This window comes from Herbaspirillum sp. (assembly GCF_035644555.1).
GTDB lineage: Bacteria > Pseudomonadota > Gammaproteobacteria > Burkholderiales > Burkholderiaceae_D > Herbaspirillum.
The window spans coordinates 1-57671 of the sequence record NZ_DASQOH010000024.1; the positions used below are offsets into that span (position 1 = coordinate 1).

Consider the following 57671-nt stretch of genomic DNA (forward strand, 5'->3'; position numbering starts at 1 on the left):
CACCTCCAGAGGCTGCCCGTCTCCCTTGTCAGTTTGCTGTGCAACGTCCTGGTGTGCTTCGTGGACGGCCTTGAGGGCCCTGACGAACTCCGACTGGAACAATGCGCCCTCCACGTCGCTGATGGGATCGCTGTCGAACACGATCTGCTGCGCGTGGGGATTATTGGGCGCCCAGACCAGATGATTGACCGGGATGGTCCTGTCTGGAACGCTCTTGCGGAGGTACTTGCTGTCCTGGAAATAATCTTGCAGCTTGCTGTTCAACAGGAATATCTCATGAGAGCGTACGATCTTGAGATCAGTACTGACCGGCGCGACAGGAACCGTATTGATGTAGAAAGCGATCGTGTTCTTTTGATAGCAGGTCGCGATATGAACAATGGCAGTATCGACCGTGACGACGAGATCGGCCTCTTCAATGAGCGGTATGACATCCAGCACGCTTTGCGAATCAAAGACCGACACCTGTTCCAGGGCGCCCAGGCGTTGGATACTGTCTTTCTCTCCGATCACTACGACATGGTACCGGCTGCCGAGCTGCTGACACACGATACCGATCTGTTGATCCGACAGGAACCGTGCCGGGACGCTGCCAAAAGGGTTAAAGACAGCGACCTTCTTCTGTCGGCCATTGGTCAGGGGCTGCAAGAACGAAGCTGCCCTCGCCCTGACCTCGTCGCTGACGAATAGCTCATAGTGCAGGTCATCTGCCGGCACTTGCAGTTGGTCCAGCAGCGTGCGCAACTGCACGGTGACGTGGCTTTCAGGTGAGTAATAGGGAATCGGGTAGTTGAATGTGGGAAGGCTGCTTTTGTTGAAGCCGGCCAGGATCGGTGTCCTGATGTAGGAGCAGAAGAGGAGATTCTTCAGATCGACGAAACGGTTGCATCGTACATCGACGGCCAGGTCGAACTTTTCCCGGCGCACGGCCCGCATGGACTGCAGCCATGCTCCGATACTGCTGTCGTCGTAGGTGAAGGTACCGCTGACATGAGCATTGTGCTTGATGATGTCCAGCGCGGGCTTTCTGGAGGACAGATAGACTACATAACCGCACCTGACCAGATTCCGGATCAATGCGGTCGTGGCGATCATGTCGCCGATGCGGTCATTGCGCACCACCAGGATTTTCCTGGCCGCTGACAGGCTGGGGGCTTTCCTTCTCGGCCGCATGATCCATTTGACCATGCCCATCAACGCAAAGCGCATGCGCAACTTCCAGCGTCTGATCAGGAAGTTCTTTTCCCAATTGTATTCGCGCAACGTCTGCTTAAACGTCTTTCCCATTTTTCACCACAATATCTGCTCTATTAGACCAAGCAATCGCTGCCACCGGGCAAGCGCGGATTTCCTCGGGAAAAGCCAAGACAGGAAAGCCTCACCTTCCGATTGACCCTCTGCGCTTCGACTTGCCTCAGCTCAAGCCCAGGTCCTCGGGAGCGGGCTCACGCCAGCGCAACAGCGCTGCCATCAGCAGTGACAGCAGGACCGTATAGAACAGGCTGCACTCACGCCAGATGAACATGACATCGACCAGGCCATCGGAAACGAAAGCCAGGCACAACACCAGGCCCATCACGGCGCTCACCTGGGCAGCCGCCGATTGCCGTGCACCGTAGCAAAGAAAATAGGCCACTGGCGCGAAATACAGGGCCAATAGCGCCAGTACGCCACAAGTGCCGAAGATGACTGCGGCAAACAGGAATTCATTATGGGAGTGCGGATAAGAGGCAGCCGCCGGGCTGATGACACCTTCCTCGGCCAGCTTGCCCAGCGCCTTGGAATAGCCGTTGACACCGACACCGATGAACGGATGCTCCCGGTACAGCCGCAGCGAACCATTCCACAGCTGCAGGCGCGTCCCGATGGAGGTGTTCAGGTCGGACCGGCTCTCGAAGGAAACCAGGTCGCTCTGGACCATCATCATCCGCTGCCTGATGTTTTCGTTGGAACTGTACAGGGTCGCGATGGCGAGCATCACCAGAAGCGCTGCGCCGATCTTGAGCACCCGGTTCCCGCGGGGAACAAACGCCACGCATCCGGCAATGACGAACACCGGTATGGCCAGCCAGGCGCCTCGCGACTGGTAAAGATAGATGCAATAGATTCCGCTAAGGCCTGCCAGCAGCTTCAGCCCCATCAGTGCCTTTCGCATTGGCCTTGGGAGTGCTGCATCCCATTTGATGCTCAATACAGCCAGGGCGCCAAGAATGGCAGCCAGCTCGGTGTAGGCGAGAATGGGCATGAAGTTCACATGCTCCCGCGACACGCCACCGCCGGTCAGCCAGTAGGTCTTCACCGTGGCCACCAGGGTAGCCAGCGCAAATGCCACGCCCAACCAGCGGAAAAAGCGTCGCGGCATCTGGGAAAATGCCCAGCACAAGAGCATGAAGCCCTGGAAGCGCAAGGCAATGTTGAAATCCTTGAGCGACCCGTTACCGATTATTGTCTGACTCAGGAGCACGCAGATGGTGAAGCCCGAAACAGCCAGATAGAGGGGCCAAAGCGTCTTCCAGGAAGCGCCATAGCTGGCAAGCGAACGCCGTCCACCCACGAAGATGGCGAGGACCGCGAGCAACAACAGCAGGTGGTAGCTGATCCCGGCCAGACGATCAACGGACATCCCCAAGACCACGAAGACAGCCGCAACGACAAACAACATCCAATGCATGAGATTTGGCAACATCGGCTTCTCATCCATTATTAGGCCTCGCAAATGACAGTCGGTATGAACGTCATTCCCCCTAAGACCTTTTTCATCGACAAGCGCTGGCTGCCGATTTCCCCAATTTTCATCTTCTTTCCCTGGTGCATCCATACCGGTTCTGGCACTGCTGCCGACCGGTTATCCATTGTCTTGCCTCGCCGCCTGAGCATTAGTGTCCCATGCTGAAAGGCAAACGCGAGTACCGACCAAGTATAACGGCGATGCCCCGGGCCAAGCTTGCATTTCTCCAGCGTATCGGCGCTTTTGATCATATATGTGCGATTTCCGTTGTTACCTGATATCGACGTAAGCCGTTATCAATGCAAATCAAAACTACGTTACGGTAGTTTCCGCCTTCCTTTTCAGCAGTTCGATCACCTCATCGGTGGTGATCTCGGTCAACCATCCCTTACGTGTCTTCACGGTCAATATGGTGCTGCTGGCGGCATCAATGGGTGTCCACTCGGGGCTGGTCTGACGCATCAGTGCGATGACCGGCACCCGCACGGCATTGGCCAGGTGCATCACGGCAGTTTCCACCGAGATAATTAACCGGCATAGGCTCAAGACCGCCGGTAACTGGAAGAAGTTCTCCTGAGCGCTGAACAGGTGCAACCGGCCGCTCTGGTCGGCAGCCAGCACGGCGCGCGCCTGCTCCAGCTTTTCCGGCACTACGTTGAGAATGAAGTGGGCATCCTGCCACTGGGGTAGCGCCCGCATGCGATCGGCCAGCTCCACCATCCGCTGCAAGGGCCAACTGCGCTCCTCCGACTTGGAAAAAGCATTGAGGAACACCAGCGGCGCATCGGCCGTGATGCCCTGGGAGGCCAAGTCATCACGTGCGCGCTGCAGCCATTGCGGCGGCATGTCAACGTAGGGGAAGCGTTCCCCGGCAGCCATCTGAAGGCCGAACAGGCTCTCGAACCAACCGGCGTAGATGGCACTGATGTGCTGCTCCTGTCCCTTGGCGACGTACGCCGGAATGAAGGCATCCAGCTTTCGATAGGCCAGGTGCTTGCGGATATCCAGAAGGCGCACACGCTTCTTCTGGCCCACCACGAAACCGCGTGGCGAGAGCTTGCGTATCAGCTCGGCATAGAGATGGCGCCGCAGCACGGCAAAGGACACCACGATCGGATAGTCCTGGGCGCGCGCCTGCTCGATCGAACTGGCATAGCCCTTGGGGCTGTAGGTCTGGTCGTAGATGCGCCCGAACATGCCGCAGGCCCTCACCCAATCGTACAGGGCGTACTTGCTCAGATGCTCCCACTGGGTGGCATCGGACGTACGACGTACTTCATCGACCCACAGGTCCATACGGATATGCGGATAGGCCTGCCTGAAGGCCCTGAAACAGTTCTGCATGTAGGTGAAGTCGCCCAGCGCCAGGTGCGCGACGAAAAGGATCTTGTCCGCCTTGCGGAGCAACTCAGCAGGTACCAGTTGTTCGGCCATGTTCAGCTTTCTGTGGCTTACGCCTGGGGCAGGCGTGCGGTAATGTCATTGTGGATGCGGGGCATGGCATCAGCGGCGGGCGCGCCGTACCAGCAGGTAGCGCCAGTACCAGCGCAGGCTATCCAGATAGCGCCCACGGGCCCACTGGAAGCGCGAGTGCATGCGCAATTCCTTGTAGTTCTGCGGCTCCAGGTCCAGGGGCTGGTCTGACCAGGCCGATAGCGCGTGGTAGCGCTGGAACAGACGCACCGCATCATGGCCGCTCCAGACACCCCAGGGTTTGACCGAGCCGGCGAAGTGGATGAAGCTTGCCGCCCCCTCGGCGATGGCCAGCGCCGGGCGATTGTTTTCCAGGTCACCGACCAGGCCGTAAAGATAATTCCAGCGGATATCGACGAAGCGTGTGCGACCGTCCAGCACCACGTTGAGCGCATCCTGATCGGGAAAACGGTAGTGCTCACCCTCCTTGAGGATGGCATCGATGGTCTGCTGCGTGATGCCGGCAGCGATCCAGTTCGGTATGTTGATGTACAACATGCCCGAGTTGAAGTAACGCGGGTGCTTCAGCTTGAGCGCCTCCACCCGGCGTCGCGTGGTGGCTTCGGCATCGGGCACCACGGCGGCGATGTCCTGGCCCAGGTCCATCTGCGCCAGCGCGTCGATGCTGTCCACACAGAGGATGTCGGCATCCAGGTAGAGCACGCGGTCGGTGACGGATTTGAGGATGTCCGGGATCACCAGCCGTGCAAAGATGGCCGAGGAATAATAGGACGACTTGGTGTACTGCTCGAAGCGCTCGAACAGCGACGCGTCCAGCAGGTGCAGATGGGTACTGATGCCGGGCTGCTCACCCAGGCTGGCAAAGCGGCGACGGTTGTCCTCGTTGACCTTGGTGGCCAGCACGTGGAAGGCGAAACGACGCTGGCGATTGTTCTCGATCAGCGAGGCGATGGTCGCACCCATGCAGCGGAAATAACGGTCGTCGACGCAGAATACGACGTGGAACACTTCCTCCTTGCCGCCCTGTGATGTGGCCTCGTCCGATAAGGTGTGAGGCAGATTCACGGCAGTACCTCCAGTACCTGTTCGATTGCGATCGCATCGACCCAGTCGCTGCGACGCGCTGCCATGATCACGGTGCTGCGTGCGCGGTCGATGGGTGCCCACTCGGGATTCTTGCGACGCATCAGTGCCACCACCGGGACATGCACGGCATTGGCCAGATGCATCACGGCGGTTTCCACCGAGATGATCAGGCCGCAGTGCTGCAGGATCGCAGGCAGCTGGAAGAAACTCTGCTGTGCGCTGAACCAGCAGGTATTGGGCGGCAGGCGATCAGCGATCTCCGCCTTGGCCTGTTCGATTTCCTGTGGCGTGGCGTTGATGACGAAGCGCGTCTGTGCCCACTCCGGCCTTGCCTGCAGGGCCTGGATCAGGTCGGCGACGCGCGATACCGGCCAGCAACGCTTCCTGGTCTTGGCAAAAGGATTGATGAACACCAGTGCTGGCTTGCCGCTGGCAGTGGTCGGATTCTCCACCCCCCATTCCTGCAGTTGTGACTGCGCGTATTGCTGCCATTGGGCTGGAATATGGACAAAAGGCAGGCGCTGCTCCTCAGTGACCTCCAGGCCACTGAGCTGCCTGAACCAGTCGGCGTATTCATCCGTGATGTGATAACCGTCGAAGGGGGAGAAACGCGCAAACGATGCGTCCAGCCCGCGATAGGCCAGCCAGTCAGAGGGTGCGTACCAGCGCGGCTTGCGGCGCATGCCCACGACCCATGCATCGGGCCCGACCTGGCGTGCCAGACGTGCATACCAGGACGGGCGCAAGGTCGCCAGCGAGACCACCAGCGGATAGTGTTCCGAGCGCGCCTGGGCAATCGACTCGGCCAGCAGTTGCGGACTATAGGTACGACGATAGACCTTGGCGAAGAAGGGGCACTGCTCGGCCCAGTCATACAAGGCGTAGTTCTTCAGGTAGCCCCACTTGGCCTCATCGGAGGTGCGACGCACTTCGTCGATCCAGATATGCACCTGCACATGCGGATGGGCCCGCGAGAACGCCTGGAAGAAGTTCTGCAGGTAGGTGAAATCACCGATGGCCAGATGGGCGATGAAGAGGATCTTGTCGGCCTTGGCCAGTCGCGATGCGGGAATGAGCTGCATGTCAGCCAGCCATCTTCATGCGTTGCAGCTGGTGGGGGGTGAAGCGAGGCGCGGCCCCCATGGGCAGTTGCAGGAATTCCATTACCGTATCGACACTGATCTTGTTGATCCAGTCGTCGTGTTCGGGCGTATAGACGATATTGGTATTGGCCGCATCGATGGGCGCCCATTCAGGATTGATCTGGCGCATCATTGCCACCACCGGCACGCGTACCGCATTGGCCAGGTGCATGATGGAGGTTTCCACGGTGATGATCAGGTCGGATTGCTGCAGCATGGCCGGCAGCTGGAAGAAATGGTCATGGGCGCTGAACAGGCGGGTCCGCGGCAGGGCTGCCGCCTGGACTTCGCTTTGCGTACTTTCCCACAGTTCGGGCATGCTGTTGACGATGAAGTCAGCCTCGGCCCACTTGGGATCGGCCTGCATGCGCTTGATCAGGCCGGTCACGTTGACCACAGGCCAGGAGCGCTCAGGCGGCTTGGCGAAGGCATTGAGGAACACCAGCGGGCGCGTGCGCGCCGCCTTGGGTGCAATACCCCACTGCTGCAGCTGCTGCACGGCGCCGTCCTGCCACTGCTGCGGCACATCCATGGTGGGGACGCGCTGGTCCTTGGGCACCTCGATGCCGAACAGGCCCTTGAACCAGTTGGCATAGACATCGCTGACATGCAGCGTACGGTCCTGCGAATACACCGGAATGGCGGCGTCCAGCGCACCGTAGATCAGGTGTTTGCGGAAATCATAGAAACGCACGCGCTTGGTCATGGCCACCACAAACCCCTTGGGGCTGATCTTGCGCACCATCTTGGCATACATCGGCCGGCGGGCCAGGCCGAAGGACACCACGATAGGATAGTTCTCCGCACGGGCCTCACGCATCGTCTCGCGCAGCACCAGCGGACTGTAGGTGCGGGTATAGAGCTTGTCGAACATGGAGCAGGTCTGCAGCCAGTCGAACACCACGTATTTCTGCAGGTGTTTCCATTGGCGGAAGTCCCAGGTGCGACGGACTTCGTCGACCCACAGGTGGATCTTGATATGCGGATAGGCCTCGGAGAAGGCCTTGAAGCAGGCCTGCATATACGTGAAATCTCCCAGCGCCAGGTGCGCGACGAACAGGATCTTGTCTGCCTTCTGCAAGAGCTCGGCGGGGATGGTTTGATGCAGCATGGCCGCTGCGCTGGTTTGGACTGAATGGGTCATGCGTGTTCTTGTTCTCAGAGCAGTTTCTTCAGTTGCTGCAGCTTGGCCTCGTCCTGCTCGGCACCTTCGCCGGAGAACTGCAGGTGGTACAGCTTGGCATAGGCACCATTCCTGGCCAGCAGCTCCTGATGCGAACCGACCTCCACGATCTGGCCGGCCGACAGCACGACGATGCGGTCGGCGCGCTCCACCGTCGACAGGCGGTGGGCGATGACGAAGGTGGTACGGCCTTCCATGAGCCAGTCCAGCGCCGCCTGCACGGCGCGCTCGGATTCGGTATCCAGCGCGGAAGTGGCCTCGTCCAGGATCAGGATGGGGGCGTTCTTGTAGATCGCACGGGCAATTGCCAGGCGCTGGCGCTGGCCGCCGGACAGGCGCGAGCCATTGTCCCCCACCACGGTGTGGATGCCATCCTGCAGCTCTTTCATCAGTGCGCTCAGGTGGGCGGCTTCCAGGGCGGCCTCCACGCGGGCGATATCCGGATGGGGATCACCGTAGGCCACATTCTCGATGATGGTGCCGTTGAACAGCACCACGTGCTGGCTGACCATGGCAATCTGGCGACGCAGGCTGCGCAGCGAGATCTCCTCGATGGGTTCGCCATCGAGCAGGATCTTGCCACCGGTGGCCGAATAGAAGCCGGGGATCATGTTCACCAGCGTGGACTTGCCGCCGCCGGACATGCCCACGAAAGCGATGGTCTCGCCGGCATTCACGCTCAGGTTCAGGTGGTCCAGCGCCAGTTGTTCGCGCTCGGGGTAGGCAAAGCACAGGTCGATCAGGTCGATCTTGCCAGCGGCGCGCTGTTGCAGTTCACGTCCGCCGGTACGTTCGGTGGGCATGTCGATCAGGGTAAAGACCGCTTCGGCGGCGGCCATGCCGCGTTGCAGGGGACCGTTGACTTCGGCCAGCTGCTTGAGCGGCGTCAGCAGCATCAGCATGGCGGTGATGAAGGACACGAAACCGCCCACCGTGATCTGCCCATTGCCGGACTGGATCAGCGCCATGACGATCACGATGGCCACCGCCGAAGCCGTCATGAACTGGGTGATAGGCACCGTCGAGGAAAAGGTCTTGGTCATGCGCATGGTATAGCGACGCAGGTTCTCGGAGTTCTTGTGGAAGCGCTGCTTCTCGAACTCCTGGCCACCGAAGATCTTGATGACCTGCTGGGCACGGGTCGATTCTTCGATCACCTGGGTCAGCTCGGCGTTCACACGCAGCGAATCCTGGTTCAGCTTCTTGAGGTTGCGGCTGGTGAAGCGCACCACGGTCGCCAGCAACGGCAGCAGGATCAGGGTGACGATGGTCAGCGACCAGTTCAGGTACAGCAACCAGGCCAGCAGACCCACCACGGTCAGGGCCGAGCGGATGATGGAGGTAAAGATGCGGGTCACCATGTCGGTGATACCCTGCACTTCGAACATGATGGAATTGATCACCTTGCCCACGCTGTTGGTGGCATAGAAGGCCAGCGGGAAATCCAGCATGCGGGCAAACATCTGTCCCCGCACCTCATTGAGGATGCGCGTGGTGACCCAGGTCATCAGGTAGCTGCTGGCGAAGGTCGAAGCGCCACGGATGACGAAGATGCCGATCACCGCCACCGGCACCAGCCATAGCGAGAACGCCGGCTTGCCCACGAAACCCTTGTCCAGCAGGACCTGGAAAATGTAAGGCACCACCGGCTCGGTACCGGCCGTCACCGCCATGGCGATGAAGGCCAATACCAGGCGCCAGCGGTAGGGCTTGTGCAAGCGCAGCAGGCGGACGAAATACGGCGAAAGTTCAAGTTTCATTCTGTGTTTCCATATGGGAATACCCGCGCAGGCAGCGCTTTCGCTGGCGGGCGGGCAAAGAAGCCCGCCATTCTACCGTCCCCGGGATCATTCACGGCAAGCTCGCGCCCTACTGAAGCCCCGACGCGACGGTTTTACGCATTCTTGCAAGCGACGGCAGCCCGGCAGGAGGCCAGGCTGTCAACATAGCGGCCATCAATACTCGACCACCACCGCCTCCTTGCCAAACGACGCCACCAGCGTCGATTGCAGGCTGTCGCTGGGGTTGATCCGCCAGGCATCGCCCAGCACCACTTCGCAGGCGGCATCGGCCTGACGATAGCGCATCACGAAGGGCAGGCCCTGCTCCTGGCGATGCGCGGTCAGCGTGTCGCGCAGGTGATTGGGATCGATCGCCTTGTTGATCGACACCACCATGCGCACGCCGTACTGGATGCGCGCCGCGCCCAGGTCCATGACCTTGTCGGCGGCCACCCGCAGCCCGCCGTTGAAGCGGTCTTCGGAGACCTTGCCCGAGACCACCAGCAACTCGTCTTCCTTGATGAGGTGCTTGAAGGGTTCGAACAGCTCGTTGTAGATGGTGGCCTCGATCACGCCGGTACCATCGTCGAGCGTGCAGATCACCAGCTTGCCGCGCTGGGTCATCTGCACCCGCACGCCGGTGATGATGCCGGCCAGGCTGCGCGGCTCCCAGGAGGGTTCCAGGCTGGCGATCTTGGTACGCACGAAGCGGCGCACTTCCTTTTCGTAGGCCGAGAACAGATGGCCGGACAGGTAGAAGCCCAGCGCGCCCTTCTCTTCGGTCAGGCGCTGCTTGTCGCTCCAGGGCGGCACCTGCACGTATTCCAGCGGTGCTTCCAGGTCGCTGTCGTCGCCGCCGAAGAGGCTGACCTGGTTGGCCGATTTCTCGGCCTGTTCCGCGCTCTCCCAGGCCAGGTTGACCGAAGCCTGCAGGATGGCGCGATCGACTTTGAAGCAGTCGAAGGCGCCGGCACGGATCAGCGAATCGATGGTGCGGCGGTTGATCTGCTTCTTGTCGACCCGCTTGGCGAAGTCGAAGAGGTCCTTGAAAGGACCATCCTTGCGTGCTTCCAGGATGGCTTCGATGGCGTTCTGGCCGGCGCCCTTGACGGCGCCCAGGCCGTAGCGGATCTGGGTGGCCTTCTTGCCCGGCTCGCCCACCGGCATGAAGCGGTAGTCGGACTTGTTGATGTCCGGCGGCAGGATGGCCAGTTTGCAGATGTCAATCGAATCCTCGATCAGGATCTTGACCTTGTCCGTGTCTTCCATGGCCAGCGACAAGTTGGCGGCCATGAACGCGGCGGGGTGATGCGCCTTCAGGTAGGCGGTGTAGTAGGACAGCAGCGCGTAGGCGGCCGCGTGCGACTTGTTGAAACCGTAGCCGGCGAACTTTTCCATCAAGTCGAAGATCTCGTCGGCCTTGGCCTGGTCCAGCCCGTTCTTGGCCGCGCCTTCGCGGAACAGTTCACGGTGCTTGGCCATTTCCTCGGCCTTCTTCTTGCCCATCGCCCGGCGCAGCAGGTCAGCGCCGCCCAGCGAGTAACCGCCGATGACCTGCGCCATCTGCATCACCTGCTCCTGGTAGACCATGATGCCGTAGGTCTCGGAGAGGATGCCCTCGGTACGCGGATCGGGGTAGTCGAAGGCTTCGCCGTGCTTGCGCTTGCAGAAATCGGGGATCAGGTCCATCGGACCGGGGCGGTACAGCGCCACCAGGGCGATGATGTCCTCGAAGCGGTCGGGCCGGGCATCCTTCAGCATGCCTTGCATGCCGCGGCTTTCCAGCTGGAACACGGCGACCGTCTTGGCCTTGGTCAACAGTTCGTAGGAGGGCCGGTCGTCCAGCGGCAGCTTGGCCAGGTCGAACTCGGCCATGGCCGGGTCCAGCATGCGGATGTAGCGCACCGCGCGATCCAGGATGGTCAGCGTGGTCAGGCCCAGGAAGTCGAACTTGACCAGGCCGACGGCTTCGACGTCGTCCTTGTCGTATTGCGACACCACGCCGGAATCGCCACCCTGCGTGTAGAGCGGGCAGAAATCGGTCAGCTTGCCGGGCGCGATCAGCACGCCACCGGCGTGCATGCCGATGTTGCGGGCAATGCCTTCGACCTGCTGGGCCAGGCCCATCAGCTGCTTGACCTCTTCTTCGTTCTCCAGGCGCTCCTTGAGCAGCGGCTCTTCCTCGATGGCATCGGCCAGCGTGACCAGCTTGCCCGGCTTGAAGGGGATCAGCTTGGAAATGCCGTCGCAGAAGTTGTAGCCCAGGTCCAGCACGCGGCCCACGTCGCGCACCGCGCCCTTGGCGGCCATGGTGCCGAAGGTGGCGATCTGCGAGACCGCCTCCTTGCCGTAACGATCCTTCACATATTGAATCACCCGGTCGCGGCCTTCCTGGCAGAAGTCGATGTCGAAGTCGGGCATGGAGACGCGTTCCGGGTTCAGGAAGCGTTCGAACAGCAGGTTGTAGCGCAGCGGGTCGAGGTCGGTGATCAGCAGGCAGTAGGCCACCAGCGAGCCGGCGCCGGAACCCCGGCCGGGGCCGACCGGCACGCCATTGTTCTTGGCCCACTGGATGAAGTCGGCCACGATCAGGAAGTAGCCCGGGAACTTCATCTTGATGATGGTGTTGTTCTCGAACTCCAGCCGCGCTTCGTAGCGTGGGCGCTGTTTTTCGCGCTCGGCTTCGTTCGGGAACAGTTCCTTGAGGCGCACTTCCAGCCCGGCCTTGGTCTGGGCCACCAGGAAGTCGTCGATGGTCATGCCGTCCGGGGTGGGGAAGTCCGGCAGTTGCGGCTTGCCCAGCTGCAGCACCAGGTTGCAGCGCTTGGCGATTTCCACCGTATTGGCAATCGCGCCCGGCAGGTCGGCGAACAGCTCGGCCATCTCGGCCTGTGACTTGAAATACTGCTGCTCGTTGAAGCGCTTCACCCGGCGCGCATTGGCCATGATCTCGCCTTCGGCGATGCAGGTGCGGGCTTCGTGGGCGATGAATTCGTCGGGGCTCTGGAACTGGATCGGATGCGTGGCCACGCAGGGCAGGCCCAGCCTGGCCCCCAGGGCCACGCTCTGGCGCACCTGAACATCCATGTTGGGCTGGCCGGCGCGCTGCAGTTCCAGATAGAAGGCACCGGGGAAGATCTCGGCCCAGCGGCGGGCACAGGCTTCGGCCTGGGCCAGGTTGCCATTGTCGATGGCCTGGCCGATATCGCCCATGCCGGCAGCGGACAGGGCGATGAGGCCATTGCCGCCGTCCTGGTGGCGCAGCGCGTCCAGCCATTCCATGCGCACTTCGGCGCGGCCCTTGTACTGGTTGTTCAGCCAGGCCTGGGACAGGACTTCACACAGCTGCAGGTAGCCATGACGGCTCTTGATCAGCACCAGCAGCCGGAAAGGCTTGTCGCGGTCGGCGTCGTTGGTGATCCACAGGTCGCAGCCGGCGATGGGCTTGACGCCCTTGCCGCGCGCCTCCTTGTAGAAACGCACCATGCAGAACAGGTTGGCGAGATCGGTCACCGCCAGGGCGGCCTGTCCATCCTTGGCAGCGGCCTTGACGATGTCGTCAATGCGCACCAGGCCGTCCACGATGGAATACTCCGAGTGCATTCGGAGGTGTACAAATTGCGGGGTAGTCATAGGACGACATTTTACCGGAGCTTGGGATGCACTTCGGGGTTGCGTCGTCAGCTTTTCACAGGAATTCAAAAGCTTGTGAACAATTTACACAAACTTCTTCGATAGATCGCCCAAAGCCGCCTTGATCTGCATCAGAGAAGCGCCACACATCCCGCCGTCGCCGCCCAAATTGCTGCGAAGGCCCTGCCCGCCCGTATATAATGCTGACAATTCAAAGACTTAGAGCTGAGTAACGAACCATGCAGTCCCCCGATACACCCTACGTCAACATCGCCGCCTACAAATTCGTCAGTTTCGACGATACCGCTGAAAAGCGCCCCGAATTCCTCGCATTTTGCCAACAACACAACTTGCGTGGCACGGTGATCCTGAGCCCGGAAGGCATCAACCTGTTCCTGGCCGGCCTGCGGCCGGACATCGACGCCTTCCTGGCCTGGCTGCGCGCCGACCCGCGTTTCGCCGACCTGATCGTCAAGGAAAGCTATTCCGAGAAGCAACCGTTCACGCGCATGCTGGTCAAGCTGAAGGCTGAGATCATCACCATGAAGCATCCGCTGATCAAGCCCGAGCTGGGCCGTGCGCCCTTCGTGGAACCCCGGGACCTCAAGCGCTGGCTCGACCAGGGGCATGACGACGAGGGCCGTCCGGTGGTGATGGTCGATACCCGCAACGGCTTCGAGGTCGATGTCGGCACCTTCGAAAACACGGTCGATTACCGCATCAGCAAGTTCACCGAATTCCCCAAGGTCATCGAGGACCACAGGGCCGACTTCGAGGGCAAGACCGTGGTCACCTTCTGCACCGGCGGTATCCGCTGCGAAAAGGCCGCCATCCACATGCAAAACATCGGCTACGACCATGTCTACCAGCTGGAAGGCGGCATCCTGAAGTATTTCGAGGATGTCGGCGGCGCCCACTACAACGGCGACTGCTTCGTCTTCGACTACCGCACCGCCCTGAGCCCGGAGCTGAAGGAAACCCAGACCGCGCAATGCTTCGCCTGCCGCGCCGTGGTCACCCCGCGCGAGCAGTTGTCGCCCGAATATGTGCCGGGAAAGTCCTGTCCGCACTGCGCCCACAAGCAAGGTAGCGCACAGGAAGAGGCGGCAACGCAGGCCTGATCGGCTGCGGTGGCCGGCAGCGGCCCCTGCAGAACGACAAAAGCCGGGCACCTTGTGGTGACCGGCTTTTTTACGCCTGTGGATAAGGCAACTTGCAAGACTTACTTCTTGAACTTGGCCGCAGTTTCCACCACACGTGCACCGAAGAGCTTGGCCGTTTCCAGATCACCCGGCAGCGGACCTTCTTCCGGCGAGGAATCCGACGGGCTTTGTGCCATCAGACCCGAGAAGGAACCGACGAAGTTGATGTCGTTGCGCTGGGCGGCCTTGCTGTTGGCCGGCATCAGACCTGTGCCGACCCAGATCATGCTGTGCTGCATACCCAGGGTGAACAGGTAGTGCAGGGTCGAGAGCTTGTCGCCGTTCATGGTTGCCGAGTTGGTGAAGGCGGCACCGACCTTGTCCTTCCACTTCTGGCTGAACCAGGGCTTGGAGGATGCGTCGGCGAACTTCTTGAACTGCCAGGACACGGTACCCATGTAGGTCGGCGAACCGAAGATGATGGCATCGGCCGCGTCCAGGCTGGCCCATTGCGCATCGGTGATGGTGCCTTCGGCGCTGATGGCGATGAGTTCGACATCGGCGCCGGCAACGCCAGCAGCGCCGGCCTGCACGGCTTCAGCCTGCTTCTTGGTGTGGCCGTAGCCGGAATGGTAGACGATGGCAACTTTGGTCATGACGGTATTTCCTTCTCTAGAGAGTGAAGTGACACGGTTGGAAAATCCGCCGGTGTGATCGGTACCGGCGGGCAATGCGACTACGGGACTACAGAATCATGGGACTGCCGGAGCAGACACCCGAATCAATCAGCGCGGCAGGTCGAACAACAGGACTTCTGCCTTGTCGCCGTCGCTGATCTCGATGCGGTCGACCGCACTGAGCTTGACGGCGTCACCCGCTTCCAGGGCCTGGCCATTGACGCTGACCTTGCCACGGGCCACGTGAATATATCCGAGGCGGCCTTGCGGCAAGGCATAGTCGGCACGCTGGGCACCGTCGAACAGGCCGGCATACAGCTGGGCATCCTGGTTCATGCTGACCGAACCGTCGCGACCGTCGCCGGAGGCCACCAGGCGCAGCTTGCCGTCCTTGTCGGCGGCCGAGAAATGCGCCTCCTGGTAGCCAGGGTCGGCACCGGCACGGTCCGGCATGATCCAGATCTGCAAGAAGTGGGTGGTACCGTCCTGGGAGTGGTTGTACTCCGAGTGCCGTACCCCGGTGCCTGCGCTCATGCGTTGTACGTCACCCGGACGGATCACGCTACCGTTGCCCATGCTGTCCTTGTGGGCCAGCTCGCCTTCGAGCACGTAGGAAATGATCTCCATGTCGCGGTGGCCGTGCGTACCGAAGCCCTGGCCAGCGGCCACGCGGTCTTCGTTGATCACACGCAGCGGGCCGAAACCCATGTGCTTGGGATCATAGTAATCCGCGAAGGAAAAGCTGTGATACGAATCCAGCCAACCGTGGTTGGCGTGGCCACGATCGTTCGCTTTGCGAAGTTCCATCATGTCAACACCTCTTTCTCAAGTGACGTACAGACCGGAAGTGGTTTGTACAAAATGTTTGTCGATGGCGTCACTATAGTGGCTAACTTTTTCCGAGATAAGGTCTAAAATCCGTAGTGTTCATTCAAAAATTTTAAACAAGGGAAAGCGACGTGAACCTGACCCTGGAATCCCTGCTGATCCTCGACATGATCGACCGCAAGGGCAGCTTTGCCGCCGCCGCCGTGGCACTGGACCGCGTGCCTTCGGCGCTGACCTACAGCGTGCGCAAGCTGGAAGACGATCTGGACGTGCTGCTGTTCGACCGCCGTGGCCACCGGGCCCAGTTGACACCGGCCGGGCTGCAATTGTTGCAGGAGGGACGCCACTTGCTGCTGGCGGCCAGCGACCTGGAGCAGCGCGTCAAGCGCACCGCCACCGGGCGCGAGACCGAGCTGCACATCGTGCTCAACAGTCTGATTCCCTTCGGCAAGATGCTGCCCATCATCGAAGCCTTCGACCGCGAACAATCCGGTACCCGCCTGCGCTTCACGCCCGGGGTATTGACCGGCGCCTGGGAAAAGCTGATCGAAGGCCGCGCCAACCTGGTCATCGGAGTGACCCTGGATGGGCCGGAGGTCGTGCGCACCAGTGGCCGCTTCCAGATGCAGGAACTGGGCGCCGTGGACTGGGTATTCGCCGTGGCGCCGCAGCACCCGCTGGCCACCGCCGACGAGCCCTTGTCGGCCGAGCTGGTACGCAGCCACCGCGCCATCGCTGTGGGGGACAACAGCCAGTCGCTGCCGACCCTGACCATGGGCCTGCTGTCAGGCCAGGAAACCCTGACGGTCGCCACCGTGGCCGACAAGCTGCAGGCCCAGCTGGCCGGCCTGGGCTGCGGCCATCTACCGCGCATCTGGGCGGCGCCCTACCTGGCCTCGGGTGCGCTGGTGGAAAAGCAGACCCTGGCGGCCAAACCCAATGACAACTTCATGGTGGCGTGGCCCAAGGCGGAACAGGGCAAGTCGCTCAAGTGGTTTATCCAGCACCTGGCCCAGCCAGAGGTACGCGCCTCGCTGATCGGCCCGATTGCCGCGCCGGAGCCGATGTGAGCGCCAGCGCCTATGTCGGCCGCTTCGCGCCCTCCCCCTCCGGGCCGCTGCATGCTGGGTCGCTGGTGGCGGCGCTGGCCAGCTATCTGGATGCGCGCGCCCATGACGGACGCTGGCTGCTGCGCATCGAGGATATCGATGAAACCCGCACCGTCGCAGGCGCGGCCGATGACATCGTGGGGACCCTGGCGGCGCTGGACATGCATGCCGACGGCCCGGTACTGGTCCAGAGCCAGCGCAAGGCGCGCTACCAGCTGGCCCGGGAGAAGCTGGGCGCAATGGTCTATCCCTGTGGTTGCAGCCGCAAGGAAATCGCCGATTCAAGGGTGGGCACTGCCAGCGATGGCGCCGCCATCTATCCCGGCACCTGCCGCCACGGCCTGGCACCGGGCAAGCAGGCCCGTACGCTGCGGCTACGCGTGCCGGATGCGGGGCAGCCTGGGGAACGGGTGCAGTTCGAAGATCGCTGGCTGGGGCCGCAGGCGCAGCACCTGGCCTCGGAGGTGGGGGATTTCGTCTTGCAGCGGGCCGATGGCTTCTGGGCCTATCAGCTGGCGGTGGTGGTGGACGATGCCGAACAGGGCGTGACCGATGTCGTGCGCGGGGCCGACCTGCTGGACTCGACGGCGCGGCAAATCTACCTGCAAGGCTTGCTGGGCTATCCGACCCCGCGCTACCTGCACGTGCCGTTGCTGATGAATGAGACCGGGGAAAAGTTATCCAAGCAGAACGGCGCACAGGCACTGGACCTGTCGCAGCCGCTGCAGCAGTTGCAGCAGGCCGCGGCTTTCCTCGGGCTGGCCAGAGAGACGGGCCAAGCCCGCGACCGGGAAGGATTCTGGAATGGCGCGCTCACCGGCTGGCAAGCGCGCTTCGGCTCGCGCTGAAAGAAGCGCTCAGCGCTTGGGCATGCCACCCAGCAAGGCAGCCACCTTGGGCTTGGGACGGTTGTTCTTGGGCAGTTCCGGCTTGGTGGACACGGTCTCCACGGTGCTGGGCTCGTAGGGCTTGAGGAACCACGGATCGACCTTCTCGCGGCGCGGTGCAGCGGAATAGCCTTCGCGGCTGCTGCGGCTGCGTTCGCCGCGGTCGCTACGATCACCACGTTCACTACGCTCGCCACGGTCGGCGCGATCACTGCGTTCCTGACGCGCGCGCGGCGCGAAACCGGCCAGCTCGGCACGTTCGAATTTCTTCTTGATCAGCTTCTCGATGTCGGTCAGCAGACGATCATCCTTGTCGCAGAACAGCGAGATGGCATCGCCCGAAGCACCGGCACGACCAGTACGACCGATGCGGTGCACGTAGTCTTCGGCGTTATAGGGCAGATCGTAGTTGATCACACAGGGCAGCTCGGCGATATCCAGGCCACGTGCAGCCACGTCGGTGGCTACCAGCACTTCGATCTGGCCTTGCTTGAAGGCTTCCAGCGCGGCCATGCGCTCGCCCTGGGTCTTGTCGCCGTGGATCGCGGAGGCCTTCACGCCTTCGGCCAGCAGGGTACGCGCCAGGCGCGATGCGCCGATCTTGGTATTGGAGAAGACGATCACTTGCTTCAGTTCGCGCTGGCGAATGATGAAGCTCACTGCATCGGCCTTGGCGGCTTCGTCCACCTTGTAGATGGTCTGGGTGACGTTTTCGGCGGTGGCGTTGCTGCGGGCCACTTCGATGGTGACCGGGTTGTTCTGGAAGCTGGCGGCCAGCTTCTTGATTTCCGGCGAGAAGGTGGCCGAAAACAGCAGGTTCTGGCGCTGCTTGGGCAAGAGGTTGATGATGCGCTGCAGGTCGGGCAGGAAGCCCATGTCCAGCATGCGGTCGGCCTCGTCCATCACCAGGATCTGGGTCTGCGACAGGTTCACCGTCTTCTGCTGCACATGGTCCAGCAGGCGACCCGGGGTGGCGATGACGATTTCCACGCCGGCGCGCAAGGTGGCCGTCTGCGGCGCCATGTCCACACCACCGAACACCACGGTCGAACGCAGGGGCGTAAAGCGGCAATACGCAGCCACGTTGTCGGCGACCTGGTCGGCCAGCTCGCGGGTGGGGGTCAGGATCAGGGCGCGCACCGGGTGGCGGGCCGGCGAGGCGCTATGGCTGGCGTGCTGCAGCAGCCGCTGGATGATGGGCAGCGAGAAACCGGCGGTCTTGCCGGTACCGGTCTGGGCGGCGCCCATCACGTCCCGGCCTTGCAGCACCACAGGAATGGCCTGGGCCTGGATCGGGGTGGGATGGACGTAGCCTTGTTCGGCCAGGGCTTTCAGGATATCGGGCGAAAGGCCGAAATCTTCGAAGCGGACGGCGGGTGCAGCCGGTGCTGCGGACGCGGACGTGGTGTCGGACATGGTTTATTGCGAACGGTGCGACAGCGCCGCGGCAGCCGCCAGGCGGCTCCGGTGCATGGGGTGCATGCGCACGGGTTCTGATTGCTTTCTGTGTTGATGTGTTACGGGCGAACCGGCCAAACCTGAGCGGCCGGGCGCTTCGGATGATGCAAAAGATGCTGACCGGGACGACGACTTGCCACGCCCGGAATTCGCTATTATACGCCGCATCGCCATCGGCTTCATGACAGTTTGGTTTCCGCGCCCGAGCGCCGCGCCGGAAAGCCGCCCGCGGCGCCCTGCCAGGGCAGCCCGGCAGGGCGTGAGGGACTCAGCCTATCGTGATGTCGATGTCGGGCAAGCCGTCCACATGGCCCTGCAGGCGGTCACCCTTGACCACCGCACCCACGCCCTCCGGGGTGCCGGTAAAGATGAGGTCGCCCGGGAACAGCTCGACCAGACCCGACAGATAGGAAATGGTCTCGGCCACGCTCCAGATCAGGTCCGACAGGTCGCCTTGCTGGCGCACTTCGCCGTTGACCTTGAGCCATACCGCACCGCGTTCGGGATGGCCGGACTGGGCCACCGGCACGATCGGTGCGCAGGGTGCGGACTGGTCGAAACCCTTGGCCATGTCCCAGGGGCGGCCCAGCTTCTTGGCCTGCGCCTGGATGTCGCGGCGGGTCATGTCGAGCCCCACGGCGTAGCCATATACCAGCTCCAGTGCCTGCTCCACCGGAATATCGCGACCGCCCTTGGCCAGCGCCACCACCATCTCGATTTCGTGATGGTAGTCGGCAGTGGCCGCCGGATACGGCACCACGGAGTCGGTGGGGACGATGGCATCGGCCGGCTTCATGAAGAAGAAGGGCGGTTCGCGGTCGGGATCATGGCCCATTTCGCGGGCGTGGGCGGCGTAGTTGCGACCCACGCAATAGATGCGACGGACCGGGAAAGGAGCACCGCCGACCACGGGGATGGTGGTCTGGGCGGGTGCGGGAATGGCGAAACTCATCGGGAAGACTCCGTAGTGGCGTGATGCACAGGCACGAATAAAGAGAGAGCCGGTCGCTGCCGGCTTGCGTCGACCATCAGTTGTCTGACGTCGTCGTAGTGTAAAAGAAAAGCCGCAGCGCCGCTTGCGCCGCCGCAAGGTGGACACACGGCAGATATAGGCGGCAATTCCACCTGTAATCCGCTGGATAAATCGGGTTGAATTTGGGACACTTGCTGCACCTTCGATCGGCCCTGCCGGCCGTCCCCTATTTTCTTCCGAATTCCACCATGCGCCCGCAAGCCAACGCCTCACTCATCCTGCTGCAAAAAGCCCTCGCAGTGCATCAAAAGGGCGATCTGGCCACGGCCGAAGAGCTGTACAAGAAAGTCCTGCTCAAGCTGCCCCGGCATTTCGAGGCCAACTACCTGTACGGTATGCTCAAGCTGCATCAGGAAGACTGGGCCGCCGCCGAAACGCAGCTGGCCAAGGCCATCGATCTCAATCCTGCGCATCTGGATACCTATTTCGACCACGCTGGCGTACTGGAACAGCTGGCGCGGGACGAGGAAGCCCTCACCCGCTACGATCATCTGATCGCCACCAAGCCCGATTTCCCCGACGCCCTGATGCGCCGTGGCGCCGTGCTGCGCCGCCTGGGCCGCGCCACCGACGCGCTGGAAGACTTTGCGCGGGCGCTCAAGATAGACCCCGGCAATGCCGATGCCTGGTTCCAGCAGGGCAATGCCCAGCACGACCTGTTCGCCTATGCCGACGCCCGGCAGTCTTACGGCACGGCCTTGTCGCTGCGTCCGGATTTCATCGAAGCCTGGTTCAACCTGGGCAATACCTGCAAGGACAGCTACCTGCTCACCGACGCATTGGCGGCCTATGACCGCGCGCTGGCGGTACAGCCCGACTTCTACGAGGCGCTGTCCAACCGCGGCTACGTGCTGATGCAGCTGCAACGGCCGCGGGAAGCGCTGCAGGCCTACGACCAGGCCCTGGCGCTGGACGACGACTCGGCCGACCTGTGGTTCAACCGCGGCTCCACGCTGGAGGCCCTGCGCCGCTTCGATGAAGCCGCGGAGTCCTATGCGCGCGCCCGCGAACTCAATCCCGATGCCTCCTCGGCTGCCTGGAACGATGCCCTGATGCAATTGCTGCGAGGTGATTTCCAGAATGGCTGGCGCGCCTACGAGTCGCGCTGGTTCACCGGGCAGATGCAAGGTCAGCAGCGTCATTTCACCCAGCCGCTGTGGCTGGGCGACTTTCCGCTGGAAGGCAAGACCATCCTGCTGCACGCCGAACAGGGCTTCGGCGATACCCTGCAATTCGTGCGCTATGTCCCGCTGGTGGCGGCCATGGGCGCACGGGTGATCCTCGAAGTACAACCGGCGCTGGTCAAGCTGCTGGCCAACGTGCCGGGTGCGGTCGAGGTCATCAGCACTCAGCGCTCCGTGCCGCCCTCGTTCGACGTGCACTGCCCACTGATGAGCTTGCCGCTGGCCTGCCAGAGCTTCAGCGAATCCGAGATTCCGCGCGCGCCCTACCTGCTGCCCGAGGCCGGTGCTTGGAACGCCTGGGCGCTGCGCCTGCCGCACAACCGCGCGCTGCGCGTGGGCCTGGTGTGGGCTGGCAGTTCGGCGCAGACCCATCCGGACGCCATCCGCATCGACGCCCAGCGCTCGCTGCCCTTCGATGCCCTGAGCCCGGTAGTGGAACTGGCTCGCGAGCATGCCGGGCTGGAATTCTATTCGATCCAGGTGGGCGAGACCGCCCTGGAACAGCTGCGCAACCATCCGCTGGCGCCGCAGGTCAGGGATTGCTCGGCGGCACTGCACGACTTCGCCGACACCTCGGGGCTGCTCGCCCACCTCGACCTGCTGATCAGCGTCGATACCTCGGTCTGCCACCTGGCCGGAGCGCTGGGCAAGCCGGTATGGCTGCTCAATCGCTTCAATACCTGCTGGCGCTGGCAGCTGGATCGCAGCGACACGCCCTGGTATCCGGGCGTCAGGATCTTCCGCCAGGCCCAGGCCGACGACTGGAGCGAGGTCATTGGCCAGGTCCGCACGGCCCTGCAACAACAGTTGCGCCAACACTGATACCATGCGCGCCGTCGCGGAGGGCAAGCCCCTCCGCCGGAACCTGGCGCGTCTGCCTGCCTCATACCCTTCAGGCAGGCCTCAATGACCCGACGCATTCCGACCGGCGGTGACGCCAGTGCGTTGTCGCCCGTACGGAATGAAGACAACAAGGACAAGACTATGCAAACCGGAGCCCCCTCTCCCTCCCCCGCGACCGCGTACGCCGACGGTCCGCGTCTGCTGGCCGACATCGGCGGCACCAATGCCCGCTTTGCGCTGGAAACGGCGCCGGACCGGATCGAACAGGTACACGTGCTGCGCGGCGCCGACTATCGCGAATTCACCGATGCCGTGCAGGCCTACCTGAAACTGGCCGGGCAGCCGCCGGTGCGGCACGCGGTAGTCGCCATCGCCAATCCGGTGCAAGGCGACCAAATCAAGATGACCAATCACGACTGGGCTTTTTCCATCGAGGCGGCGCGCCAGCTGCTGGGGCTGGAGCTGCTGCTGGTGGTCAACGACTTCACCGCGCTGTCGATGGCGGTGCCGCGCTTGCGCGCCGATGAACTGCAGCAGATCGGTGGCGGCGCACCCAGGCGCGAGCAGCCCATCGGCCTGGTTGGCGCCGGGACGGGCTTGGGTGTGGGTGGCCTGGTGCGGGGCGATGGGCACTGGCTACCGCTGGCCAGCGAAGGCGGGCATGTGGCGTTTGCCCCGGCCAATCCGCGCGAGGCCGCAGTGCTGGCGTATGCTTGGCAATTCCATGAACATGTATCGGCCGAACGCCTGGTCTCCGGCCCCGGCCTGGAGTTTCTCCATCGCGCCCTGCTGGCCATCGACGGCCATCCGGCCGCCGAGCTGAAGGCTGCGGACATCGTCGAGGCCGCCCTGCAGCATGGCGATGCGGTCTGCCAGGAAACCGTGGACCTGTTCTGCGGCATGCTGGGCACGGTGGCGGCCGACCTGGCGCTGACGCTGGGCGCGCTGGGCGGCATCTATATCGGTGGCGGCGTGGTGCCGCATCTGGGCGATTACTTCGCCCGCTCACCCTTCCGCGCGCGCTTCGAAAACAAGGGGCGCATGTCGGTCCTGACCAAGGCCATCCCAACCTATGTCATCACGGCGGAGTATCCAGCCTTCACCGGCGTATCGGCCATCCTGGCAGATCGCCTGGACCCGCGCCCGTAACGGGCCGGGCGCAGGCAGGCTGCCACGCAACGGGCGGCGCTTTGCCTCGGCGATGCAGGTGGAGTTACTTCAGGGGGGAGACTGCAGGAAGCCGTCACCACGATGGACAACGGCGAAGAAGAAAACAAGAGAGGCGAGCCTTGTCTGCGGCACTTGCGGGAAATGGCTGTGGCTGCTTCGTTCCCGACCTGACCAGGTTGACCATGCCACAATGCGCAGGGGCCCGCCGGTGTGAATTGTATCCCAATTCACACCACCCCGGCCAGCTAAATCATTGCAGTGCGTCACAAACCGCAAGGCCACGCCGGGGCGTGGACCACGTTCGCCGCCTCGAGAGGCAGTGCGTGGCCCTGTGACTGCGGCGGCGCAACGTCAAATGCCCAGGTCCTTCCAGATGGTATCGACGCGCTTCTTCACCTCATCGCTCATCACGATCGGCGTACCCCATTCGCGACTGGTTTCGCCCGGCCACTTGTTGGTCGCATCGATGCCCATCTTGCTGCCCAGTCCGCTGATGGGCGAAGCGAAGTCCAGGTAATCGATGGGCGTGTTATCGACGAGGACGGTATCGCGTACCGGGTCCACCCGCGTGGTGATGGCCCAAATCACTTCCTTCCAGTCACGGATGTCCACATCCTCGTCTACCACCACGATGAACTTGGTGTACATGAACTGACGCAGGAAACTCCACACCCCGAACATCACCCGCTTGGCGTGACCGGCATAGGACTTCTTCATCTGCACCACTGCCATGCGGTAGCTGCAACCTTCCGGGGGCAGGTAGAAATCGGTGATCTCGGCGAACTGCTTCTGCAGCAGTGGCACGAACACTTCATTCAAGGCTACGCCGAGCACGGCCGGCTCGTCAGGCGGCTTTCCGGTATAGGTGGAGTGATAGATGGCATCGCGTCGCATGGTGATGCGGTCGATGGTGAAGACCGGGAACCAGTCCTGTTCATTGTAGTAACCGGTGTGATCGCCGTAGGGACCTTCGAGCGCGTGCTCGAATCCGGAGGCATGCTTTTCGTCCGGATAGATATGCCCTTCCAGCACGATCTCGGCCGAGGCCGGCACCCGCAGTTCGCTGCCCATGGCCTTGACCAGCTCGGTCCGGCTGCCGCGCAGCAGGCCAGCGAACTGGTATTCGGACAGACTATCCGGCACCGGCGTCACCGCACCTAATATAGTAGCCGGATCGGCACCCAGCGCGACTGCCACCGGATAGGGCTGGCCCGGATTGGCGATGCAGTGCTCGCGGAAATCCAGAGCGCCGCCGCGATGCGCCAGCCAGCGCATGATGACCTTGTTCGGACCCAGCACCTGCTGGCGGTAGATACCCAGGTTCTGGCGCTTCTTGTGCGGCCCCTTGGTAATGACCAGACCCCAGGTGATCAGTGGCGCGACATCGCCGGGCCAGCAATGCTGGATGGGCAGGCGCGACAAGTCCACGTCCTTGCCCTCCCACACCACATCCTGGCACGGTGCCGAGCCACGCTCCTTGGGCGCCATGTCCCACAGCGACTTCACCAGCGTTCCCAGATCCAGCACATCCTTGATGCCTTTGGGCGGCTCCGGCTCCTTCAGGCGCGCCAGCAGATGGCCGATGCGGCGCAATTCGGTGATGCTGTGGGCGCCCATGCCCAGCGCCACCCGATGCGGTGTACCGAAAAGATTCGCTAAAACAGGGATATTTTTCTGATCGACCTGCTCAAAAAGGAGCGCCGGGCCTTCCGCCCGCAAGGTGCGATCGGCAATCTCGGTCATCTCCAGATGGGACGAAACCGGGTGAGCGACGCGTTTTAGCTCTCCTTTTTGTTGCAACTGGGAAATAAAATCCCGCAAATCAGTGTATTTCATACTTTTTAACAAATTTCTTTTTGCATCACAGCCGGCTCAACTATCCCCGGCAAACGCTTGATTCTATTGATTTTTGAAGAAAGGCCACGTTGAATATGATATACAAAAGTTATAAAGAACTATTTTCATAGTATTGACTCGATATAAAGTGGCTTCTACAATGCGCCCACTCTAAACCGAAGAGGTGAGCCGTGGGCTCGTAGAGGCTTGATCGAAAACAGTCGAGCCAAGCAAGGTATCCAGGGATCCGGGGTCCCAGCAACTCAAGAAGTGTGTCCAGGGCGTCAGCCCTACCCCCCGAAACATGCCATCCGACGGCAGGGCCAGCAGGCCTCGCGGATGGCCTTGCCGTAACGCCTTGCGACGGTAACGTAATAGATTGCAGCAACGACAGTCCAGCCGTTTGGTCTCCACTTCTTGGCCAGGCGCGCCCTGTTTTTGCCGCAATAACGCAGGAGGTTCAATGTCCAACCAGGCTTCCGAGGCGCCCTTATCAGGCGCCCCGCAGGTGGTTCGCCGCGTGAATTTCCGGATGCTTTCCGGGGACTCGCGCATTGCTCAATTTTTCGGCATCGCCCATCGTGTTCTGACGATACTCGGCATTGCCGCGCTGTTCGTACTGGGTCTGATGTTCTTCAATCCGGAACTGGCCGACAAGCTGATCAGCATGTCGCCCTTCTCCGACGCCACGGAAGAAGTCCAGCAGGCCGATGCGCCGACCACGCCCGGCCTGGCCGAGCTGATGTCGCCCACCACTCCGGTGGCCACCACAGCTGCCCTGGCCGGTGCGATGACGGCCGATTCGGTGCAACCTGCGCCGATCAGCCCGGTCTCGCCGCAGAGCCTGTCGGCGGAAGACCGCCAGCTGCTGGGTAACCCGCGTCAGCAGAAGCTGGTCACCAACTGGCTGGCCAAGCGCTACCGCGTCGCCAGCGATGCCGCCGACATGCTGGTCTCGGCGGCCTACCTGACCGCACGCGATATCAAGCTCGATCCGCTGCTGATCCTGTCGGTGATTGCCATCGAATCGCGCTTCAATCCCTTCGCGGAAAGCCCGATGGGCGCGCAGGGGCTGATGCAGGTGATGGCCAAGGTGCACCATGACAAATTCCAGGAGCTGGGTGGCATCAAGGCAGCCCTCAACCCAGTGGCCAATATTCGTGTCGGTTCGCAGATCCTGAAGGAATACGTCACCCGTGGCGGTTCCATCGAAGCCGGCCTGAAGAGCTACGTGGGCGCAGCCGACATGGCCAACGACGGCGGCTATGGCGTCAAGGTACTGTCCGAATATCAGAATCTGAAACAGGTCGCGATGGGCAAGAATATCTCGATCTACACCACCGCCACCGTAAAGCTGCCGCCGGCCTCCGGCGTGGCCGCCAGCGCCGACCAGCCCAAGGCCGCCAGCAACAATGTGGCCTCGGCGAGCAAGCCCAAGGTGGAAGAACAACTCGCTGCCCTGTAAAGGATGGTGTGTTGCGATTTGGATATTACCGGTATTCAGAACGCAGAAAAGGAGCCCTCGGGCTCCTTTTTTTATGGCTGCGGCAGACCTGCCGCTCAGGCAGCAGCCTGCCTGCGCTGGGCAAAGAACACCCGCAGCCGAGCAACCGCCTCCTGCAGATTTTCCATCGAGGTGGCATAGGACAGGCGGATATAGCGCCGCGCGGTAAAGGGGCCGAAATCCAGGCCCGGTACCAGCACCACGCCGGCTTCGTTGAGCATGTCCAGGCTCAGCTGGTCGGCATCATCAGACAGCGCGCTGCAGTCGGCATAGACATAGAAGGCCCCGTCCGGCACCACCGGTACGGTGAATCCCAGGCTTTCCAGTGCCGGCACGATGTAGTCGCGACGACGCTTGAATTCGGCCTTGCGCTCTTCATAGATCGCGATGGTTTCCGGCATGAAGCAGGCCACGGCCGCATGCTGGGCAATCGAGGAAGCGCAGATCAACAGGTTCTGCGCCAGCTTCTCGACCTGAGGCACCAGCGCCGGCGGCAATACCAGCCAACCCAGGCGCCATCCGGTCATGTTGAAATACTTGGAGAAGCTGTTGATGACCACCACGTCATCACCCAACGACAGTGCCGAGAACGGCTCGCCCTCATAGGACAGGCCCTGGTAGATCTCGTCGACGATGGTAAAGCCACCACGCTGACGCACCTCACCCACGATGGCACGCAATTCATCGGGAAGAATCGAGGTACCCGTGGGGTTGGACGGCGACGCCAGCAGCACACCGCGGGTAGCCTCGCTCCAGTGCTCGCGCACCATCTGCGCCGACAGCTGGAAACGGTGTTCCGGACCGCTGGCGATGAGCCGGGCCTGGCCTTCGAAGGCGGCCACGAAATGGCGATTGCAGGGATAGCTGGGGTCCGGCATCAGCACTTCGCTGCCCCGGTCCACCAGCGCCGCACAGGCCAGCAGCAGCGCCGCCGAGGCGCCTGCGGTGATCACGATGCGTTCCGGTGCGATGTCCAGGCCATAGACCTGGCGATAGTGCTGCGAGATCGCCGTGCGCAAGGCCGGCAGACCGGTCGCCGAGGTGTACTGCATCTTGCCCTCGTGCATGGCGCGGGTCGCCGCCTCCACGACGGCGGGCGGCGCCGTGAAGTCCGGCTCGCCGATGCCCATATGGATCAGGTGACGCCCCTGCTGCTCCAGCACGGCAGCCTTCTTGGACAATTCCATCACATGGAAGGGGGCGATGTGCTGCAGACGTGCAGCCAGTTGGTTCAGGTTCATGCACTAATTCCCGACAACGAACACACAACAGGGACAAAACGGGGGTAAAACGGAAGCAAACCCGGGACGATGAAGGCAGCCTTGCAGGCTCGCCGCGAAGGCGAGCCGAATCCGGCTCAACGACGGCCGGCAGCTTCCACTTCGGTGGCGCGCGTCTGGGCCGCAAAACGGTCCAGCACGCCATTGACGTACTTGTGACCATCGATGCCACCGAAGGACTTGGTCAGCTCAACCGCTTCGTTGATGACCACCTTGTAGGGAATCTCGATGTGGTTCTGCAGCTCGTAGGCGCCGATCAGCAGCGCCGCATGCTCCACCGGCGACAGCTCCTTGATGGGACGGTCGATCAGCGGCGAGAGGCCGGCGCGCAGCTTCTCGGCATCGCGGATGGCGCCGGTCAGCAGCGTATCGAAATGCTCGGCGTCGGCCTTGTCGAAACCGTGGGCCTCGCGGATATGGGCTTCGATGGCGCCCGCGTCCTCGTGATTGAGCAGCCACTGGTACAAGCCCTGCAACGCGAACTCGCGAGCGCGATGACGCGGGGTGCGGTTCTTGTTCGAATTGGCGTGTTGAGATTTGTTCGACATGATGAATGCGGCCGGGGCCTTGAATGACTGAAACTGATGAATGCGAGTACCGACCCCTGACAGGTGGCGGCACTACCGTGCCGCCTGCGCTGCAAGCGGCACGGCGGGAGGGGCTTATTCTTCTTCGGTGGCCTGGCCCAGCTCTTCCAGCACGATGGACAGGTTGGCCATTTCCACCGCCACACGCGCGGCATCGGCGCCCTTCTCGGCCATGCGGATCTCTGCCTGCTCGTCGTTCTCGGTGGTGAGCACGGCATTGGCGATGGGCAGACCGAAGTCCAGGCCGATGCGGGTAATGCCGGCGCCGGACTCATTGGAGACCAGTTCGAAGTGATAGGTCTCGCCACGGATGACGGCACCCAGTGCGATCAGGGCGTCGAACTGCTCGGTCTCGGCCATCTTCTGCAGTGCCAGCGGGATTTCCAGCGCGCCCGGCACGGTCACGTGCAGGATGTCCTCGTCGGCCACGCCCAGATGCTTGAGTTCGGCCAGGCAGGCGGCCAGCAGGCCATGGCAGACGTCTTCGTTGAAGCGCGCCTGGACGATGCCGATGCGCAAGCTTTCGCCATTGAAGTCTGGTTCATAGGTTCCGATGGTCATGGCTGTTCCTTCTCGATTGGTTGACTTGCGTAATTACGTACTGGCGTGAGGCTGTCATCAGACGCCGTCGCGGGTCTGGTAGCCGGTGACTTCCAGCTGGAAGCCGGCCATCGACGGCATCTTGCGCGGGCTGGCCAGCAGCTTCATCTTGCACACGCCAATGTCCTTGAGGATCTGGGCGCCGATGCCATAGGTGCGCAGATCCATGCGCTCGGCACGGGTCGGCTTGGCCGCCTGCGGCGTACCGACCTTGTTGAGCGCGCCGAACTGGTCGAACATCTGCTGCGCCGATTCTTCGCAGTTGAGCAGCACGATCACGCCGGACGGCGCTTCCTGCACCGCCTTCATGGCCGAAGCCAGGTTCCACGAGTGGGTGGTCACGCCGGCTTCCAGCAGGTCCAGGATGGATACCGGCTGATGCACGCGCACCAGGGTCTCCTGGCCCGGCTGGATGTCGCCACGCACCAGCGCCAGGTGGGCGCCACCAGAGGGCGTGTCACGATAGGCGATGGCCTTGAACGTACCATGGGCGGTCTGCATCTCGCGCTCGGCCACGCGCTCGATGATGCTTTCGTTACGGCTGCGGTAATGGATCAGGTCGGCGATGGTACCGATCTTCAGTTTGTGCTTCTCGGCGAATTCCAGCAGGTCCGGCAGACGGGCCATGGTGCCGTCTTCCTTCAGGATTTCGCAGATCACCGACGCCGGCGTGAGTCCAGCCATGGCCGTCAGATCGCAACCGGCTTCGGTATGGCCGGCGCGCATGAGCACGCCACCCTTCTGGGCGCGCAAGGGGAAGATATGCCCCGGCTGCACCAGATCGGAGGGCTTGGCGCCCTTGGAGGCGGCCACCTGGATGGTACGCGCGCGGTCGGCGGCGGAGATGCCGGTGGTGACGCCTTCGGCGGCCTCGATGGAAACAGTGAAATTGGTGCCGTAGGCCGTGCCGTTGCGGGTGGCCATGAGCGGCAGGTCGAGCTGATCCACGTGCTCTTCGGTCAGCGTCAGGCAGACCAGGCCACGCGCATGCGTGACCATGAAATTGATGGCTTCGGGCGTCACGAAGTCGGTGGCCAGCACCAGGTCACCTTCGTTTTCGCGGTCTTCTTCATCGACCAGGATCACCATGCGACCGGCACGGAGTTCGGCGACGATTTCTTCGGTTGTAGCAAGTGGCATATTCGAGCTCTTTTCCCAATTGGAACCCGCTATTTTAAAGGATTGCGAGCCTCCTCCGTTGCCCAATTACGCAGCCTGTGCGGCCTGGGTACGCTGCAGGGCTTCCAGCAACAGCGCCGGGTCCCCCAGCGCCAGCCGTTTGGAGTCCGACAGGGTCTGGCGGAAGGCACGCGCGCCCGGCATGCCGGTCAGCAGGCCCAGCATGTGGCGGGTGATGCTGTTGAGGCGCAGGCCGCGGCCATTGTCGCCGTGCAGTTCCAGCTGACGCTTGATATACGGCAACATCGCTTCGATCACCTCAGTCCGGCTGGGCTGGCGGCCACCGTCCAGATCGCCGTAGTAGCGGGCATCGAAAGCCGCCATCAGGTAGGGATTGTGATACGCCTCGCGGCCCAGCATGACACCGTCCACATGCCGGAGATGCTCATCGATCTCGGGCAGGGTCTTGATACCGCCGTTGATGAGGATTTCCAGCTGCGGGAAATCCTTCTTGAGCTGGTAGGCGTAGTGATACTTCAGTGGCGGGATCTCGCGGTTTTCCTTGGGACTCAGCCCCTTGAGGATGGCGTTGCGGGCATGCACGATGAAGGTCTTGCAACCGGCATCGGCAATCTGTCCAACGAAGTCACGCACGAAGTCGTAGGACTCGACCTGGTCGATGCCAATGCGATGCTTTACCGTCACATCAATCGACACCGCATCACGCATGGCCTTGACGCAATCGGCGACCAGCGCCGGCTCGCCCATCAGGCAGGCGCCGAACGCCCCCTTCTGCACGCGCTCGGAGGGGCAGCCGCAGTTCAGGTTGATCTCGTCATAGCCCCATTGCTCACCCAGTTTCGCACTGTGCGCCAGGTCGGCCGGCTCGCTGCCACCCAGTTGCAGGGCGACAGGATGCTCCTGCTCATCGAAATCGAGATGGCGCGGCACGTCCCCGTGCAGCAGCGCACCGGTGGTCACCATCTCGGTGTAGAGCCAGGTATGGCGCGTGATCTGGCGGTGGAAGACGCGGCAGTGGCGGTCGGTCCAGTCCATCATGGGGGCGACGCTCAGGGTGCGCGGAGGCAGGTCTTTCTTCATGGGCTGACGAAATGCATCAATCAAGGTTCGTTTGCGCCTTCGGGCGCGGGGGCGACGATGGGATAGCCACACTCGCCGCAATCATCGCAATGGTACTTCGGCGCCGTCCCGAGGGTCTTTCCAGCTTACGCCAGCAATGGCTAGCAATGGCAGATAGCAGCGACAAATAGAAAGCCCGCAAGGCTTGCGCGTTGCGGGCTGGTGTCCCCTCTATCCTCTTCGAGATAGGATTTTTCGTACAGCGGACTCGATTCTGCACCACAAACCGGCAGTCGTCATTTCGCAATGCACAAAAACAGCGCAACAAAATCTATTTTGGACAAATGCTCATCTCTACTGACAAAGAGATGAAGACAAATCCGGTGCCGAAACACAGCCGGGAAGCCCGGAAAGCGCCTTATCGGTCGGTCCGGCGAAATCGGCAAAAAAAAAGCCCACAACCGAAGTTGCGGGCTTGAATCCAATTCTTTAGGAGGAAATTGGAGGAGACAGGTGTAACTATATGGCAGTGCATCATGGCTGTCTGCTTTATTGTGCTGATATCAGTTATTCACAAACCACATATCAACACAACCTGCCTCACTCCGGCGGCCGTTGCCGGCCACCCCACTCCCTTAGATCGATTCTTCGCGCGATGCCTTCTTGCGTTCGTGTTCCTTCAGGTGACGCTTGCGCAGGCGAATGCTCTTCGGGGTAACTTCGACCAGCTCATCGTCCTCGATGAATTCCACCGCGTATTCCAGCGACAGCTCGATGGGCGGCACCAGGCGCACGGCTTCGTCGGTACCTGAAGCGCGCACGTTGGTCAGCTGCTTGCCCTTGATGGGGTTGACCACCAGATCGTTGTCGCGCGAGTGGATGCCGATGATCATGCCTTCATACACCGGGTCGTTGTGGCTGACGAACATGCGGCCGCGATCCTGCAGCTTCCACAGTGCGTAGGCCACGGCGGCGCCGTCGTCCTGGGAGATCAGCACGCCGTTGCGACGGCCGGCCAGTTCACCCTTGGTGGTGTCAACCGGCTTGTAGTCGTCGAACACGTGGCTCATCAGACCGGTGCCGCGGGTCAGTGTCATGAATTCACCCTGGAAACCGATCAGGCCACGTGCCGGGATGTGGTATTCCAGGCGCACACGGCCCTTGCCGTCCGGTTCCATGTTCTGCAGGTCGCCACGACGGCGGCCCAGTTCTTCCATCACGCCACCCTGGTGGGTTTCTTCGACGTCGACAGTCAGGTTTTCGTACGGTTCTTCACGAACGCCATCCACCATGCGGAACACCACGCGCGGACGCGACACGGCCAGCTCGAAGCCTTCGCGGCGCATATTTTCGATCAGAATGGTCAGGTGCAATTCGCCACGGCCCGACACTTCGTAGGTCGAGTCGTCGTTCTCGGCCTGGACCACGCGCAGGGCCATGTTGGACTTCAGTTCCTTTTCCAGACGATCGCGGATCTGGCGGGTGGTGACGAACTTGCCTTCGCGGCCAGCCAGCGGCGAGGTGTTGACCATGAAGTTCATGGTCAGGGTCGGTTCGTCCACCTTCAGCATCGGCAGGCCATTGGGCGCATCCGGCGAGCAGATGGTGGAGCCGATGCCGATTTCCTCGATACCGTTGATCAGCACGATGTCGCCGGCCAGGGCTTCGTCCACCAGCACGCGCTCCAGACCCTTGAAGGTCAGCACCTGGTTGATGCGGGCCTTGGTGGGCTTGTCTTCCGGACCGTTCATCCAGACCACGTCCTGACCACCCTTGACGCGACCGGCCAGGATACGGCCGACGCCGATCTTGCCGACGTAGGAGGAGTATTCCAGCGAGGTGATCTGCAGTTGCAGCGGCGCGTCCGGGTCATCCTTGCGGGCCGGGACGTACTTCAGGATGGCGTCGAACAGCGGCTCCATGTTGCCGTCGCGCGCTTCCGGATCCAGGCTGGCGTAGCCGTTCAGGCCCGAAGCGTAGATCACGGGGAAGTCCAGCTGTTCTTCGGTCGCACCCAGCTTGTCGAACAGTTCGAAGGTGGCGTTGATGGCCCACTCGGCGCGTGCGCCCGGGCGGTCGATCTTGTTGAGGACCACGATCGGCTTCAGGCCCAGGGCCAGCGCCTTGCGGGTCACGAAGCGGGTCTGCGGCATCGGGCCTTCCTGGGCATCCACCAGCAGCAGCACCGAGTCGACCATCGACAGCACGCGCTCGACCTCACCGCCGAAGTCGGCGTGGCCAGGGGTATCGACGATGTTGATGTGGGTGCCCTTGTACTCCACCGCGCAGTTCTTCGACAGGATGGTGATGCCACGTTCCTTTTCGATGTCGTTGGAGTCCATCACGCGGTTGTCCACTTGCTGGTTGTCGCGGAAGGTACCGGACTGGCGCAGCAGCTGGTCCACCAGGGTGGTCTTGCCGTGGTCAACGTGGGCGATGATGGCGATGTTGCGAATTGCGCGGATATTGTTTGACATGGTGACTGTGGTTGGAATGCCGATTCTTGGGAGGCGCGCATTATAGCATGTTGCGACGCATGAACTTTGAAAAAACCTGTGTTTTCAACGGCTTGCCAGCGCCCGGAGCATCCCCCGGGAAGACCTGCTGCAAACCGCTTTGCTGCTGTTTTGTGCTGCTTTCGTGCTGGGTCTGGCTGATTTCTAGGAGGCCGTGGACACCAGCCGTTCCGGCGCCAGGATGGCGTATTCCTGCAACAACCCGGTGCCCAGCAAGGCGCCATCCGAACTGCGATAGACGCGCACCCGGCCGGTCTGATCCGGTACGGGCACGCCCTCCTTGCCCAGCGGCAGCCGCTGCCCGTGCAGGAAACGGCGCGCCAGTTCATCCGTCAGTTGCACTGCCGGGAAGCTGCGCAGCAGGCCATCGACGGGCAACAGCATGGCCTTGCGCGAGTCGACGTCGCCGGGGGCGTCGAACTGTTCCAGCGTGACCGCACCCTCCAGCGTCAGCGGGCCGACACAGATGCGGCGCAGTGCGTTCAGGTGAGCACCACAGCCCAGGACCTCGCCGATATCTTCACCCAGCACGCGAATATACGTCCCCTTGCTGCAGGTGACGCGAATACGCAACATCGGCGCCTGGTAATCCAGCAACTCCAGCGCATGGATGGTCACGTCGCGCGCCTCGCGTTCCAGCGTGATGCCGGCGCGAGCGTATTCGTACAAGGGCTTGCCATCTCGCTTCAAGGCCGAGTGCATGGGAGGAACCTGACGGATCGGGCCACGGAACTGCGCCAGCGCGGCTTCGATCTGCGCCACGCTGACCTCCACCGGCCGCTCACCGATGACCTGGCCCTCGGTGTCGCCGGTATCGGTGCGCACACCCAGGTGCACGAGCGCCTCGTAGGTCTTGTCGGCTTCCAGCAGGTCTTGCGAGAACTTGGTGGCTTCGCCGAAGCACAGCGGCAGCAAGCCGGTGGCAAACGGGTCCAGCGTGCCGGTATGGCCGGCCTTGGGCGCGTTGAGCATGCGCTTGGCGCGGATCAGGGCGTCGTTGGAGGACAGGCCTACCGGCTTGTCCAGCAGCAACACGCCATGCACCGGCACGCGCGGAGGACGTGGCGGCCGTTGCGGCTGGCCGCGTTTGCTGCGCTTGCCCTGCTCCAGCGCACTATCGGGGGAAGCGGACGCGGTGTCCGCCGTCATATTGTCAGCCATGAAATGCAAGACCGGCCTCGCGCCCCGATGAAGGGATCGCAGACCGGTGCGAAGATGAAGGAGAAAACTGCAATGCTACGACGCAGCCGACGCCTGGCTTAGGCCTCGTCGTCCGAATCCTTGGCGCGGGTAGCGTTGGCCTCGTCGATCAGGCGCGACATTTCAATGCCGCGCGCGGTCGAGTTGTCGTGCACGAAATGCAGTTCCGGCAAGGTGTGGATGGTCAGGCGCCGACCCAGCTGGGTACGCAGGTAACCGCCCGCCTTGCGCAGCCCGGCCAGGGTGTTCTTGATCGCATCCGGGTTGTCCACCAGCGTGGTGAAGAAAACCTTGGCGTGCGCGTAATCCGGCGTGACCTGCACTTCGGTAATGGTGATCATGCCCACCCGCGGGTCCTTCAGCTCGAAGGCGATCAACTCCGACAGATCGCGCTGGATCTGGTCGGCTACGCGCAAGCCGCGCCCGGGAATGGATTTGCTATGTTTTGCCATGCTTTAAAAAAACAATCCGCCGATGGCGTGGCGGGAGGATTCCCGCGTTGCTGCGACGGATCTTGCCAGTGATGCCGGCACATCGCGAACGATGCGCCGGCGTATTGCATTACAGGGTACGGGCGACTTCCTGGACTTCGAAGATTTCGAGCTGATCGCCCACTTCGATGTCGTTGTAGCCCTTGAGCGAGAGACCGCACTCGAAGCCCGACTTGACTTCCTTGACGTCGTCCTTGAAACGCTTGAGCGAATCCAGTTCGCCGGTCCACACCACCACGTTGTTGCGCAGCAGACGCACTTGCGAGCCACGCTTGACCAGGCCTTCCAGCACGTAGCAGCCGGCAATCGAACCCACCTTGCTGACCACGAACACCTGGCGGATTTCCACCAGACCCAGTGCCTGTTCGCGCTTCTCCGGCGACAGCATGCCGGACATCGCGGCCTTCACCTCGTCCACCGCATCGTAAATGATGTTGTAGTAACGGATGTCCACGCCCGAGGCTTCGGCCAGCTTGCGAGCCGATGCGTCGGCACGGGTGTTGAAGCCGATGATGACCGCCTTGGAGGCGACTGCCAGGTTGACGTCGTTTTCGCTGATGCCACCCACGGCGGCATGCACCACCTGGACGCGCACTTCGCTAGTGGACAGCTTCTGCAGCGACTGCACCAGTGCTTCCTGCGAACCTTGCACGTCGGTCTTGATGATCATCGGCAGGTTCTTGACCTCGCCTTCGGTCATCTGGTCAAACATGTTTTCCAGCTTGGCGGCCTGCTGCTTGGCCAGCTTCACGTCGCGGAACTTGCCCTGGCGGAACAGGCCGATTTCGCGCGCCTTGCGCTCGTCGGTCATGACCACCACTTCTTCACCGGCGGAGGGCACTTCGGTCAGGCCCTGGATTTCCACCGGCAGGGACGGGCCTGCCTCGGCGATGTTCTTGCCGTTTTCGTCCAGCATGGCGCGCACGCGGCCATAGGCCGAACCGGCCAGCACGACGTCGCCGCGCTTCAGGGTACCGGATTGCACCAGGATCGTCGCCACCGGGCCACGGCCCTTGTCCAGCTTGGCTTCGATGACCAGGCCACGGGCCGGCACGTCCACCGGTGCGGTCAGTTCCAGCACTTCGGCTTGCAGCAGCACGTTTTCCAGCAGCGAGTCGATGCCTTCGCCGGTCTTGGCCGATACCGGGATGAACGGGGCATCGCCACCGTATTCTTCCGGCACCACTTCTTCCGCGATCAGTTCCTGCTTGACGCGGTCGGGATTGGCACCCGGCTTGTCGATCTTGTTGATCGCCACCACCAGCGGCACGCCGCCGGCCTTGGCGTGGGCGATCGCTTCCTTGGTCTGGGGCATGACGCCGTCGTCGGCTGCCACCACCAGGATCACGATGTCGGTCGCCTTGGCACCACGGGCACGCATGGCGGTGAACGCCTCGTGGCCCGGGGTATCCAGGAAGGTGATCATGCCGCGCGGGGTTTCCACGTGGTAGGCACCGATGTGCTGGGTAATGCCACCGGCTTCACCCGAGGCCACCTTGGTGCGACGGATGTAATCCAGCAGCGAGGTCTTGCCGTGGTCGACGTGCCCCATGACAGTGACCACCGGTGCACGCGGCAGCGCTTCGGCGTCGGCGTGTTCTTCGCCTTCGACCAGCAGCGCTTCCGGATCTTCCGCCTTGGCGGCGTGGGCACGGTGGCCCATTTCTTCCACCACGATCATGGCGGTTTCCTGATCCAGCACCTGGTTGATGGTGACCATCTGGCCCAGCTTCATCAGGTGCTTGATGACCTCGGATGCCTTGACCGCCATCTTGTGGGCCACTTCGGCCACGGTGATGGTTTCCGGCACATAGACATCGTGCACCACGGCTTCGGTGGGCACCTGGAAGTTGCTTTCGCGCTGGTCATCGCCGTGCGAATGACGACGGCCCTTGGGGCCGGCACGCCAGCCATCGCGACCACCGCCACCAGTAGCGCCGCGCGACTTCATGCCGCCGGTGCCACGCTTCTTGGCGTCGTCCTGCCAGGTCGACGAGACGTTGGCCGACTTGATCGACTTCTTGTCTGCAGCCACGACCGGCTTCTTGTCATCCTTCTTCTCGCCCGGCTTGGCCGCGGTCGCCGGCTTGTGCAGCGTACCCTCGGAGGTCTTGGCGGCGGCCGGCGCGGGCTCAGGCGCCTTGATGACGCGACGCGGCGCATTCATCATGGCCTTGATCTGCGCCACTTCGTCTTCCACGGCCTTGCGCGCGCGATCAGCGGCGGCAGCACGGTCGGCGGCTTCCTTGGCGGCGGCTTCGGCCTTCTTCTTGGCTTCCTCGGCAGCAGCGCGCTTCTTCTCTTCAGCAGCCGGGTCGACGGCCGGAGCCGGTGCGGCGGCGGCAGCCGTGGCGGCCGGGGCAGCAGCCTTGGCCTTTTCGGCTTCGGCAGCCGCAGCGGCGGCTTCCGCAGCCTGGCGCTTGGCCTCGGCCTCGGCTTCTTCGCGGGCGCGTTGCTGTTCCAGCTCGGCAGCCTTGGCCTGGGCGGCACGTTCGGCCTCCAGTTGCGCCAGGCGCTCCTGCTGAGCCTTCAGTTCGGCCTGACGGCGAGCCTCTTCCTGCTCACGTTCCTGCGCTTCGATGGCCGGGTCGCGCTGAGGCGCCGCAGCACGCGCTGCAGTCTCTTCCACGCCAGGCTCGTCCCGCTTGATGAAGGTGCGCTTCTTACGCACTTCCACCTGGATCGTGCGCGATTTGCCGGTTGCATCGGCCTGCTTGATCTCGGTGGTTTCCTTGCGGGTCAGCGTGATCTTTTTCTTCTCGCCTTCCGGCGCGGCCCCACGCGCTCGGCGCAGGTGTTCAAGCAGGCGGTCCTTGTCTTCCTTCGACAGGGAATCGGATGCAGAGCTCTTCTCGACGCCGGCCGAACGCAGCTGGGTCAGCAGCAGGTCAGCGGGCATTTTCAGCTCGGTGGCAAATTGGGCAACGTTGTTACTCGCCATTCAGTCCTCTTTTCTATGTGGCTCGGCAGATGATGTGGAGACGCTCCGCTTCTCAGCGGCCTTCTACTGCGCTCCATGCCTTGGCCTGCAGGGCCTTGGCGCGCTCATCGTATTTGGAATCGATGAGCTTCATTTCATCGTCGGTCACATCTTCAAATGCATTTTCAATCAGTTGGCGCGCGCGCTCGGAAGGCAGGGCCAGGATCGCGCCGAATTCGTCATAAGCCAGGCCGGCGAAGGCCGGCAGCGTCTTCACGCCAGCCAGGCCCAGCTTGCCGGCCAGCACACGGTCCAGGCCTTCGAAGTTGATCAGCTCCTCTTCCATGCCTTCCAGGCCTTCTTCGGAGGCGATCGCTTCGGTCACCAGGGCGTCGCGGGCGCGGTTGCGCAGCTCATTGACGGTCTCTTCGTCGAACGATTCGATCTCGAGCATCTCGTTGATCGGCACGTAGGCGATTTCTTCCAGGGTCGAGAAACCTTCCTCGACCAGGATGTCGGCCACTTCCTGGTCGACATCGAGCTTTTCCATGAACAGCGTACGGATCAGCGCGGTCTCGGCCGCCGACTTGTCGGCCGATTCCTCGGCCGTCATGATGTTGATCTGCCAGCGGGTCAGTTCGGCTGCCAGACGCACGTTCTGACCGCCGCGACCAATGGCGATGGCCAGGTTCTCTTCATCCACCACCACGTCCATGGCGTGCTTTTCTTCATCGACCACGATGGAGGTGACGTTGGCCGGGGCCAGCGCGCCGATGACGAACTGCGCCGGGTCTTCCGACCACAGCACGATGTCCACGCGCTCGCCACCCAGTTCACCGGTGACGGCCTGCACGCGCGAACCGCGCATGCCCACGCAGGTGCCGATGGGGTCGATGCGCTTGTCGGCGGTGTAGACGGCGATCTTGGCGCGTACGCCCGGATCACGTGCGGCAGACTTGATTTCCAGCGAGCCTTGTTCGATTTCCGGCACTTCCAGCTCGAACAGCTTCATGATGAATTCCGGCGCGGTGCGCGACAGGATCACCTGCGGGCCACGGGCACCGCGATCCACGCGCAGGATATAGGCACGGACACGGTCGCCGATGCGCAGGTTTTCCTTCGGGATCATCTGGTCGCGCGGCAGGCGGGCTTCGATCTTGCCGGATTCGATGATGGCGTCACCGCGCTCCATGCGCTTGATGGTGCCGGTCACCAGGGCATCGCCACGGGCCAGGAAGTCGGCCAGGATCTGCTCGCGCTCGGCGTCGCGGATGCGCTGCAGGACCACCTGCTTGGTGTCCTGTGCGAAGCGACGGCCGAATTCCACGGACTCGATCGGATCTTCGATGTATTCGTCGACTTCGATATCGGGGAACTGTTCCTTGGCTTCGAACAGCAGCACTTCCTGGTCAGGCAGTTGCAGGCCGGCCTCGTCGGGCACCACGTGCCAGCGGCGGAAGGATTCGAACTCGCCGCTTTCGCGGTCGATCGAGACGCGAATGTCGACCTCGCCTTCATAGCGCTTCTTGGTAGCCTGCGCCAGGGCATGCTCCAATGCGCCGAAGACGACTTCCTTATCGACGTTCTTTTCGCGCGCCAGCGCATCGACCAACAACAAAATTTCGCGACTCATCCTTTGCGACTCCTAAAATCGACCTGCGGCACCAGGTGTGCCTTATCCACATCGGCCAGCGTGAAATTCAACACGGCAGCCGACCCATCGTTTGCTTCAAATTCCAGTACCAGTTCCTCGCCTTCGGGCGCCCGCAGCACGCCTTCGTAGGTCTTGCGGTTGGACGTGCCGGGCAGCGGCACGCGCAACTTGACCACGGCTTCGCAATCCACGAAACGCACGAAGTCGGTAAATTTCTTCAGGGGGCGATCCAGGCCAGGCGAGGAAACCTCCAGACGCTCATAGATCACGTCTTCCACGGTGAAGACGTGCAGCAGCTGATGCGTCGCCTTCTCGCAATCCTCGACGGTGATCGAACGCGCTTCCTCCGCATCAGGATCGAACGGGAAATCGATAAAGACGCGCACCAGACCGCGCGGCGCCTTCTCGAACTCGACCAGTTCGTAGCCCAGGCCCGAAAGGGTGGATTCGATCAGTTCCAGCAATTGCAAGACTTTTTCTCCATGACAACGCTGCTTTGCCGCAGTGGCAGGCAGACATCCAAAATTGAACAGCAAAAAAAAAATGGGCATCTGCCCATCTTTTGTTATCTCTACACAAATCGAGATCACACATCACGCGAACCGCCGGACTTCCAACACATCGGGGCGCAGGCGGATCTATCAATGATTTATCACATATGCGATTCGCGGCAGGTTGCGTTTAACTAACACATTATAACCGATCCAGGTATTGACAGCAAATCCCGAATTGGCAGAAATGTGAAGAAGGCGCCAAAAACGTCCATAAAAAACGTCATTGGCGCACTCCTGCGGGGCTTATCGCAGCATGACAGGCCGAATTGTCCGCGGCATTGCCGCCGGACAATTCACTGCATCAGCGACCGCCGCGACGGCGATTCATGCCCGGCAGGCCGCCCAGCATGTAGTTGGCCGCGCTGTTGCCGCCACCACGCTGCGGGCGATTGCCGCGGCGCTGGCCGTTGCCGGCGTCGGGGAAGCCCAATGCGGTCTGCAGCGGGTCAGGCTGGCGGCTCTTGGGTTGGCCACCCTTGTTGCCGCCCTTGTTACCACCGTAATTGCCGCCACCGTAGTTGCCGCCCCCGGCATTGCCACCCTGGCCGCCGTAATTGCCGCCCTGGTTGCCGAAATTGCCGCTGCTGCGGCCTTTCTGCGGCCCCTTGTTCTGCATCGCATTGCCGCGAGGCGCGTTGCCCTGCGGCTTGCCACCATTGCCCGACTTGGCCTCGCCAGCCTGTTTTTCCAGACCGCAGGCCGCCATCAGGTTGCGCACGGCGTTTTCTTCCAGCTCTTCCCAGCGACCGCGCTTCAAGGTCTGCGGCAGCGTCATGGCGCCATAGCGGGTACGGATCAGGCGCGACACGGTCAGGCCTACCGCCTCGAACATGCGGCGCACTTCGCGGTTGCGGCCTTCGCCGATGGTCACGCGATACCACTTGTTGACGCCTTCGCCACCGCCGTCGGCGATGCGCGAGAACTGCGCCGGACCGTCATCGAGTTCGACGCCGCTCAACAGCTTCTGGCGCATGCCCTCTTCCAGCTCGCCCAGGGTACGCACGGCGTATTCACGCTCAATGTTGTAGCGCGGGTGCATCAGGCGGTTGGCCAGGTCACCGGAAGTGGTGAACAGCAGCAGGCCTTCGGTGTTGAAGTCCAGGCGCCCCACGGCCAGCCACTTGCCGGCCTTCATGGTCGGCAGGCGATCGAATACGGAACTGCGTCCTTCCGGATCGGCATGGCTGACGATTTCGCCGGATGGCTTGTGGTACACCAGCACGCGCGGCGGACGCTTGCTCACCTTGCGCTGGATCAGCTTGCCATTGATGCGCACGGCATCGGTGGGCAGGATGCGCTGGCCGATGTGGGCCGGCTCGCCATTGACCGAGACACGGCCGGCGACGATCAGCTCTTCCATGTCGCGGCGCGAGCCCAGGCCGGCGTCGGCCAGCACCTTGTGCAGCTTGGGAGCATCATCCTCGGCGGTCAGGTCGCGGCGACCGTTCTTGCCGCGCATCTGGTGCGCCTGGCGACCACCGGCCTTGCCACCTTCGTCACGGTCGTAGGCTTCGGAGGTCACATAGGAGAAGATGTCATCCACCGGCTCGCTCGCACGCAGGCCGAGTTGCGGGGCCTTGGGCTTCTTGCCGTTCTTGTCGAAGTTCTTCTTGCCTTGCTGGCCGGACTGGCCATTGTGGCCGCCCTGTGCATTGTTCTTGCCGAACTGGCCGCGTGGCTGTTCCGGCGCGGACGGATTCTCGCCCTTGGCCGGAGCGCCTGCCTCGGCACCGGCAGCAGCGCGCTGGGCAGCACGGTTGTTGCGCAGGGCGCGGGGGCCGCGTACACCACGGCGGGCCGGCTTGGCACGGTTGGGGTCCACCGGGGCGTCCAGCAACACCGGCGGCGCCACCACTTCCTCACCTACGGTCACGATGACCTTGGGCGGCTCGGCAGGAGCGGGGGCCGGGACGGAAACCGGCGCCGCTTCAGGCTGGGCAGCAGCCTTGGGCTTGGCGGCACGCTTGGGCTTGACCGGCGGCGGGGCCGATTCGATTTCCAGGCTCAACTGGGCCGACGCAGCCGACGCCGCGCCGTCGGGGGCCTGGTCGACCTTCTTGGCGCGCGGCTTGGTGGCGCGTGGTTTCTTGACCGGCTCGACAGGTTCTTGTGCGGCGGCCTCCTGCACGGAAGCGTCTGCCACAGGCGCCGATTCCTCGGCCACTGCCTTCTTGGCACGGGGAGCACGCTTCTTCGCAGCCACGGGCGCCGTATCGGCACCTGCTGCGGCGTCCGCAGCCGGCGCTGCAGGCTGTTCGCTGGCGTCAGGTGCAGCACCGGCCGCAGGTCTGCGGGTGCGCTTCTTCACCGGCTTGTCGGATGCGGCGGCGTCAGCCGCGGCCAGGTCGACCTGGGTCTCGTCTTTGGAACTAGTTGGCTTCATTCTTCGAATCTGGATGTGGCGGACGCGCGTCATCTTCCCGCTGATCGGCCCGCTCGGTGGTGTCGTTGTGCTCGCCTGCCGCTTCGTCGGCGGCCTCGATGGCGTCCGTGCCAGTTACGGCAACGTCTTGCTCAAAAGGTTCTTGCGCTTCCGGGGAAGCGTCCTGACTGCCCGCAGCGCGCTCTTCCCCTGCGGCGGCTGCGATCTCCGTGGCTTCTGCGACCGCAGGTGCCACGACATCTTCGCTTACTGCTTCACTTGTTGCCTGATCTGGCTGTCCGGGTGGCGACGCTTCATCCGCCTCAGCCTCCCCGCTCAGCAAGGTGTGCCCGCCATCGACCTCATCGGCGGCGAGCTGCGCCACCGGCGCCTCTTCTGCCGTCCCGGCATCGCTGGCCGCGCCTTCATCCTCGCCCGGCTCTTCTTCGGCCAGGGCCGCCGCGCCACCTTCAAGGGCCTGCAATTCAAGCAGCGCGCCCTGGGCAGCCGCTTCGCCGCTGACCTGCTGCAGCGGCGGCAATTCCTCCAGCGAACTCAGGCCCAGATCATCCAGGAACTTGCGCGTCGTGGCGAACAGGGCCGGTCGGCCCGGGACGTCGCGATGACCGATGGACTCGATCCAGCCACGGTCTTCCAGCATGCGGATGGTCTGGGTATTGACCGCCACGCCGCGAATCTCTTCGATATCGCCCCGCGTGACCGGCTGGCGGTAGGCAATGATGGCCAGCGTTTCCAGGGTAGCGCGAGTATATTTGGGCGGTTTCTCCGGATTGAGGCGCTCCAGGTAGACCTTCATTTCCTTGCGGCTCTGGAAGCGCCAGCCGGTAGACAGGCTGACCACTTCCACGCCCTTGTCGGCCCACTCGGTGCGCAGCTCGTCGAGCATCTGTCGGATCATCTCGGCATTGATATCGCTGCTCTCCTCGCTCTCGGGATCGACGTACAGCTTCTTCAGGTCATTGATCGACAGCGGCTCATGCGTGCAAAGCAATGCGGTTTCGAGGACTTTCTTGGCCTCAGCAATATTCATGTACCACTCTTGTGCGTCTTGTTGTTAACAAAAGTTCGGCTTGCAGCTGTTCTCCGTCCGGCAGGCTTGCGACGAACCGGGCCTGCGACCAGACCAGGTGCGGCAAGACTTGCGCAGTGCTGGAAGCGGCGGCGCTACCTTCCGGTGTTTGGAGATTGAATGAGCTGGAATCTAAGACCCGGGCAAATCGGCGTCGCGGAGATATCGCGCTTTCGCAAAGCCGTCATGTCGCTGGGTTGCGGACGGCCGACCTGCACCTTTTCAACTACCGGCCTTGCGTCATGGAGACTTTGTTGTCCGCACAGGCTGCGGCGGTCGGGCGCAAGGCATCAAAAGTTCTGCGCGGAGTGTAGCACAAAGATTTCCGCGGATGGAGCCTGTTGGACGCCGCGCACGATTATTTACGTGACATGGCCGCGGCATCTTCGGCCTGGCGCCTGAACCAGGCGGTGAAATCCTCGACCGTCATGGGCTTGCCAAAATAATAACCTTGTACTTCATCGCAAGCATTTTCCTTGAGGAAAGCATGCTGCTCCTCGTCCTCCACCCCTTCGGCAATGACCCGCAGGTTCAGGATGTGCGCCAGCGAGATGACAGCCTTGACGATGGCTGCGCTGTCGGCGTCGCGCGCGATGTCGCGCACGAAGGACTTGTCGATCTTCAGGGCGTCGACCGGGAAGCGGCGCAGGTAGGACAGGCTCGAATAGCCGGTACCGAAGTCATCCACCGAGATCTGCAGGCCCAGACGCTTGAGGGCATGCAAGGTGGCCACGCTCTTCTCGGCATCCTTCATGACCACGTTTTCGGTGATCTCCAGCTCCAGGCAGGAGGCCGCCAGCCCGCTTTGCGCCAGCACGCCGCTCACGAAGTCAGGCAGGCTCTGGTTCAACTGCCGCGGCGACAGGTTCACGGCCACCGGAATGGTCGGCAAACCGGCCTGTTGCCAGCATTTGTTCTGGTGACAGGCGGTGCGCAGCACCCATTCGCCGATGGGCACGATCAGGCCGGCATCCTCGGCGAAGGGAATGAAGCGGTCCGGCGGCACCATGCCCTGCTCGGGCGACTGCCAGCGGATCAGGGCCTCGGCGCCGATGACGCGGCCGTCCTTGAGGCTCAGCTTGGGCTGGTAGTACAGCTTGAACTCGTCCTGATCCAGCGCGCGACGCAGGTTGATGAGCATTTCCAGACGATTGCTGACCTGGGTGTCCATCCAGGGCGCGAAGAACTGGAAATTGTTGCGCCCTTGCTCCTTGGCGCGGTACATGGCCGAATCGGCCTGCTTGAGCAGGGTTTCCACATCCTTGCCGTCGGCCGGATAGCGGCTCACGCCGATGCTGGCGGTCACCTGGAATTCGCGGTCCCCGGCCTGCCAGGGGCGCGCCACCGCCGCCAGGATACGCTGCATGACCTCGGCGATACCCAGTTCGCCGCCGGTCTGGTTCTGCAGCACCAGCACGAATTCGTCACCGCCCTGGCGCGCCACCATGTCGGTATCGCGCAAACAGGCCTGCAGGCGCTGGGCCACAGTCTTGAGCAGCTCGTCCCCGACCTGGTGCCCCAGGCTGTCGTTGATGAACTTGAACTGGTCCAGATCCACGAACACCACCGCCGTCAGGCCGCCCTTCTGGCGCGCCACCTGGATGGCGCGCTGCAGGTGTTCATGCAGCATGTTGCGATTGGGCAAGCCAGTCAGCGCATCGTGGGTGGCCTGGTGGCGCATCTCGGCTTCATAGAGCTTGCGCTCGGTGATGGCTTCCACCGTGCCCTCGTAGCAGATCAGCCTGCCGCCATCGTCATACACCGCCCGCGCATTCTCGGAAATCCAGATGATGTCGCCATCGCGCCGGTACACCCGTGATTCGAAATTGGACACCGAGCCATGCTGCTCCATCAGGCGCATGAATTCGCTCCGCCGCTCCGGCTCCACGTAGAGCTGGTGGCTGATGTCGCGCAGACCGACGATCAGGTCTTCCGGCGAGTGATAGCCGTAGATGCGCGCCAGCGCCGGATTGACAGCGATGTAGGTGCCGTCCGGCGTGGTCTGGAACACGCCCTCGATGGCATTCTCGAAGATGCTGCGGTAGCGCCGCTCGGCCTCCTGTAGCGCCTGGGCCGCCTCCTTGCGTTCGGTCACGTCCTGCAGGAAGCCTTCCATGGCCTCCACCTTGCCGGCCGCGTTGTACAGCCCCACCCCGCGCTCCCATACCCAGCGCAGGCTGCCATCGGCATGCAGGATGCGGTATTCGATGTCGATACGCCGGCGCTCGCGCAGACAGGCCTCGATATGGGCGCGCACCATCTCGCGGTCATCCGGGTGGGTCAGTTCCAGGAAGGACAGACGGCTGTTGAGCAGCAGATCCTCCGGCACATAACCGGTCAGGGCCTGGCAGCCGTCGCTGACGAATTCGAGGGTCCAGTAGGCATCGTCGCGGCAACGGTAGACCATGCCGTCGAGATTGGCCAGCAAGGTTTCCAGCAGGCGCGGCGGACGCGCCATGGCGACGACGGCCTGATCCCGGCCGGGCTCATGGCGGCACAGGGCCCGTGAAGCAACTGTTTTCATAACGACATCGTGTCTCTCGCCTCTGCTGAGCAGGAGCTGGTGTGGTTGTGGAGATCGAGGACGCCGGGCTGCCGAATCCCCGAGGCGGCCAGCGTGATGATTCAGCCAAGCAATAAGGATGCCCACTGCCAGGGCAACGGGCCTGTGCGCCGGCAGCGTCGCCCCTTACCGCTAAATCGACGGGAAACACCCCTCAGTTCGTCCCGCACGCGGCAGGCCCCTGGGCGTTAGAATCCTGCTAACCCCGCCTACTGACCAACTGGTCGGTGCCGGTTCAACAATGACAACAAACGGACTTTTTCATGTGGGCAAATCGGTATCTGGTTTTCTGGGCGGTGCTCGTACTGACCGTCGTCCTGCTGGCACTGGCGGCCACCCATGCCCTGAACTGGGCCTGGGTCTTGATTCCGCTGACCTTGAGCGTACTGGGCATCCATGACCTGGTACAACGGCGCCACGCCGTGCTGCGCAACTATCCCTTGATCGGCCATTTCCGTTTCATGTTCGAATCGATCCGTCCGGAACTGCGCCAGTATTTCTTCGAAGATGAGATGGACGGCCGGCCGTTCTCGCGCAAGAAGCGCAGTATCGTCTACCAGCGCGCCAAGGCCGAGGTCGACAGCCGCCCCTTCGGCACTGAACTGGACATGCAGCAGGCCGGCCATGAATGGATAGGCCATTCGCTCTCGCCCACCAAGATCGCCAGCCACGACTTTCGCGTGACGGTCGGGGCCGACCGCGCCCAGCCGTACTCGATGTCGGTCTTCAATGTCTCGGCAATGAGTTTCGGCTCGCTCTCGGCCAATGCCATCCGGGCGCTGAACCAGGGCGCCAAGAAAGGCAATTTCGCCCATGACACCGGCGAAGGCTCGGTCTCCGAATACCACCGTGAATTCGGCGGCGACCTGGTCTGGCAGATCGCCTCCGGCTATTTCGGCTGCCGCAATGCCGATGGCAGCTTCAATGAAGAAAAATTCACTACACAGGCGCAATCACCGCAGATCAAGATGATCGAGGTGAAGCTCTCGCAAGGCGCCAAACCCGGCCATGGCGGCGTGTTGCCGGCGGCCAAGATCACCCCGGAAATCGCCGCCACCCGTGGCATTCCCATGGGCGTGGACTGCATCTCGCCGGCGGTGCACTCTTCCTTCTCCAACCCCATCGGGCTGCTGGAATTCATCGAGAAGCTGCGCGGGCTGTCCGGCGGCAAGCCGGTCGGCATCAAGCTGTGCGTGGGCCATCCCTGGGAGTTCTTCGGCATCGCCAAGGCCATGCTCAAGACCGGCATCGTGCCCGACTTCATCACCGTGGACGGCTCCGAGGGCGGCACCGGCGCCGCGCCCCTGGAATTCGTGGACCACGTCGGCATGCCGCTGCAGGAAGGGCTGGTCATGGTGCACAACACTCTGGTGGGCATCGGCTTGCGCGATAAGGTGAAGATCGGCGCCAGTGGCAAGATCGTCACCGCCTTCGACGTGGCGCGCACGCTGGCGCTCGGGGCGGACTGGTGCAATTCGGCGCGTGGCTTCATGTTCGCCCTGGGCTGCATCCAGTCGCAGAGCTGCCATACCGACCGCTGCCCGACCGGCGTGGCCACCCAGAACGCCAACCGGGCCCGTGCCCTGGTCGTGCCGGACAAGGCCGAGCGTGTACATCGTTTCCACCAGAGCACCCTGCACGCGCTGCAGGAACTGGTGCAGGCCGCCGGATTGCCTCACACCTCGGCCCTGCGCCCGCATCACATCGTGCGCCGCATCAACGATCATGAGATCCAGCTGATGTCCAACGTGCTCAAGTACCTGCAGCCCAATGACCTGATCGACGGCAATTACCGCTACCGGGTCTATGAGAAGTTCTGGCCCATTGCCCGCGCGGAAAGCTTCCATCCAGAATTCTGAGCCGGCCGGCGGCGGACAACAAAAAACCCGCAGTTCGGAGAGCTGCGGGTTTTTTCGTGCTGCCAGCCAGCGCTGGCATGACAGAAATCTACTTGCGCTTCATGAAGAAGATGAACTCATGTTCATCATTCTGCGATTGCTCCAGCAGATCGTTGCCGGTCTGCTTGGCAAAAGCCTGGAAATCGCGCACCGAACCGGTATCGGTGGCGGTCACCCTGAGCACCTGTCCACTGGCCATATCGGCCAGGGCTTTCTTGGTCTTGAGGATGGGCAGCGGACAGTTCAGACCGCGCGCATCAAGTTCCCGGTGAAATTGTATGGTCATTACTTCGACTCAAAATGGATCACGACGAAAACGATTTTACTGCAAAATGCGCCGACTTGATGCGTTGCACAAGTTCTGTTGTTTTCGCCGCACTAAGCTTGTGCAAAAGCAATCAATTGCTCTGTCCATCGTCCAATGCACCGGCTTGTCAGTCTGACTACTTCAGCACCACCGGGGTCTCGATCGGGGTGGTCGAACCGGCGAATTCCACATACTGCACCGTCAGGGCACGCCGACGCATCCAGTCTGCCACCGCGTGGCCGGTACCCGCCGGCCACGGGCGCAGGTCGGCCGGGTCGGAAAGCCGGTATTCCACCAGTTCCGGCGACAAGCTGATGGTGCCAGTCGCCTTGACGTAATAGGCGATGATCAACTCGTTCTTGCGCATGAATTCATAGACGCCGATCAGCTCGATGTACTGGGCATCCAGGTCGGTCTCTTCCTTCAGCTCGCGGGCGATACCCTGCTCGGGGGTTTCGTCGCGCTCCATGAAACCGGTGATCAGTGCGAAGCGCCCCTCGGCCCAGGCCGCGTTGCGCGCGGTCAGCATCTTGCCGTCGATCTCCACCAGCGCGGCCAGCACCGGCAGGGGATTGTCCCAATGCGTCCAGTGACCATCGGGACAGGCCAGCCGGATCTTGCCGGCCTCGCCTTCATCGGCGCGCAGCACCAGCGATGCCGCGCAGACCGGACAGAACTTGAAATCGCTCATGCGCGCTCGCAACCTGGGCCAGTGGGCATTACAGCTTGGCCTGGACCCAGCCCGCCACGCCTTGCAGCGCGCCTGGCAGGGCTGCCGGCTCGGTACCACCGGCCTGGGCCATGTCGGGACGACCGCCTCCCTTGCCGCCCACCTGCTGGGCGACGAAGTTGACCAGTTCGCCGGCCTTGACCTTGGAAGTGGCATCGGCGGTGACGCCCGCGATCAGGCTGACCTTGCCATCCTTGACGCTGCCCAGCACGATGGCGGCGGTCTTGAGCTTGTCCTTCAACTTGTCCATGGTCTCGCGCAGGGTCGCCACGTCAGCGCCTTCCAGCGTTGCCGCCAGCACCTTGATACCGTTGATGTCGACGGCCTGGCTCACCAGTTCGTCGCCCTGGCTGGAGGCCAGCTTGGACTTCAGCGATGCCAGCTCCTTTTCCAGCGCCTTGACCTGGTCCTGCACCTGGCCGATGCGCGGCAACAGTTCTTCCGGCTGGGTCTTCAGGGCGGCTGCAGCTTCGGCCACCCGGGTCGACAGCGACTGCACCAGCGCCAGCGCGCCTTCGCCGGTGACCGCTTCAACCCGGCGGATGCCGGCCGCGACGCCACCTTCGGAGACGATCTTGAACAAGCCGATATCACCGGTACGGGTCACGTGGGTACCGCCGCACAGTTCGGTGGAAGTACCGATGGAGAGCACGCGCACCTGGTCGCCATACTTTTCGCCGAACAGCGCCATGGCGCCGGCGGCAATCGCGTCGTCGTATCCCATCAGCTGGGCGCCGGTGGCGACGTTGGCCAGCACTTCGCGGTTGACGATGTCTTCCACGCGACGGATTTCGTCGGCGGTCATCGGCGCGTTGTGGCTGAAGTCGAAACGGGTCTTGTCGGCATCCACCAGCGAACCCTTCTGCGACACATGCGAACCCAGCACTTCACGCAGGGCCTTGTGCATCAGGTGGGTGGCCGAGTGGTTGCGCATGGTGCGCGCGCGTTGGTCGGCATCGACCTTGGCCTCGACGGCGTCGCCGATGGCCAGGCTGCCCTTGATCAGTTGGCCGTGATGGCCGAACACCTCGGCCTGGATCTTTTGCGTATCGGCCACGGCGAACAGGGCATTGGCCGCTTCCAGCGCACCGGCATCCCCCGCCTGGCCGCCGGATTCGGCGTAGAACGGGGTGGTATCGAGCACCACGATGGCGTCCTGGCCGGCCTCGATCTTCTGCACCGGGCTTCCTGCCACGTACAGCGCCACCACCTTGGCCTGCTGGGCCAGGGATTCGTAGCCGACGAAGCGGGTCTTGTCGCCGGTGTACTCGATGGCGGCAGCCATCTTGAACTTGCCGGCGGCGCGCGCGGCGCTCTTCTGGCGTTCCATGGCGGCGTTGAAGCCGGCTTCATCCAGTTCGACATTGCGCTCGCGGCAGATGTCGGCGGTCAGGTCCAGCGGGAAACCGTAGGTGTCGTACAGGGTGAAGGCAGTCTCGCCGTCCAGCTTGCCGGTATTGGCAGCCAGTGCTGCTTCCAGGATCTTCATGCCGTGTTCCAGGGTTTCGCCGAAACGTTCTTCTTCCTGCTTCAGGACCATCTCGACGCGCTCGGCGGCTTCCGGCAATTCCGGATAGGCGGCGCCCATCTGCAGCACCAGGTCCTTGACCAGCTTGTGGAAGAAGGGCTTGGTCTGGCCCAGCTTGTGACCATGACGCAGGGCGCGGCGGATGATACGGCGCAGCACGTAGCCGCGACCTTCATTGCCGGGGATGACGCCGTCGACGATCAGGAAGGAGGTCGCGCGAATGTGGTCGGCGATCACGCGCAGCGAGGCGTTGGTGAGGTCGCTCACACCGGTTTCGCGGGCGGCGGCCTTGATCAGTGCCTGGAACAGGTCGATCTCGTAGTTGCTGTGCACATGCTGCAGGATGGCCGCCAGGCGCTCCAGGCCCATGCCGGTATCGACGCAGGGCGCCGGCAGCGGGGTCAGGGTGTATTCGCCGGTGGCCGGGTCCAGCTGGCGGTCGAACTGCATGAACACGTTATTCCAGATTTCGATGTAGCGGTCGCCGTCGGCGTCCGGGCTGCCCGGGGGGCCGCCCCAGACGTCCGGGCCGTGATCGTAGAAGATTTCCGAGCAAGGGCCGCAGGGGCCGGTCTCGGCCATCTGCCAGAAGTTGTCGGAGGCATAGGGCGCACCCTTGTTGTCGCCGATGCGCACAACGCGCTCTGGCGGCAGGCCGATTTCCTTGGTCCAGATGTCGTAGGCCTCGTCATCGGTCTGGTAGACCGTGGCCCAGAGCTTGTCGGCCGGCAGGCCATAGACCTGGGTCAGCAGTTCCCAGGCCCACTTCAGCGATTCGCGCTTGAAGTAGTCGCCGAAGGACCAGTTGCCCAGCATCTCGAAGAAGGTGTGGTGACGCGCGGTGTAGCCGACGTTTTCCAGGTCGTTGTGCTTGCCGCCGGCGCGCAGGCAGCGCTGCACGGAAGTGGCGCGCACGTAGTTGCGCTTGTCGGTGCCCAGGAACACATCCTTGAACTGAACCATGCCCGAATTGGTGAACAGCAGGGTCGGGTCATTGCCCGGCACCAGGCTGGAGGAACGGACGATGGTGTGTTCTTTGGATTCAAAGAATTTCAGAAACTTGTCGCGAATTTCGGCTGAGTTCATGTTCGAAGACGGATAGTTGAGCCAGATGCTGTCAGAACGAGGCAGATCCGGCCCGGATGATGGTCGGTGCAAAAAACGATTGCGAACCGATGATTATACGTGATCCGGGCGCGGATACGCAGGCTTCGGCAAGCCGCGCGGCGGCGCTGCAAACGGCCCCGGCGGCAGGCGAAAAAAAACCCGCCGGGATGGTCCCGGGCGGGTTACAGGTGCGGCTGACCCGGAGTGGCGCGTCAAGCTGCGCGTCCGGTCCTTAACAATGTCAGCCCCACCTTCCGGTAAGACAGGCCGCCGGCCCGGATCGCTCCGGGCGGCGGCAACGGCAATCAGGCGCCCTTGTTGATGGGCATGGCCGGTGCGGCCTTCTTGGCGTGCTTCTTGTGCTTCTTGTGCTTTTTCTTGGCGTGCTTCTTGTGCTTCTTGTGAGCAGGCTTGGCGGCCGGCGCTTCGGCTGCGGGAGCCGCTGCCGGTGCAGGCTGGGCCATGACCGGCATGGCGAAGGCGGCGACGAGTACGGCGGCCAGCAGTTTGTTGATCTTCATCGTTTTCCTCTATCTCTCAGTGTTGTGTGCTCCACAAGTCCACCGGCGTGCTCACGGGCGCCGGCCTTGTGTTTCCTTAACGCAGGACTTTTGCGGCACGTTGACAGCAGCCTGACAACTCCCCCAGACAGTGTCGACCGCAGGAAAATCATAGCGGGCGCACCATGATTCAGTCCGCCGGTAAGAGCACGATTTGCCCTCCATTTCCACGCTGCGCGATATCCGCGCGTAGTGCCCTGGGCGAATCACGCCGCCCAGGCGCGGGCATCGATCAGGTCGATGCGATCGGTGCAGAAGGCATCCACGCCCCAGCTGCGGATCTCGGCAGCACGCGCCGTCTCGTTGACGGTGTAGCAGAAGAGACCATAACCGGCGGCCTTGACGCTGGCGGCCAGGGCCGGCGTGAGGTGCTTGTGGTTGGTATGCAGGGCGACCGCCTGCAGTTGCGCCAGGCGCGCCGCCCAGTCGTCCGGAATGACGTCCACCAGGAAGCCGCGCGGCAACTGGGGCGCACTCTCCCTCGCCGCGACCAGGGCGTCGAAGGAGAACGAAGACAATACCGGCAAGGCGGCACCGCTCACGCCCACAAAACGCCGCGCCACCGCCTGCGCGGTCAGTTCGGCGGTGCGCCGTGCATGTTCCGGAGCGGCCGGCTTGATCTCGACGTTCATCCAGATGCCATGGGCCAGGCAGAAATCCAGGCCCTGCTCCAAGGTACAAATGCGTTCGCCGGCAAAGGCCGGATCACGCCAGGCGCCGGCTTCCAGCGCGCTCAGTTCGGCCCAGTCGGTCTCGGCGATGCGGCCGCTGCCGGGCAGGGTGCGCCCGCGCTGGGGATCGTGCATCAGGATCGGGACTTCATCGCGGGTGAGCATGACATCGAACTCGACGGCGCGATAATCGTGCTGCAGGCCGGCGCGAAAGCCGGCCAGCGTGTTTTCCGGGGCCAGCGTACCGCCGCCGCGATGGGCAAGAATCCGGGGATAGGGCCACATGATGTTCTCCAGGCTGGGCATGATCGATGCAATCGGCGCATAAGGTAGTGCAGATCACGCCGCGCCACAAGCATCTGGCACCCGCTGCGCGACCGCCAGTCGCAAACCGCTGGCCGGGCGGCGCGCCGGCAGGCAGACTGGACACATGATCCACTGACCTGACGAGCACACCATGCACCAGACCGACTTTTCCGACACCACCCACAGCCCCGACTACCTGCGCGCCGAACGGCGCGTGACGCGCCAGGTGGGTTTCTTCCAGCACCTGGCCATCTATCTCCTGGTCAATGCCGCGCTGTTGCTGTCCAGCCTGTTCACCACCCATCATCACTGGTGGAGCGCCGGGCCTCTCCTTGGGTGGGGAATCGGGGTACTATTCCACGCCTTGAGCGTATTCGGGCGCTTTCCCGCCGGCTGGAAACGGGCGATGATCGCGCGTGAACTGCGTCGCCGCTGAGCGGACCATGCGCCCTCGGCCGCTTGTTTGCACTCTCCCAGGAACGCATGACCCAACACGATACTTCCGTCCCGCCCCGCCTGCTCCTGCTGCTGCGTGAGCTGGCGCTGGCCCTGCTGCCCACGCTGCTGATCAATCTGCTGTGCGCGCTGGCCGTGACCTACCTGCTGCGCATCGGCGGCAGCTTCTATGAAAACCTGCAGGTCTCGATGTGCATCGGCCTGGCGGCCATGCTGCTCATCAATGGCTCCCGCCTGCTGCTGTGGGGCAACGGCGAGCCGCACAAGCTGGGCTTCCTGCTGGTGCTGGTGGTGATGGCGCCGCTGGCGGTGCTACTGGGGCGGCTGCTGGCCAGCCTGCTGCTGGGCCAGCCCATCCTGAGCCTGATACCGGAGCACAGCGACAACATCATCGCGGTCATCGTGCTGACCTTCCTGGTCTGCTTCGGTGCTACCCTGTTCTTTTGGAACCGGCACAAGATGGCCGCCCTGCAGGCCCACGCCAGCGAGGTCGAAAAGCAGGCGGTGCAAGCCCAGTTGCAGATGCTGCAGGCCCAGATCGAACCGCACATGCTGTTCAATACCCTGGCCACCCTGCAATCGCTGATCAGCACCGACCCGCTGCAGGCCGAGCTGATGCTCAACCAGCTGGTGCAATACCTGCGCACCACCCTGTCGGCCTCGCGCGCCGACAGCACTTCGCTGCAGAAGGAATTCGACCTGATCAAGGCCTACCTGGGCCTGATGTCGCTGCGCATGGGCATGCGTCTGTCCTATACCCTGCAGTTGCCGGAACACCTGCGCCGGCTGCGGCTGGCGCCCATGCTGCTGCAACCTCTGGTGGAGAACGCCATCAAGCACGGCCTGGAGCCCAAGGTCGATGGTGGCAACTGCACCGTGCGCGCGGCCGTGCACAATGACATGCTGGTCCTGAGCGTACTCGACACCGGCGTCGGGCTGCCCACCAGCGTCAGCCTGAACCAGCCACCGGCACAGAAGGAGCCGGTGATCGGCATGCACTTCGGCCTGGACAATATCCGCGAACGCCTGGTCACGCTCTACGGTCCGCTGGCCGAACTGATCATCACCCACAACGTGCCGGCCGGGGCCATGGCGCAGATCACCATCCCGCTCAAGGCACTCAAGAGCGCGCATCGGCCGGCCCGCAGCAGTCGCCTGCTCGATACCTGACCCCCTTCACGCGGAGACCCCATGGCTGCGCCCACCGCCCTGATCGCCGAAGACGAACCGCTGCTGGCCCAGGCCTTGCGCCAGGCGCTGGCGCAGTGCTGGCCGGAACTGGCGACGCTGCAACCGGCGACCAATGGCCACGAGGCCCTGGCGTTAGCCCTGGGCAAGCTGCCGGATGTGCTCTTTCTGGATATCAGGATGCCCGGCCACAGCGGCCTGGAGGTGGCTGCCCGGCTGGGCGAGGAATGGCCGGCGCAGCGCCCTTTTCCGCTGCTGGTGTTCGTGACGGCCTATGACGACTATGCCGTGCAGGCCTTCGAACGGGCCGCCGTCGATTACCTGCTCAAGCCGGTCAGCCGCGAACGGCTGACCGTCACGGTGGCGCGCCTGCAGGGTCTGCTGGCCCAGCGCGCCGCCAGCGACCAGGAAGCCCACCTGGAGCGGGCCCTGGCGCAGCTGCGCGCCCTGTCCCTGCCACCGGCCGGGCAGACCGCCCCCAGGCTGGACTTCATCCGCGCCGCGGTGGGCAACCGGGTGCGCCTGATCGCGCTGGCCGACGTGCTGTATTTCGAAGCCGCCGACAAGTATGTCAACGTCGTCACCGCCGACGGCGAAGCTCTGATCCGTACCAGCCTGCGGGAACTGATCCCGCAACTGGACCCGCGCCAGTTCTGGCAGGTCCACCGCAGCATCGTGGTGCAGGCAGGCCGGATCCAGGGCGCGCAGCGGGATGAGGCCGGCAAGCTGTGGCTGAGCCTGCATGGCCGGCCCGACGGCCCCAGGCTGCCGGTCAGCCGCCTGTTCGCGCATCTGTTCCGCCAGATGTAGATCGCATGCCCTGCCCGAACGGCCGCCGGTCATCGGCGGCTTGACCTCAGCGGCCGTAGTAATAGCCCGGGCCGTAATAGGGACGGTAATAATGCGGATGCGGCGGCCCCACCGGCACCACGACGCAGGCCGAAAGCGTGGCCGCAGCCACGGTGACGGCGACCACCAGCTTGATCAATCGCTTCATGTCGCACTCCTTTTTTCTTGTCCGGTCATATCCGGAATGTCCACTGCGCCGGGCACCTTGCCAGGCCATGGCGGCAGAGTGCCAGCCGCCTTACCTGACAGGTAATTCCCAGCCGTATCTTCTGTAACAAGAAAAACCTCGCCCAAAGCGATCAGGCCGTTCCTGCAAGCCGACCCGGCGTTGTCCCGAGGCAAAATTTCTCGCCCGGGCAGCCGCAAAGCCCGTTGAAACCGGGCACCTGCGGTAAAATGCTTGCCATCTGAATAAACAGGCATTCCTCCCGATTCATTCCATGAGCAACGAACTGAAAAACGGTCACACCCCTGCCCCCTCCACCAATTTCCTGCGCGGCATCATCGAATCCGATCTGGTTTCCGGCACCTACGCCGAGCGCAGCAACCAGGATGGCCAGGCGCTGCCGCAGGTGGTGACCCGTTTTCCGCCCGAGCCCAACGGCTACCTGCACATCGGCCACGCCAAGTCGATCTGCCTGAACTTCGGCCTGGCCGCCGACTACGCCGGCCGCTGCCACATGCGTTTCGACGACACCAATCCCGAGAAGGAAGAGCAGGAGTACGTCGACACCATCCTCGACTCGGTCAAGTGGCTGGGCTTCTCCTGGGAGCACGAGGGCAAGTCGCACCTGTACTACGCCAGCAACTACTTCGACGTCATGTACGCCTGCGCCCAGGCGCTGATCCGCAAGGGCCTGGCCTATGTGGACGAGCAGAACGCCGAGCAGATGCGCGAGAACCGCGGCACCCTCACCGAACCCGGCAAGAATTCGCCCTGGCGTGACCGCCCGGCCGAGGAATCGCTGCGCCTGTTCGATGAAATGCGCGACGGCAAGCATCCCGACGGCTCCCTGATCCTGCGCGCCAAGATCGACATGGCCAGCCCCAACATGAACCTGCGCGATCCGGCCATCTACCGCATCCGCCATGCCACCCACCACAACACCGGCGACAAGTGGCGTGTCTACCCGATGTACACCTTCGCGCATCCGATCGAGGACGCCCTGGAAAACATCTCCCACTCCATCTGCACCCTGGAGTTCGAAGACCAGCGCCCCTTCTACGACTGGCTGCTGGAACAGCTGGCCGAGGAAGGTTTCTTCAAGAAGCCGCTGCCGCACCAGTACGAATTCGCCCGCCTGAACCTGACCTACATCATCACCAGCAAGCGCAAGCTGCGCCAGCTGGTCGATGAAAAGATCGTCTCCGGCTGGGACGACCCGCGCATGCCCACC

Annotated in this window: 45 protein-coding genes and 1 other RNA gene (1 of these 46 running past the window's edge); 12 read left to right on the forward strand and 34 right to left on the reverse strand. The window is 62.8% G+C overall.

The features are described from left to right. Together VE092_RS07130 and VE092_RS07135 are read right to left on the reverse strand one after the other, a co-directional pair. Nucleotides 1-1287, reverse strand: a 1287-nt coding sequence (locus tag VE092_RS07130) for a glycosyltransferase family 9 protein (protein WP_324875245.1), incomplete at its 3' end; no start/stop codon positions are given. Between the two features lie 127 nt (nt 1288-1414). Further along, a complete protein-coding gene (locus tag VE092_RS07135; protein WP_324875247.1) occupies nt 1415-2701 on the reverse strand; it encodes an O-antigen ligase family protein in 1287 nt (428 codons plus the stop codon). A gap of 27 nt (nt 2702-2728) precedes the next feature. On the opposite strand from VE092_RS07135, the gene VE092_RS07140 reads away from it, so the two are divergent. Then, entirely contained in the window at nt 2729-2893 is a 165-nt protein-coding gene (locus VE092_RS07140; RefSeq protein WP_324875248.1) for a hypothetical protein, read from the forward strand. Between the two features lie 147 nt (nt 2894-3040). Here the strand turns inward: VE092_RS07140 and VE092_RS07145 are convergent, their stop codons facing one another. The 6 genes from VE092_RS07145 to dnaE all read right to left on the reverse strand — a co-directional run bounded on the left by VE092_RS07145 (nt 3041) and on the right by dnaE (nt 12987). Then, entirely contained in the window at nt 3041-4162 is a 1122-nt protein-coding gene (locus tag VE092_RS07145; RefSeq protein WP_324875250.1) for a glycosyltransferase family 9 protein, read from the reverse strand. Nucleotides 4163-4231: 69 nt separating this feature from the next. After that, on the reverse strand, nt 4232-5227 hold the full coding sequence (locus VE092_RS07150) for a glycosyltransferase family 8 protein (RefSeq protein ID WP_324875252.1): 996 nt from the start codon (nt 5225-5227) through the stop codon (nt 4232-4234). Further along, entirely contained in the window at nt 5224-6330 is a 1107-nt protein-coding gene (locus VE092_RS07155) for a glycosyltransferase family 9 protein (RefSeq protein ID WP_324875254.1), read from the reverse strand. The genes VE092_RS07150 and VE092_RS07155 overlap by 4 nt, the downstream gene beginning before the upstream one ends. A gap of 1 nt (nt 6331) precedes the next feature. After that, nucleotides 6332-7534 carry a glycosyltransferase family 9 protein gene (locus tag VE092_RS07160; RefSeq protein WP_324875256.1) on the reverse strand — a complete coding sequence of 401 codons (1203 nt, stop codon included), beginning with the start codon at nt 7532-7534 and terminating at the stop codon, nt 6332-6334. A 14-nt stretch (nt 7535-7548) separates the two neighbouring features. Beyond that, nucleotides 7549-9333 carry a lipid A export permease/ATP-binding protein MsbA gene (msbA, locus tag VE092_RS07165; protein WP_324875258.1) on the reverse strand — a complete coding sequence of 595 codons (1785 nt, stop codon included), beginning with the start codon at nt 9331-9333 and terminating at the stop codon, nt 7549-7551. A 195-nt stretch (nt 9334-9528) separates the two neighbouring features. Next, complete coding sequence (gene dnaE, locus VE092_RS07170) at nt 9529-12987, reverse strand: DNA polymerase III subunit alpha (protein WP_324875260.1); 3459 nt, start codon at nt 12985-12987, stop codon at nt 9529-9531. Nucleotides 12988-13226: 239 nt separating this feature from the next. On the opposite strand from dnaE, the gene VE092_RS07175 reads away from it, so the two are divergent. Further along, nucleotides 13227-14108 (forward strand): sulfurtransferase, encoded by an 882-nt coding sequence (locus tag VE092_RS07175; RefSeq protein WP_324875262.1) that lies wholly within the window; start codon nt 13227-13229, stop codon nt 14106-14108. A gap of 101 nt (nt 14109-14209) precedes the next feature. Here the strand turns inward: VE092_RS07175 and VE092_RS07180 are convergent, their stop codons facing one another. After that, the gene (locus VE092_RS07180; protein ID WP_008331321.1) at nt 14210-14785 is read right to left on the reverse strand and encodes a flavodoxin family protein; all 576 of its coding nucleotides are present in this window, start codon (nt 14783-14785) and stop codon (nt 14210-14212) included. Between the two features lie 129 nt (nt 14786-14914). Beyond that, nucleotides 14915-15616, reverse strand: a complete 702-nt coding sequence (locus tag VE092_RS07185; RefSeq protein ID WP_077237597.1) for a pirin family protein — start codon at nt 15614-15616, stop codon at nt 14915-14917. 149 nt (nt 15617-15765) lie between these two features. Here VE092_RS07185 and VE092_RS07190 point away from each other — a divergent pair, with 149 nt between their 5' ends. Continuing rightward, the gene (locus tag VE092_RS07190; RefSeq protein WP_324875266.1) at nt 15766-16704 is read left to right on the forward strand and encodes a LysR family transcriptional regulator; all 939 of its coding nucleotides are present in this window, start codon (nt 15766-15768) and stop codon (nt 16702-16704) included. Beyond that, nucleotides 16701-17591 (forward strand): tRNA glutamyl-Q(34) synthetase GluQRS, encoded by an 891-nt coding sequence (gene gluQRS / locus VE092_RS07195; RefSeq protein WP_324875269.1) that lies wholly within the window; start codon nt 16701-16703, stop codon nt 17589-17591. The genes VE092_RS07190 and gluQRS overlap by 4 nt, the downstream gene beginning before the upstream one ends. 9 nt (nt 17592-17600) lie before the next feature. Here the strand turns inward: gluQRS and VE092_RS07200 are convergent, their stop codons facing one another. Then, entirely contained in the window at nt 17601-19046 is a 1446-nt protein-coding gene (locus tag VE092_RS07200) for a DEAD/DEAH box helicase (protein WP_324875271.1), read from the reverse strand. A 310-nt stretch (nt 19047-19356) separates the two neighbouring features. Continuing rightward, on the reverse strand, nt 19357-20040 hold the full coding sequence (locus VE092_RS07205) for a fumarylacetoacetate hydrolase family protein (protein ID WP_324875272.1): 684 nt from the start codon (nt 20038-20040) through the stop codon (nt 19357-19359). Between the two features lie 269 nt (nt 20041-20309). Between VE092_RS07205 and VE092_RS07210 the strand changes: the two genes are divergently transcribed. Together VE092_RS07210 and VE092_RS07215 are read left to right on the forward strand one after the other, a co-directional pair. Next, a complete protein-coding gene (locus tag VE092_RS07210; protein WP_324875274.1) occupies nt 20310-22127 on the forward strand; it encodes a tetratricopeptide repeat protein in 1818 nt (605 codons plus the stop codon). A gap of 162 nt (nt 22128-22289) precedes the next feature. Beyond that, nucleotides 22290-23297, forward strand: coding sequence for a glucokinase (locus VE092_RS07215; RefSeq protein ID WP_324875276.1), 1008 nt, complete (start codon nt 22290-22292; stop codon nt 23295-23297). A 129-nt stretch (nt 23298-23426) separates the two neighbouring features. Here VE092_RS07215 and ffs read toward each other — a convergent pair. Together ffs and ubiD are read right to left on the reverse strand one after the other, a co-directional pair. Beyond that, an RNA gene (gene ffs / locus VE092_RS07220) (signal recognition particle sRNA small type) lies at nt 23427-23525 on the reverse strand. Between the two features lie 144 nt (nt 23526-23669). After that, nucleotides 23670-25154 carry a 4-hydroxy-3-polyprenylbenzoate decarboxylase gene (gene ubiD, locus VE092_RS07225; protein WP_324875278.1) on the reverse strand — a complete coding sequence of 495 codons (1485 nt, stop codon included), beginning with the start codon at nt 25152-25154 and terminating at the stop codon, nt 23670-23672. A gap of 463 nt (nt 25155-25617) precedes the next feature. On the opposite strand from ubiD, the gene VE092_RS07230 reads away from it, so the two are divergent. Then, a complete protein-coding gene (locus VE092_RS07230; RefSeq protein WP_324875280.1) occupies nt 25618-26619 on the forward strand; it encodes a transglycosylase SLT domain-containing protein in 1002 nt (333 codons plus the stop codon). A gap of 95 nt (nt 26620-26714) precedes the next feature. Here VE092_RS07230 and VE092_RS07235 read toward each other — a convergent pair whose 3' ends face one another. The 14 genes from VE092_RS07235 to VE092_RS07300 all read right to left on the reverse strand — a co-directional run bounded on the left by VE092_RS07235 (nt 26715) and on the right by VE092_RS07300 (nt 46635). Continuing rightward, nucleotides 26715-27899 (reverse strand): pyridoxal phosphate-dependent aminotransferase, encoded by a 1185-nt coding sequence (locus tag VE092_RS07235; protein WP_324875282.1) that lies wholly within the window; start codon nt 27897-27899, stop codon nt 26715-26717. 116 nt (nt 27900-28015) lie between these two features. Beyond that, nucleotides 28016-28486 carry a transcription antitermination factor NusB gene (gene nusB / locus VE092_RS07240; protein WP_324875284.1) on the reverse strand — a complete coding sequence of 157 codons (471 nt, stop codon included), beginning with the start codon at nt 28484-28486 and terminating at the stop codon, nt 28016-28018. A gap of 114 nt (nt 28487-28600) precedes the next feature. Further along, complete coding sequence (gene ribH, locus VE092_RS07245; protein ID WP_324875286.1) at nt 28601-29086, reverse strand: 6,7-dimethyl-8-ribityllumazine synthase; 486 nt, start codon at nt 29084-29086, stop codon at nt 28601-28603. 57 nt (nt 29087-29143) lie between these two features. After that, on the reverse strand, nt 29144-30265 hold the full coding sequence (gene ribBA, locus VE092_RS07250) for a bifunctional 3,4-dihydroxy-2-butanone-4-phosphate synthase/GTP cyclohydrolase II (protein WP_324875288.1): 1122 nt from the start codon (nt 30263-30265) through the stop codon (nt 29144-29146). A gap of 66 nt (nt 30266-30331) precedes the next feature. After that, complete coding sequence (dusA, locus tag VE092_RS07255; RefSeq protein WP_324875289.1) at nt 30332-31345, reverse strand: tRNA dihydrouridine(20/20a) synthase DusA; 1014 nt, start codon at nt 31343-31345, stop codon at nt 30332-30334. A gap of 614 nt (nt 31346-31959) precedes the next feature. After that, nucleotides 31960-33801, reverse strand: a complete 1842-nt coding sequence (gene typA / locus VE092_RS07260; RefSeq protein ID WP_198981151.1) for a translational GTPase TypA — start codon at nt 33799-33801, stop codon at nt 31960-31962. Nucleotides 33802-33984: 183 nt separating this feature from the next. Then, complete coding sequence (truB, locus tag VE092_RS07265; RefSeq protein WP_324875291.1) at nt 33985-35001, reverse strand: tRNA pseudouridine(55) synthase TruB; 1017 nt, start codon at nt 34999-35001, stop codon at nt 33985-33987. 98 nt (nt 35002-35099) lie between these two features. Then, on the reverse strand, nt 35100-35492 hold the full coding sequence (gene rbfA, locus VE092_RS07270; protein ID WP_006464329.1) for a 30S ribosome-binding factor RbfA: 393 nt from the start codon (nt 35490-35492) through the stop codon (nt 35100-35102). 109 nt (nt 35493-35601) lie between these two features. Beyond that, nucleotides 35602-38472, reverse strand: a complete 2871-nt coding sequence (gene infB, locus VE092_RS07275; protein ID WP_324875293.1) for a translation initiation factor IF-2 — start codon at nt 38470-38472, stop codon at nt 35602-35604. Nucleotides 38473-38524: 52 nt separating this feature from the next. After that, nucleotides 38525-40084 (reverse strand): transcription termination factor NusA, encoded by a 1560-nt coding sequence (nusA, locus tag VE092_RS07280; protein ID WP_324875295.1) that lies wholly within the window; start codon nt 40082-40084, stop codon nt 38525-38527. After that, nucleotides 40081-40575 (reverse strand): ribosome maturation factor RimP, encoded by a 495-nt coding sequence (gene rimP, locus VE092_RS07285; protein WP_006464325.1) that lies wholly within the window; start codon nt 40573-40575, stop codon nt 40081-40083. Before rimP ends, nusA begins: the two co-directional genes overlap by 4 nt. A gap of 385 nt (nt 40576-40960) precedes the next feature. Continuing rightward, nucleotides 40961-43042, reverse strand: a complete 2082-nt coding sequence (gene rluB, locus VE092_RS07290) for a 23S rRNA pseudouridine(2605) synthase RluB (RefSeq protein WP_324875298.1) — start codon at nt 43040-43042, stop codon at nt 40961-40963. Beyond that, complete coding sequence (gene scpB, locus VE092_RS07295; RefSeq protein WP_324875300.1) at nt 43029-44072, reverse strand: SMC-Scp complex subunit ScpB; 1044 nt, start codon at nt 44070-44072, stop codon at nt 43029-43031. Before scpB ends, rluB begins: the two co-directional genes overlap by 14 nt. A 397-nt stretch (nt 44073-44469) precedes the next feature. Next, on the reverse strand, nt 44470-46635 hold the full coding sequence (locus tag VE092_RS07300) for a putative bifunctional diguanylate cyclase/phosphodiesterase (protein ID WP_324875302.1): 2166 nt from the start codon (nt 46633-46635) through the stop codon (nt 44470-44472). 302 nt (nt 46636-46937) lie between these two features. Between VE092_RS07300 and VE092_RS07305 the strand changes: the two genes are divergently transcribed. Continuing rightward, the gene (locus VE092_RS07305; protein ID WP_324875304.1) at nt 46938-48533 is read left to right on the forward strand and encodes an FMN-binding glutamate synthase family protein; all 1596 of its coding nucleotides are present in this window, start codon (nt 46938-46940) and stop codon (nt 48531-48533) included. A gap of 88 nt (nt 48534-48621) precedes the next feature. Here the strand turns inward: VE092_RS07305 and VE092_RS07310 are convergent, their stop codons facing one another. The 5 genes from VE092_RS07310 to ugpQ form a co-directional block, all read right to left on the reverse strand. Next, nucleotides 48622-48858 carry a sulfurtransferase TusA family protein gene (locus VE092_RS07310; protein WP_006464319.1) on the reverse strand — a complete coding sequence of 79 codons (237 nt, stop codon included), beginning with the start codon at nt 48856-48858 and terminating at the stop codon, nt 48622-48624. Nucleotides 48859-49015: 157 nt separating this feature from the next. Continuing rightward, nucleotides 49016-49570 (reverse strand): NUDIX domain-containing protein, encoded by a 555-nt coding sequence (locus VE092_RS07315; protein WP_324875306.1) that lies wholly within the window; start codon nt 49568-49570, stop codon nt 49016-49018. Between the two features lie 28 nt (nt 49571-49598). Beyond that, on the reverse strand, nt 49599-52223 hold the full coding sequence (gene alaS, locus VE092_RS07320) for an alanine--tRNA ligase (protein ID WP_324875308.1): 2625 nt from the start codon (nt 52221-52223) through the stop codon (nt 49599-49601). A gap of 326 nt (nt 52224-52549) precedes the next feature. Further along, complete coding sequence (locus VE092_RS07325) at nt 52550-52765, reverse strand: hypothetical protein (protein ID WP_324875310.1); 216 nt, start codon at nt 52763-52765, stop codon at nt 52550-52552. Between the two features lie 245 nt (nt 52766-53010). Continuing rightward, nucleotides 53011-53760: a glycerophosphodiester phosphodiesterase gene (gene ugpQ / locus VE092_RS07330; protein WP_324875312.1), complete on the reverse strand. Its 750-nt coding sequence runs from the start codon at nt 53758-53760 to the stop codon at nt 53011-53013. 172 nt (nt 53761-53932) lie between these two features. Between ugpQ and VE092_RS07335 the strand changes: the two genes are divergently transcribed. Genes VE092_RS07335 through VE092_RS07345 form a run of 3 tightly spaced genes read left to right on the forward strand, consistent with a single transcriptional unit; the run spans nt 53933 to nt 56235 of the window. After that, nucleotides 53933-54217 (forward strand): 2TM domain-containing protein, encoded by a 285-nt coding sequence (locus VE092_RS07335; protein WP_324875314.1) that lies wholly within the window; start codon nt 53933-53935, stop codon nt 54215-54217. A gap of 47 nt (nt 54218-54264) precedes the next feature. Next, the gene (locus VE092_RS07340) at nt 54265-55407 is read left to right on the forward strand and encodes a sensor histidine kinase (RefSeq protein ID WP_324875316.1); all 1143 of its coding nucleotides are present in this window, start codon (nt 54265-54267) and stop codon (nt 55405-55407) included. A gap of 21 nt (nt 55408-55428) precedes the next feature. Beyond that, nucleotides 55429-56235: a LytTR family DNA-binding domain-containing protein gene (locus tag VE092_RS07345; protein WP_324875318.1), complete on the forward strand. Its 807-nt coding sequence runs from the start codon at nt 55429-55431 to the stop codon at nt 56233-56235. Nucleotides 56236-56281: 46 nt separating this feature from the next. On the opposite strand, the gene VE092_RS07350 is transcribed toward VE092_RS07345, so the two are convergent. Then, on the reverse strand, nt 56282-56422 hold the full coding sequence (locus tag VE092_RS07350) for a hypothetical protein (protein ID WP_324875320.1): 141 nt from the start codon (nt 56420-56422) through the stop codon (nt 56282-56284). 292 nt (nt 56423-56714) lie between these two features. Between VE092_RS07350 and VE092_RS07355 the strand changes: the two genes are divergently transcribed. Continuing rightward, nucleotides 56715-57671, forward strand: partial view of a glutamine--tRNA ligase/YqeY domain fusion protein gene (locus tag VE092_RS07355; protein ID WP_324875322.1) — the 5' portion only. 795 nt of this gene lie beyond the right edge of the window; only the first 957 of its 1752 coding nucleotides appear in the window; the start codon lies at nt 56715-56717; the stop codon falls past the right edge of the window.

What these genes read in the sequence shown, in the direction of transcription:
- VE092_RS07345 (WP_324875318.1), top strand. Translation starts at nt 55,429, where the DNA reads ATGGCTGCGCCCACCGCCCTGATCGCCGAAGACGAACCGCTGCTGGCC.
- VE092_RS07325 (WP_324875310.1), bottom strand. Translation starts at nt 52,765, where the DNA reads ATGAAGATCAACAAACTGCTGGCCGCCGTACTCGTCGCCGCCTTCGCC.
- VE092_RS07215 (WP_324875276.1), top strand. Translation starts at nt 22,290, where the DNA reads ATGCAAACCGGAGCCCCCTCTCCCTCCCCCGCGACCGCGTACGCCGAC.
- VE092_RS07300 (WP_324875302.1), bottom strand. Translation starts at nt 46,635, where the DNA reads ATGAAAACAGTTGCTTCACGGGCCCTGTGCCGCCATGAGCCCGGCCGG.
- VE092_RS07210 (WP_324875274.1), top strand. Translation starts at nt 20,310, where the DNA reads ATGCGCCCGCAAGCCAACGCCTCACTCATCCTGCTGCAAAAAGCCCTC.
- VE092_RS07145 (WP_324875250.1), bottom strand. Translation starts at nt 4,162, where the DNA reads ATGGCCGAACAACTGGTACCTGCTGAGTTGCTCCGCAAGGCGGACAAG.
- VE092_RS07340 (WP_324875316.1), top strand. Translation starts at nt 54,265, where the DNA reads ATGACCCAACACGATACTTCCGTCCCGCCCCGCCTGCTCCTGCTGCTG.
- VE092_RS07350 (WP_324875320.1), bottom strand. Translation starts at nt 56,422, where the DNA reads ATGAAGCGATTGATCAAGCTGGTGGTCGCCGTCACCGTGGCTGCGGCC.
- VE092_RS07200 (WP_324875271.1), bottom strand. Translation starts at nt 19,046, where the DNA reads ATGTCCGACACCACGTCCGCGTCCGCAGCACCGGCTGCACCCGCCGTC.
- ribH (WP_324875286.1), bottom strand. Translation starts at nt 29,086, where the DNA reads ATGACCATCGGAACCTATGAACCAGACTTCAATGGCGAAAGCTTGCGC.
- scpB (WP_324875300.1), bottom strand. Translation starts at nt 44,072, where the DNA reads ATGAATATTGCTGAGGCCAAGAAAGTCCTCGAAACCGCATTGCTTTGC.
- typA (WP_198981151.1), bottom strand. Translation starts at nt 33,801, where the DNA reads ATGTCAAACAATATCCGCGCAATTCGCAACATCGCCATCATCGCCCAC.
- VE092_RS07305 (WP_324875304.1), top strand. Translation starts at nt 46,938, where the DNA reads ATGTGGGCAAATCGGTATCTGGTTTTCTGGGCGGTGCTCGTACTGACC.
- VE092_RS07335 (WP_324875314.1), top strand. Translation starts at nt 53,933, where the DNA reads ATGCACCAGACCGACTTTTCCGACACCACCCACAGCCCCGACTACCTG.
- ribBA (WP_324875288.1), bottom strand. Translation starts at nt 30,265, where the DNA reads ATGCCACTTGCTACAACCGAAGAAATCGTCGCCGAACTCCGTGCCGGT.
- truB (WP_324875291.1), bottom strand. Translation starts at nt 35,001, where the DNA reads ATGGCTGACAATATGACGGCGGACACCGCGTCCGCTTCCCCCGATAGT.
- infB (WP_324875293.1), bottom strand. Translation starts at nt 38,472, where the DNA reads ATGGCGAGTAACAACGTTGCCCAATTTGCCACCGAGCTGAAAATGCCC.
- VE092_RS07235 (WP_324875282.1), bottom strand. Translation starts at nt 27,899, where the DNA reads ATGAACCTGAACCAACTGGCTGCACGTCTGCAGCACATCGCCCCCTTC.
- VE092_RS07175 (WP_324875262.1), top strand. Translation starts at nt 13,227, where the DNA reads ATGCAGTCCCCCGATACACCCTACGTCAACATCGCCGCCTACAAATTC.
- VE092_RS07135 (WP_324875247.1), bottom strand. Translation starts at nt 2,701, where the DNA reads ATGGATGAGAAGCCGATGTTGCCAAATCTCATGCATTGGATGTTGTTT.
- msbA (WP_324875258.1), bottom strand. Translation starts at nt 9,333, where the DNA reads ATGAAACTTGAACTTTCGCCGTATTTCGTCCGCCTGCTGCGCTTGCAC.
- ubiD (WP_324875278.1), bottom strand. Translation starts at nt 25,154, where the DNA reads ATGAAATACACTGATTTGCGGGATTTTATTTCCCAGTTGCAACAAAAA.
- dnaE (WP_324875260.1), bottom strand. Translation starts at nt 12,987, where the DNA reads ATGACTACCCCGCAATTTGTACACCTCCGAATGCACTCGGAGTATTCC.
- VE092_RS07230 (WP_324875280.1), top strand. Translation starts at nt 25,618, where the DNA reads ATGTCCAACCAGGCTTCCGAGGCGCCCTTATCAGGCGCCCCGCAGGTG.
- alaS (WP_324875308.1), bottom strand. Translation starts at nt 52,223, where the DNA reads ATGAACTCAGCCGAAATTCGCGACAAGTTTCTGAAATTCTTTGAATCC.
- ugpQ (WP_324875312.1), bottom strand. Translation starts at nt 53,760, where the DNA reads ATGTGGCCCTATCCCCGGATTCTTGCCCATCGCGGCGGCGGTACGCTG.
- VE092_RS07185 (WP_077237597.1), bottom strand. Translation starts at nt 15,616, where the DNA reads ATGATGGAACTTCGCAAAGCGAACGATCGTGGCCACGCCAACCACGGT.
- VE092_RS07205 (WP_324875272.1), bottom strand. Translation starts at nt 20,040, where the DNA reads ATGAGTTTCGCCATTCCCGCACCCGCCCAGACCACCATCCCCGTGGTC.
- VE092_RS07180 (WP_008331321.1), bottom strand. Translation starts at nt 14,785, where the DNA reads ATGACCAAAGTTGCCATCGTCTACCATTCCGGCTACGGCCACACCAAG.
- nusA (WP_324875295.1), bottom strand. Translation starts at nt 40,084, where the DNA reads ATGAGTCGCGAAATTTTGTTGTTGGTCGATGCGCTGGCGCGCGAAAAG.
- rbfA (WP_006464329.1), bottom strand. Translation starts at nt 35,492, where the DNA reads ATGGCAAAACATAGCAAATCCATTCCCGGGCGCGGCTTGCGCGTAGCC.
- VE092_RS07310 (WP_006464319.1), bottom strand. Translation starts at nt 48,858, where the DNA reads ATGACCATACAATTTCACCGGGAACTTGATGCGCGCGGTCTGAACTGT.
- rluB (WP_324875298.1), bottom strand. Translation starts at nt 43,042, where the DNA reads ATGAAGCCAACTAGTTCCAAAGACGAGACCCAGGTCGACCTGGCCGCG.
- VE092_RS07160 (WP_324875256.1), bottom strand. Translation starts at nt 7,534, where the DNA reads ATGACCCATTCAGTCCAAACCAGCGCAGCGGCCATGCTGCATCAAACC.
- nusB (WP_324875284.1), bottom strand. Translation starts at nt 28,486, where the DNA reads ATGTCGAACAAATCTCAACACGCCAATTCGAACAAGAACCGCACCCCG.
- VE092_RS07155 (WP_324875254.1), bottom strand. Translation starts at nt 6,330, where the DNA reads ATGCAGCTCATTCCCGCATCGCGACTGGCCAAGGCCGACAAGATCCTC.
- VE092_RS07140 (WP_324875248.1), top strand. Translation starts at nt 2,729, where the DNA reads ATGAACGTCATTCCCCCTAAGACCTTTTTCATCGACAAGCGCTGGCTG.
- dusA (WP_324875289.1), bottom strand. Translation starts at nt 31,345, where the DNA reads ATGAAGAAAGACCTGCCTCCGCGCACCCTGAGCGTCGCCCCCATGATG.
- VE092_RS07315 (WP_324875306.1), bottom strand. Translation starts at nt 49,570, where the DNA reads ATGAGCGATTTCAAGTTCTGTCCGGTCTGCGCGGCATCGCTGGTGCTG.